This window comes from Flavobacterium plurextorum, from assembly GCF_002217395.1.
Lineage (GTDB): Bacteria > Bacteroidota > Bacteroidia > Flavobacteriales > Flavobacteriaceae > Flavobacterium > Flavobacterium plurextorum.
This window is the reverse complement of the sequence record NZ_MUHD01000026.1, coordinates 1-57,671: the sequence shown is the minus strand read 5'-3', so window position 1 is coordinate 57,671 and position 57,671 is coordinate 1. Positions and strand designations below refer to the sequence as shown.

The 57,671-nt window shown below is 32.9% G+C and carries 52 protein-coding genes (1 of these 52 running past the window's edge); 32 read left to right on the top strand and 20 right to left on the bottom strand.

The features are described from left to right. Positions 1–527, bottom strand: partial view of a sensor histidine kinase gene (locus B0A81_RS13680; RefSeq protein WP_089058555.1) — the 5' portion only. The gene continues 511 nt to the left of window position 1, outside the view; only the first 527 of its 1,038 coding nucleotides appear in the window; its start codon is at positions 525–527; the stop codon falls past the left edge of the window. 162 nt (positions 528–689) lie between these two features. Between B0A81_RS13680 and B0A81_RS13675 the strand changes: the two genes are divergently transcribed. The 8 genes from B0A81_RS13675 to B0A81_RS13640 all read left to right on the top strand — a co-directional run bounded on the left by B0A81_RS13675 (position 690) and on the right by B0A81_RS13640 (position 10,146). Further along, positions 690–2,075, top strand: a complete 1,386-nt coding sequence (locus B0A81_RS13675) for a TolC family protein (protein ID WP_089058554.1) — start codon at positions 690–692, stop codon at positions 2,073–2,075. 12 nt (positions 2,076–2,087) lie between these two features. Then, entirely contained in the window at positions 2,088–5,378 is a 3,291-nt protein-coding gene (locus B0A81_RS13670; RefSeq protein WP_089058553.1) for an efflux RND transporter permease subunit, read from the top strand. Between the two features lie 100 nt (positions 5,379–5,478). Further along, positions 5,479–6,567, top strand: coding sequence for an efflux RND transporter periplasmic adaptor subunit (locus B0A81_RS13665; protein ID WP_089058552.1), 1,089 nt, complete (start codon positions 5,479–5,481; stop codon positions 6,565–6,567). 215 nt (positions 6,568–6,782) lie between these two features. Continuing rightward, positions 6,783–7,364, top strand: a complete 582-nt coding sequence (locus B0A81_RS13660) for a hypothetical protein (RefSeq protein ID WP_089058551.1) — start codon at positions 6,783–6,785, stop codon at positions 7,362–7,364. Between the two features lie 343 nt (positions 7,365–7,707). Further along, on the top strand, positions 7,708–8,502 hold the full coding sequence (locus B0A81_RS13655) for an exonuclease/endonuclease/phosphatase family protein (protein ID WP_123922184.1): 795 nt from the start codon (positions 7,708–7,710) through the stop codon (positions 8,500–8,502). A gap of 9 nt (positions 8,503–8,511) precedes the next feature. After that, positions 8,512–8,952 (top strand): hypothetical protein, encoded by a 441-nt coding sequence (locus B0A81_RS13650; RefSeq protein WP_089058549.1) that lies wholly within the window; start codon positions 8,512–8,514, stop codon positions 8,950–8,952. Positions 8,953–9,357: 405 nt separating this feature from the next. Then, the gene (locus B0A81_RS13645) at positions 9,358–9,702 is read left to right on the top strand and encodes a hypothetical protein (protein ID WP_089058548.1); all 345 of its coding nucleotides are present in this window, start codon (positions 9,358–9,360) and stop codon (positions 9,700–9,702) included. Between the two features lie 99 nt (positions 9,703–9,801). After that, the gene (locus tag B0A81_RS13640; RefSeq protein ID WP_089058547.1) at positions 9,802–10,146 is read left to right on the top strand and encodes a hypothetical protein; all 345 of its coding nucleotides are present in this window, start codon (positions 9,802–9,804) and stop codon (positions 10,144–10,146) included. A 101-nt stretch (positions 10,147–10,247) separates the two neighbouring features. On the opposite strand, the gene B0A81_RS13635 is transcribed toward B0A81_RS13640, so the two are convergent. The 5 genes from B0A81_RS13635 to B0A81_RS13615 form a co-directional block, all read right to left on the bottom strand. After that, positions 10,248–10,739 (bottom strand): DUF6985 domain-containing protein, encoded by a 492-nt coding sequence (locus tag B0A81_RS13635; RefSeq protein ID WP_089058546.1) that lies wholly within the window; start codon positions 10,737–10,739, stop codon positions 10,248–10,250. 20 nt (positions 10,740–10,759) lie between these two features. Continuing rightward, positions 10,760–11,455, bottom strand: a complete 696-nt coding sequence (locus B0A81_RS13630) for a hypothetical protein (protein ID WP_089058545.1) — start codon at positions 11,453–11,455, stop codon at positions 10,760–10,762. A 10-nt stretch (positions 11,456–11,465) separates the two neighbouring features. Then, the gene (locus B0A81_RS13625; protein ID WP_089058544.1) at positions 11,466–11,918 is read right to left on the bottom strand and encodes a hypothetical protein; all 453 of its coding nucleotides are present in this window, start codon (positions 11,916–11,918) and stop codon (positions 11,466–11,468) included. Between the two features lie 152 nt (positions 11,919–12,070). Beyond that, on the bottom strand, positions 12,071–12,304 hold the full coding sequence (locus tag B0A81_RS13620; RefSeq protein WP_089058543.1) for a hypothetical protein: 234 nt from the start codon (positions 12,302–12,304) through the stop codon (positions 12,071–12,073). 233 nt (positions 12,305–12,537) lie between these two features. Continuing rightward, entirely contained in the window at positions 12,538–12,687 is a 150-nt protein-coding gene (locus B0A81_RS13615; protein ID WP_244281424.1) for a hypothetical protein, read from the bottom strand. A gap of 123 nt (positions 12,688–12,810) precedes the next feature. Between B0A81_RS13615 and B0A81_RS13610 the strand changes: the two genes are divergently transcribed. From B0A81_RS13610 to B0A81_RS13500, 23 genes are all read left to right on the top strand, one after another. Further along, the gene (locus B0A81_RS13610; protein WP_089058542.1) at positions 12,811–13,038 is read left to right on the top strand and encodes a DUF2683 family protein; all 228 of its coding nucleotides are present in this window, start codon (positions 12,811–12,813) and stop codon (positions 13,036–13,038) included. 790 nt (positions 13,039–13,828) lie between these two features. Beyond that, positions 13,829–14,422, top strand: a complete 594-nt coding sequence (locus tag B0A81_RS13600; protein ID WP_089058541.1) for a TetR/AcrR family transcriptional regulator — start codon at positions 13,829–13,831, stop codon at positions 14,420–14,422. 248 nt (positions 14,423–14,670) lie between these two features. Continuing rightward, positions 14,671–15,882, top strand: coding sequence for an efflux RND transporter periplasmic adaptor subunit (locus B0A81_RS13595; protein ID WP_089058540.1), 1,212 nt, complete (start codon positions 14,671–14,673; stop codon positions 15,880–15,882). 12 nt (positions 15,883–15,894) lie between these two features. Next, a complete protein-coding gene (locus B0A81_RS13590) occupies positions 15,895–19,059 on the top strand; it encodes an efflux RND transporter permease subunit (RefSeq protein ID WP_089058539.1) in 3,165 nt (1,054 codons plus the stop codon). Between the two features lie 334 nt (positions 19,060–19,393). Then, positions 19,394–20,812, top strand: a complete 1,419-nt coding sequence (locus B0A81_RS13585) for a TolC family protein (protein ID WP_089058538.1) — start codon at positions 19,394–19,396, stop codon at positions 20,810–20,812. A 365-nt stretch (positions 20,813–21,177) separates the two neighbouring features. Then, the gene (locus B0A81_RS13580) at positions 21,178–21,864 is read left to right on the top strand and encodes a hypothetical protein (RefSeq protein ID WP_208861321.1); all 687 of its coding nucleotides are present in this window, start codon (positions 21,178–21,180) and stop codon (positions 21,862–21,864) included. Between the two features lie 96 nt (positions 21,865–21,960). After that, positions 21,961–22,416 (top strand): hypothetical protein, encoded by a 456-nt coding sequence (locus B0A81_RS13575; protein WP_089058536.1) that lies wholly within the window; start codon positions 21,961–21,963, stop codon positions 22,414–22,416. A gap of 234 nt (positions 22,417–22,650) precedes the next feature. Continuing rightward, positions 22,651–23,256: a Crp/Fnr family transcriptional regulator gene (locus tag B0A81_RS13570; protein WP_089058535.1), complete on the top strand. Its 606-nt coding sequence runs from the start codon at positions 22,651–22,653 to the stop codon at positions 23,254–23,256. 71 nt (positions 23,257–23,327) lie between these two features. Continuing rightward, positions 23,328–24,059, top strand: coding sequence for a GNAT family N-acetyltransferase (locus B0A81_RS13565; RefSeq protein ID WP_089058534.1), 732 nt, complete (start codon positions 23,328–23,330; stop codon positions 24,057–24,059). 248 nt (positions 24,060–24,307) lie between these two features. Beyond that, positions 24,308–24,688 (top strand): DoxX family protein, encoded by a 381-nt coding sequence (locus tag B0A81_RS13560; protein ID WP_089058533.1) that lies wholly within the window; start codon positions 24,308–24,310, stop codon positions 24,686–24,688. A gap of 9 nt (positions 24,689–24,697) precedes the next feature. Beyond that, the gene (locus tag B0A81_RS13555) at positions 24,698–24,910 is read left to right on the top strand and encodes a hypothetical protein (RefSeq protein WP_233206987.1); all 213 of its coding nucleotides are present in this window, start codon (positions 24,698–24,700) and stop codon (positions 24,908–24,910) included. Between the two features lie 78 nt (positions 24,911–24,988). Continuing rightward, positions 24,989–25,360, top strand: a complete 372-nt coding sequence (locus B0A81_RS13550) for a VOC family protein (protein ID WP_089058532.1) — start codon at positions 24,989–24,991, stop codon at positions 25,358–25,360. Positions 25,361–25,382: 22 nt separating this feature from the next. Next, positions 25,383–25,892 (top strand): DinB family protein, encoded by a 510-nt coding sequence (locus B0A81_RS13545; protein ID WP_089058531.1) that lies wholly within the window; start codon positions 25,383–25,385, stop codon positions 25,890–25,892. Between the two features lie 3 nt (positions 25,893–25,895). Further along, positions 25,896–26,360 (top strand): DUF1440 domain-containing protein, encoded by a 465-nt coding sequence (locus tag B0A81_RS13540; protein WP_089058530.1) that lies wholly within the window; start codon positions 25,896–25,898, stop codon positions 26,358–26,360. Between the two features lie 640 nt (positions 26,361–27,000). Beyond that, positions 27,001–29,271, top strand: a complete 2,271-nt coding sequence (locus B0A81_RS13535) for a glycosyltransferase (RefSeq protein WP_089058529.1) — start codon at positions 27,001–27,003, stop codon at positions 29,269–29,271. Positions 29,272–29,516: 245 nt separating this feature from the next. Next, the gene (locus B0A81_RS13530; RefSeq protein ID WP_089058528.1) at positions 29,517–30,275 is read left to right on the top strand and encodes an MlaE family ABC transporter permease; all 759 of its coding nucleotides are present in this window, start codon (positions 29,517–29,519) and stop codon (positions 30,273–30,275) included. 1 nt (position 30,276) lies between these two features. Continuing rightward, the gene (locus B0A81_RS13525; protein ID WP_089058527.1) at positions 30,277–31,056 is read left to right on the top strand and encodes an ABC transporter ATP-binding protein; all 780 of its coding nucleotides are present in this window, start codon (positions 30,277–30,279) and stop codon (positions 31,054–31,056) included. Positions 31,057–31,073: 17 nt separating this feature from the next. After that, positions 31,074–31,850, top strand: a complete 777-nt coding sequence (locus B0A81_RS13520) for an MlaD family protein (RefSeq protein WP_089058526.1) — start codon at positions 31,074–31,076, stop codon at positions 31,848–31,850. Positions 31,851–31,890: 40 nt separating this feature from the next. Beyond that, positions 31,891–32,814 (top strand): NAD(P)/FAD-dependent oxidoreductase, encoded by a 924-nt coding sequence (locus B0A81_RS13515; protein WP_244281423.1) that lies wholly within the window; start codon positions 31,891–31,893, stop codon positions 32,812–32,814. A 25-nt stretch (positions 32,815–32,839) separates the two neighbouring features. After that, a complete protein-coding gene (locus B0A81_RS21835) occupies positions 32,840–33,091 on the top strand; it encodes an FAD-dependent oxidoreductase (RefSeq protein ID WP_244281422.1) in 252 nt (83 codons plus the stop codon). Between the two features lie 89 nt (positions 33,092–33,180). Next, positions 33,181–33,663: a DNA-deoxyinosine glycosylase gene (locus B0A81_RS13510; protein ID WP_089058525.1), complete on the top strand. Its 483-nt coding sequence runs from the start codon at positions 33,181–33,183 to the stop codon at positions 33,661–33,663. A 268-nt stretch (positions 33,664–33,931) separates the two neighbouring features. Further along, a complete protein-coding gene (locus tag B0A81_RS13505) occupies positions 33,932–34,366 on the top strand; it encodes a DUF6526 family protein (RefSeq protein WP_089058524.1) in 435 nt (144 codons plus the stop codon). Positions 34,367–34,645: 279 nt separating this feature from the next. Further along, entirely contained in the window at positions 34,646–35,557 is a 912-nt protein-coding gene (locus B0A81_RS13500; protein ID WP_089058523.1) for a hypothetical protein, read from the top strand. 292 nt (positions 35,558–35,849) lie between these two features. Here the strand turns inward: B0A81_RS13500 and B0A81_RS13495 are convergent, their stop codons facing one another. The 6 genes from B0A81_RS13495 to B0A81_RS13470 all read right to left on the bottom strand — a co-directional run bounded on the left by B0A81_RS13495 (position 35,850) and on the right by B0A81_RS13470 (position 45,693). Then, positions 35,850–37,868 carry a glycoside hydrolase family 97 protein gene (locus B0A81_RS13495; protein WP_089058522.1) on the bottom strand — a complete coding sequence of 673 codons (2,019 nt, stop codon included), beginning with the start codon at positions 37,866–37,868 and terminating at the stop codon, positions 35,850–35,852. Between the two features lie 25 nt (positions 37,869–37,893). Beyond that, on the bottom strand, positions 37,894–39,138 hold the full coding sequence (locus B0A81_RS13490) for a glycoside hydrolase family 71/99-like protein (RefSeq protein ID WP_089058521.1): 1,245 nt from the start codon (positions 39,136–39,138) through the stop codon (positions 37,894–37,896). A gap of 278 nt (positions 39,139–39,416) precedes the next feature. Then, entirely contained in the window at positions 39,417–40,931 is a 1,515-nt protein-coding gene (locus tag B0A81_RS13485; protein ID WP_089058520.1) for a RagB/SusD family nutrient uptake outer membrane protein, read from the bottom strand. A gap of 25 nt (positions 40,932–40,956) precedes the next feature. After that, complete coding sequence (locus tag B0A81_RS13480) at positions 40,957–43,974, bottom strand: SusC/RagA family TonB-linked outer membrane protein (protein WP_089058519.1); 3,018 nt, start codon at positions 43,972–43,974, stop codon at positions 40,957–40,959. Positions 43,975–44,077: 103 nt separating this feature from the next. Then, positions 44,078–45,160, bottom strand: a complete 1,083-nt coding sequence (locus B0A81_RS13475) for a hypothetical protein (RefSeq protein WP_089058518.1) — start codon at positions 45,158–45,160, stop codon at positions 44,078–44,080. 8 nt (positions 45,161–45,168) lie between these two features. Beyond that, complete coding sequence (locus tag B0A81_RS13470; RefSeq protein ID WP_089058517.1) at positions 45,169–45,693, bottom strand: DUF5004 domain-containing protein; 525 nt, start codon at positions 45,691–45,693, stop codon at positions 45,169–45,171. Positions 45,694–46,166: 473 nt separating this feature from the next. Here B0A81_RS13470 and B0A81_RS13465 point away from each other — a divergent pair, with 473 nt between their 5' ends. Next, positions 46,167–47,765 carry a DUF6377 domain-containing protein gene (locus tag B0A81_RS13465; protein WP_089058516.1) on the top strand — a complete coding sequence of 533 codons (1,599 nt, stop codon included), beginning with the start codon at positions 46,167–46,169 and terminating at the stop codon, positions 47,763–47,765. Positions 47,766–48,529: 764 nt separating this feature from the next. On the opposite strand, the gene B0A81_RS13460 is transcribed toward B0A81_RS13465, so the two are convergent. From B0A81_RS13460 to B0A81_RS13425, 8 genes are all read right to left on the bottom strand, one after another. Continuing rightward, complete coding sequence (locus tag B0A81_RS13460; protein WP_089058515.1) at positions 48,530–49,753, bottom strand: sterol desaturase family protein; 1,224 nt, start codon at positions 49,751–49,753, stop codon at positions 48,530–48,532. A gap of 289 nt (positions 49,754–50,042) precedes the next feature. Beyond that, on the bottom strand, positions 50,043–51,329 hold the full coding sequence (locus B0A81_RS13450; RefSeq protein WP_244281421.1) for a Glu/Leu/Phe/Val family dehydrogenase: 1,287 nt from the start codon (positions 51,327–51,329) through the stop codon (positions 50,043–50,045). A gap of 447 nt (positions 51,330–51,776) precedes the next feature. Beyond that, on the bottom strand, positions 51,777–52,628 hold the full coding sequence (locus B0A81_RS13445; protein WP_089058512.1) for a DMT family transporter: 852 nt from the start codon (positions 52,626–52,628) through the stop codon (positions 51,777–51,779). A gap of 30 nt (positions 52,629–52,658) precedes the next feature. Beyond that, positions 52,659–53,978 (bottom strand): serine hydrolase, encoded by a 1,320-nt coding sequence (locus tag B0A81_RS13440; RefSeq protein ID WP_089058592.1) that lies wholly within the window; start codon positions 53,976–53,978, stop codon positions 52,659–52,661. Positions 53,979–53,983: 5 nt separating this feature from the next. Next, complete coding sequence (locus B0A81_RS13435; RefSeq protein ID WP_089058511.1) at positions 53,984–54,421, bottom strand: MarR family winged helix-turn-helix transcriptional regulator; 438 nt, start codon at positions 54,419–54,421, stop codon at positions 53,984–53,986. Between the two features lie 286 nt (positions 54,422–54,707). Beyond that, the gene (locus tag B0A81_RS13430; protein WP_089058510.1) at positions 54,708–56,171 is read right to left on the bottom strand and encodes an AAA family ATPase; all 1,464 of its coding nucleotides are present in this window, start codon (positions 56,169–56,171) and stop codon (positions 54,708–54,710) included. Between the two features lie 150 nt (positions 56,172–56,321). After that, positions 56,322–56,471, bottom strand: a complete 150-nt coding sequence (locus B0A81_RS21640; RefSeq protein WP_165768070.1) for a hypothetical protein — start codon at positions 56,469–56,471, stop codon at positions 56,322–56,324. 43 nt (positions 56,472–56,514) lie between these two features. Beyond that, positions 56,515–57,633 carry a vWA domain-containing protein gene (locus B0A81_RS13425; RefSeq protein WP_089058591.1) on the bottom strand — a complete coding sequence of 373 codons (1,119 nt, stop codon included), beginning with the start codon at positions 57,631–57,633 and terminating at the stop codon, positions 56,515–56,517. Between the last annotated feature and the right edge of the window lie 38 nt (positions 57,634–57,671).

The window sequence follows — 57,671 nt, the reverse complement described above, 5'->3', positions numbered from 1 at the left end:
TAAAGCGTATTGAATGTATTAAACAAAAAATGCGGGTTCAATTGTCCTTTCAAAGAATTCAACTGCATTTGATTAAAAAGCAGCGCTTCGTCTGTTCTTCTTTTATGAATTCTATAAAATTTGAAAACAATAATCGGACTCAAAATACAAACTAATGTTCCCAAAACGCTTGCGAGTTGATAAACATAACTTCGTTGATGCGAATTTTGATACAAACGGCATTTATTAAACATCTCTAAGGTTGTAATCTCGTATAAAACAATTGAGAAAACGACAACTCCAAAAAGCGTTAATAAAATATAGGTAACTGGTCGACGGGTTTTGAATAATATTGGAAGAAGAAAAAAACGATTAAACTGGGCGTGCAGGTAAAGAATCAGGTAGAAAAAAATGCCCATTAAAATAGATGCCATAGAACTAAACAACATCCAATCGTTTTTTAGCGTATAGATGGTAAAAGAAAATGCGACGACGGCAATTTCCTGCCACCATTTATTATCCACTATACTGTCAAACTTCTCGTTCATTTTTGAAACTTAAATAGAATACAAAGTACGGACAAAATTTTAATTATTATTTCGTAAAAATGACCAATTGAATTTGTCATTTATAATTGCAGTACATCACTTAACCTGACTTTTATCAGTTCAAGGTAAATAAATTTGTTCTATAATTTCACACTTGAGTTTATGTATTTCAAAAAAATTACTTTATTATTTTTCTTGATTTTTGCCTCAATCGGTTACTCTCAAACCTTGTCTTTAAAAGAAGCAATAAAAACAGGGCTTGAAAACTACGGTTCGATTCGAGCAAAAAACAATTACACGAATGCTTCAAAAGAGACTTTAAAACAATCTCGTCGTGATTATCTGCCTAACTTAAATTTATCGGCTCAACAAGATTACGGAACTGTAAACGGTCAAAACGGACCTCTTTATGGTTTTGGAGGACTTGGAGTTGCTTCATCTGGACTTCCGCTTCCTCAACAAAACTGGAATTCGGCATTTGGAGCACTTTATTTGGTCAACATGAACTGGGATTTTTTCACTTTCGGAAAAACACAGGAAAAAATCAATTTGTCTAAAATTGATGTTCAAGCCAAAGAAAAAGATTTAGAGCAGGAGAAATTCCAGCAGGAAATCAAAATTTCTGCTGCTTACTTAAATTTATTGGCAAGCCAAAGATTATTGATTTCTCAGCAAAAGAATTTAAGCCGTGCAGAGGTTTTCAAAAAAACAGCTGTTGCAAGGGTTAAAAACGGATTATTAGCAGGCGTAGATTCAACATTGGCAACAGCCGAAGTTTCGAAAGCAAAAATCGCTTTGAATCTTGCAAAGAATTTCGTGAAAGAACAGAACAATAAATTGGTCGATTTAATGGGCGTTGCTCCTCAGGATTTTGCTGCAGATACCCTTTTTGTAACTCAAATTCCGAGAGAACTTGTAAAAGAAAATACTGCAACAGACAGTCTTCATCCTTTATTGCAATTTTATAAAACCAAAATCGATTACAGCAATCAGCAGGTAAAATTATACAAACGTTTTTATTACCCAACTATGAGTGCTTTTGGTGTTTTACAAACCAGAGCTTCAGGATTTGATAATAGTTATGCAACAGACCAACATGCTTTTAGCAGAAATTATTGGGATGGTGTAAATCCGGATCGAAGCAATTATTTGGTTGGAATTGGAATTACATGGAATTTAACTACTCCTTTCAGATCCAGTAAACAAGTGAGCGCTCAAAAATTTGTTTCGCAAGCTTTACAGGAAGAATATAATCAGGCTGATCGAGAATTGAAATCGCAATTGACATTTGCCGAAGATAAGATCAAAATTACCATGGATAATTATATCGAAGCTCCAATTCAGGTCGATGCGGCAAAAAGAGCTTACATTCAAAAATCGACTTTATACAAAAATGGTTTAACGGATTTAACAGATTTGACTCAAACAATTTACACTTTAAACCGTGCCGAAATCGATCGTGATATTGTCAATAATAATGTATGGCAGTCGTATTTATTGAAAGTGGCTGCAACAGGCAATTTTGACTTATTTATAAATGAATTTTAATTATAGATCCTAATGAATTTAATACGTTTTGCACTCCGCAAACCCATCTCCATATTAGTATTGGTTGCGGGTCTATTTTTCTTCGGAATTGGTGCCATCAAAGACATTAAGGTAGATATTCTGCCAAAAATGAATTTGCCGGTTATTTATATTGCGCATCCATTTGGAGGTTATACTCCAGACCAGATGGAAGCTTATTTTGCTAAGACTTATGTCAACATTCTGCCTTTTGCCAATGGTGTAAAATCAGTAGAGACCAAAAATATTCAAGGGTTAATGATTATGAAATTAACCTATTATGAAAACACAAATATGGCGCAGGCTGCAGCCGAATTAAGTTCACTTTCGAACAGGATTCAAGCAGCATTTCCGCCTGGAACACAACCGCCGTTTATTATTCGATTTGATGCTTCTTCTCTGCCAATTGGTCAATTGGTTTTGAGCAGTAAAATACGTTCTAATAATGAATTACAAGATTTAGCCAACGTTTATGTTCGTGCTTCATTTACTTCGATTCCTGGTTTATTATCGCCGGCACCATTCGGCGGAAGCCCAAGAACAATTGAGGTAAACGTTGATCCAGATCTATTGCGTTCGCATAATATGACGCCCGATCAAATTGTAGAAGCGATTCGCGTAAACAACCAAACGGCTCCTTCTGGAAACGTGAGAATGGGTGATAAAAACTATATTACACCAACTAACAATACGATTAAAGAAGTTAAAGACTTTGAAAACATTCCGTTATTTAAAGGAAGCGTTCAAAACTTAAAATTAGGCGATGTTGCAACCGTAAAAGATGGTGCCGATATTACGCAAGGATATGCATTAGTAAACGGAAAACGTTCGGTTTATATTAGTATTGCAAAAGCGGGAGACGCTTCGACTTGGGATGTGGTTCAGAAATTAAAAGCCGAACTGCCTAAAATTCAAAGTACATTACCTGAAGATGTAAAATTATCTTATGAATTTGATCAGTCTGTTTATGTAATCAATTCCGTAAAAAGTTTAATTACCGAAGGGATTATTGGAGCTGTTTTAACTGGTTTAATGGTTTTATTATTCCTTGGAGATAAACGTGCCGCATTAATTGTAATCTTAACCATTCCTATTTCGATTATTTCGGGAGTTTTATTCTTGAAACTGTTCGGACAAACTATCAACTTAATGTCTTTAAGCGGATTAGCGCTGGCAATTGGAATTTTGGTGGATGAAAGTACGGTTACAATTGAAAACATTCACCAGCATCTCGATATGGGAAAACCAAAAGCACTTGCCATTTGGGATGCGTGTCAAGAGATTGCATTACCAAAATTATTGATCTTGCTTTGTATTCTTGCCGTTTTTGCACCAGCATTTACAATGGTTGGTATTCCAGGAGCTTTATTCTTGCCTTTGGCTTTAGCAATTGGATTCTCGATGGTAATTTCCTTTTTATTATCGCAAACATTTGTTCCTGTAATGGCAAACTGGTTAATGAAAGCACATCCAAAACATGAGCACACGCCAGAGATTACAGATGATGAAGCCGAATTTAATGCTTGCGGTTTAACACCTGAATCTGAAAAAGACTTAATCAGCCAGAAAAAAGTAATGGTTGAAAGAGAAGATACAAATCAAGACGGAAAAATAAGTGCTTTTGAACGTTTTAGAATACGTTTTATGAGAACTCTAGATCGATTGTTTGTTCATAAAAAAGCTACGAGTATTGTCTATTTGGTTTCTGCGACAGTTTTAGCTGTTGTGTTACTAACTTTTATTGGAAAAGATGTTTTTCCAAAAGTAAATTCAAGTCAGTTTCAATTGAGACTTCGTGCTCCAGATGGAACGCGTTTAGAACGAACTGAGGAACAAGCCGTAATTGTTTTAAAAGAATTGAAAAAAATGGTTGGACCAGAGCATATCGGAATCTCTTCTGTGTATGTAGGACAGCATCCGTCTTTATTCTCTATTAATCCAATTTATTTATTCATGGCAGGCTCGCATGAAGCCGTTTTTCAGGTAAGTTTAAAGGATTATCATGTTGATATGGATGATTTTAAAGATGACTTTAGAGCACGACTTAAAAAAGTATTGCCAGACACTAAAGTTTCTTTTGAACCAATCGAATTAACGGATAAAGTATTAAGCCAAGGTTCTCCTACTCCAATTGAAATTAGAATTGCAGGAAAAGACAAAAAAAGAAATGAATTATACGCCAATCAAATTGTCGATAAACTAAAAGCGATTTCGTATTTCAGAGACGTTCAAATTGGTCAGCCTATTCATTATCCAGCAATGAACATTGATATTGACAGAACGCGCGCTGCTGAACTTGGAGTTGATATGAATGATATTTCGCGTTCGCTTGTTGCTTCGACTTCATCATCTCGATATACCGAAAAAAATATGTGGGTTGATGAAAGAGCCGGATTATCATACAACGTTCAGGTTCAAGTGCCATTGAATCAAATGAAAAGTAAAACGGATATGGGAGAAATTCCGTTATTGAAAAATTCGCTTCGTCCTGTTTTAAGTGACGTTGCCAAAATTACACCCGGATTTGTAAGCGGTGAAAATGACAATTTAGGGGCTATGCCATACATTACGGTTACAGCAAACATCAATCAGACCGATTTGGGGACGGCTGCAAAAGATGTTTCTGCAACAATTAAATCTTTAGGAGAACTGCCTCGTGGTTTGTTCATCAATCCTATTGGTTTAAGTAAAGTATTGGAGGAAACATTAAGCAGTTTGCAAGTAGGATTATTGGTTGCCATTTTTGTAATCTTCTTAATGTTGGCCGCTAATTTCCAGTCATTCAAAGTATCGCTGGTTATTTTAACAACAGTTCCAGCGGTAGTTTTGGGAGCTTTAATTATGCTGACATTAACAGGCTCAACTTTAAATTTACAGTCTTATATGGGAATTATTATGTCTGTAGGAGTTTCGATTGCAAATGCTGTTTTATTGGTTACCAATGCAGAACAATTGCGAAAAATAAACGGCAACGCATTAGAATCTGCGCGTGAAGCTGCAGCACTGCGTCTTCGTCCAATTATTATGACATCAGTTGCGATGATTGCAGGAATGTTACCAATGGCAATTGGTCACGGCGAAGGCGGCGATCAGGTTTCTCCGTTAGGACGAGCAGTTATTGGCGGTTTATTATTCTCGACTTTTGCCGTACTATTAATTCTACCGCAAATATTTGCTTGGGCACAAGAAAAAGCATCAACACAATCTGTTTCTTTAGATCCAGAAGACGAAGAAAGCATCCATTATATCTCATCATTAAATAAGTCGAAAGTTGGAAAGTCATAAAGCTGAAAGTCCCACGTAGCGAAAACACTTCAGACACTTTTATCCTTTTCGCTTATTTATTAAATAAGACATTACATCATCTTTTATACAAAATCATAAAATGAAGACTAAAATACTACAACCAACCGCGCTGTTTTTTGCAGCATTATTATTCCTGAACAGCTGTAATTCAAAGAAAGAAGAAACTGTTACGGCAGAAATTGAACCTAAAACAGAAACGTTTCTTTTAGATAAAGAAAAGCTGACGACTCAACTACGTTTACCTGCTGAATTAACCGGTTTTCAACAAGTAGATTTATATGCAAAAGTGAGCAGTTTTGTAAAAACACTAAAAGTTGATATTGGTTCGAAAGTTACAAAAGGACAGCTTTTAATTGTTCTTGAAGCGCCAGAAATCAGTTCGCAATTGGCTGCAGCCGAATCGCGATTAAAATCGATGGAAGCGATTTATGCTACGAGCAAAAGCACTTACAATCGTTTGTACGAAACAAGCAAAGTGGAAGGAACGATTTCTAAAAACGATCTTGAAATGGCAAGCGGAAAAAAGAACTCTGATTATGCACAATTACAAGCGGCAATTGCAGCACATAAAGAAGTGGCAATTATGAGAGGATATCTTGAAATTCGCGCTCCTTTTAACGGCGTTGTAGCGGCAAGAAATGTCAATTTAGGAACATTTGTAGGACCGTCAGGAAAAGGTTCAGATTTACCATTATTAACGATTCAGGAACAAAGTAAATTGCGTTTGGCAGTTTCTGTTCCAGAATTATATACAGGATATTTGCACAATGGCGAGGAAATGAGTTTTAATGTAAAGTCTCTGCCTGATACTTTTACCGCTAAAATCACAAGAATGTCTGGGGCTTTAGATTTAAAATTACGTTCTGAACGTGTAGAAATGGACGTTCACAACACAAAAGGAAATTTATTACCTGGAATGGTTGCCGAAGTTTTACTGCCTTTAAACGCAAAAGACAGCACATTTGTAGTTCCAAAATCAGCAGTTGTAAATGCTGCCGAAGGCGTTTTTGTAATCAAAGTCCTTAATCGTAAAGCGACAAGAGTTAACGTAAAAAAAGGAAGAGAAATTGACGATAAAATAGAAATATTTGGTGATTTGAATCCAAAAGATAAACTGGTAAAAATTGCCAGCGAAGAAACTAAAGAAGGAGATACTATAAACGAATAACCTGCGTTTTGTCTTCATTTTAGTGATTACTAAAAACTGTACGTATTCTTAGGAATGCAAAACTAAAAATTTGTCTAAAGGGCAGTTTTTCTTTAATTGGAGGGACTGTCCTTTTTTTTGTTTTTTTTATAAACAGGTAAAAGTACGTGGTTGTTAGCATTGTTAAATTGATATTTTTGAATTTAATTTATTAACCAAAAACAATCTAAAAACAAATGACAGAAAGTAAAAGGAGTCTTTTAAAAAGTTTATTCGCATCATCTATTTTCTTAATTGTTCTTAAACCAATATTAGAATTTCTATGGGCAATTATAGCAGATTTTTCTAAAAACACTTTTTTCAATTTGAGTGACTATTTATACAAAAATGCAGCGTATGGTCAACGCAATTGGATTGATTTTTTAGTTTGGACAGCAATAATACTAGGATTTTTTTTAACTTCAATATTAAAAAAGAATTCTCATAAAAGGATAGATGTTGAAAACATCAATAAAGATAATCAAGCGAAGATAACTGCAAAAAGAATTATCGTTAAGTATTCTCCTATTATAAATATTATTCTTTTCTTGCCAATAATATATTTTATTATGTTGGCATATTCTGATTTACAATTGAATACTTCTTTTAATCAAAGATTAAATATTATTAGTCCCTACATTGATTCAACACAAGAGAAAATATTAAAATCTAAATGGGCACTGATGAAAACTAAAGAAGATTTTGAAAGAATAAATACTAAACTTGAAGAAATAGCCAAAGAAAACAAAATTAAATTACCAGAAAATTTATTAGAGTAATTTTTCCCTAAACTCTAGTGTCTTGTTCATGAATCCAAGAATCATTGTATGCACGAGCTACGCTCATGCTAGCAAAAGAGATTTTTAACAAAATTCGAACTAAGAAATCTTATATCTCTGCTCAATTACATCTTTAAATCTTATCTTGTATTTAACAAGTGGAATGTGTTAAACGTTCGCAGAATAAAAGGGAAAAAATCAAAAAAAATATAATTCACTTTTTTAGACGATCTAGCTTTTCAATAGAATTATTACCTTAGCAAAAAATATGTTTAGTTCTTTCGTTATAAAATATAACGAAGAGACCATTCAGAATCTAAACCAGCTAAATGTAGAAAACTTAATGAAGTTAATTTATTGGAATACAAAAAATAACAACTCTTTAGATTGCATAATTGATATTTTAGAAGATTATGATCCTGATTTTTTATTTTTATCAGAAATTGATGAAGTACTTCTCGAAAAAGGAAATACCGATCTAAATAGGATAGATTTTGAATATTATGATAATCCTGGTTGTGACAGAGTAAAAATTGTAAAGAAGAAAAGCTTAAAATGTAATTTAAACTATCAAACGAAGTATTACACAACCATATACTTACCAATATTAGATTTACATATTGTATCCGTTCATCTGCCATCTCAAATGTTTCAACATCAAAATGCCTTAAAATGTTTTATAAGAGATGTGAGAAATGAAATAGATTCAAAAATTGGAAACTCTAATCTTAAAAACATAATTATTATTGGAGATTTTAACGTCAACCCATTTGAACCCGCACTAATAGAATTTGATGGTTTTGGAGCTACTAATTCAACAAACTTTAGACGAAAAATATCTCACTTGAGTACTAATTCTGAAAAGATATTATATTACAATCCGACATGGAAATTATATGAAAAAAATCATTTCCCTGGAAGTAAATATTTTGCAAGACCTAGTGGTTCATCTTTCGATATATTAGAACATCATTTATTAGATCAAGTGCTCATAAGTAGAAATTTATTATTTAATATTGAATCGGAAAAAATTGATTTTATAGTACACAGTAAAAAAAACATCTTTTTTGATAACTTAAAAAATAAAATATTAATATCTGATCACTTACCTTTAAGTTTTGAATTTGAATTAAAATAAATATAAGTCATGGAATGGAATAAATTTGAGCCTTTAAAAATAACTACACCTGATGAAATTATATTATCAGCTATAAATGGCTTCACGGAAGCAACAAAAAATCTTGCAGATATGCTATTATTAGAAAAATCTGAACAAGCTAGAATAAATTCTAAATTATATACGAATTTTCAATATGAGTTAATTTTACACAGCAAATATATTAACGGTTACAATTTTTTATTACTAGAAGTGGGATATGACATTACAATTTACCCTGCAACAATATTTTTAGAAATAGATATACATGATGAAATCAATAATACATTTACACTAGAAAAAAAAACCACCGTAATAAAAGATGAGGAAGAATTTAAAAAAACGCTTCAATTAGTTTTTCAAACTGACAGATTTAAAAAATTAGTGAGTGGCGTAATGAAACTTGCATCAAAGGAACTTTCTGATTTTTAGAAATTGCTTCTAGTAAAAAACACTCAAGTTACCATATCACCAATCAAAGTAAATTAATAAAAACCTCGACCTTAAAAAAATCGAGGTTTTTCATTTTCTCAACTCTACTCCTCACTCAAATAAAGATTTAAAATCCACACCAAATTCATTGAACCAGTAATTATTACCCAAAAAATTTTAAAGCCAAATCTACAGATTATCAAGTCATTGAATTACAACAAAAATTTAAATACAATTCTCCTCCACAAATCACAAAGTCAATCATTTTTTTAATTTCTTAATTGCAACTATTTGTTCTTTTTTCAAAAAATGACTTATTTTGATATAAAAAAAACTGATAGTGGTCAAATTACTGAAAACCGTAGTCTTAATTTACAGTAAATACCACAAAATAAACCATTGATCATGCCGCTAACACCAAAAATCCAAGAACTATTGTCAAAAAAGTACAATCCCAATGTTACTATTTTTGGCAATTATGACAGCAGTAAAAGTGCTTCAATCCTAGACCACGATAACGGAACCACTTTTATAATATCTGATAATTCCTTATTCTCTTTCAAAGATCAACATCGAAATCATTGGCTGACGCTTATACAGTCATTCCATTTAAATGGAAAACATTACACTCCAAAACTTGGTGAAATGCACATACTAAACGATGGAATAAAATATAACTTTACAACAAAAGAAGAAATTCTAGAAATGGCAATCGAATACTTCGAGAAACATAAACACAATATCGAATAATTTTTGCCCATTCAAATTTGCATGTGCTAACTTAGCTCAGAGTTCAAATTAAGAACTAAATCGTAACTTAAAACAACTGAAATAAAACTACAAGACAATATGAGTAAATTTAATTTCAAGAATAAAAAGTTTGCCTTAATTCAAAATTCAGATAATGGGCAAGTAAATACAGAAACTGTTTTTAATTATAATCAGGACGGAAATCTTGTGACTGCAGACTATTTTGGAGGAACAATAAAATACGGAAAGATTATTGCCGATTTAAAAGACAACGAATTAAATATGCTTTATCAATGTTTGACTACAGATAATGAACTAAAAGCAGGTAAAGCATTGGCACAAATTAGTTTGACAGAGAATGGTAAAATAAAATTGTCTTTGGATTGGGAATGGCTGACAAATGGAAACGACAAAGGAAAATCTGAATATATAGAAATTGAATAAACAATCGAAAAAAGAAGGACAGCGCAAACACAAAAAATCTCGCTTTTAAACACAAAATAAAGATAAAAAAACTCGACAAACTCGAGTTTTTTTATCTTTATCTAAGTCTCTGAAATACCTCCAACAGCTTCTATTTGTCCATCTACAAACTTAAATTCAATGCCATGTTCGGTATCTAACTTATACCGAATAGTTATCTTGATGGTTTTATTGTCCAAAACACGTAGATACATTAAATCTTTAATGTAGGCGTTGTGTTTTTCAATGCTGTCAATGTTTAATGGCGGTTCGCCCGATTGTTCGCTGTTTTCGTAATATTTTGCATAAATTCTTTTGTATCGTTCAAATGATTTTAATTGTAAATCTGCCAAATGATTTTCGATATTATCAATAAAAATTCGATACGTTTTTGCAAATGCTGTCAATTGTTTTTCGGTTGGAGGCGTTTCAATTTCTTCGCCCTCTTCATCGTATTCATCACCTAAAAAAACTTCTGTTTTAGGAATATCAAAAAACGGATGTGAAAAATAAATCTCCGAAGAATAACCAGCCCAATCTTCTTCTACATCTCCCCAATATGGATGTGTTGTCATATGTTATATTTTAAAAATTATTACTCTGCATATGGCAGTAAATCAATTTCGTATCTAACGGATTCATTAACTTTAGCAGCTTTTATCAGGGTCTTTTTTTTGATGACAAACTCTTCCTTATCATCTTTTGACAATGATTTTGGTGTAATTATTTTTAAATCCTCTCTTTTATTAAATTTTATCGTCGATAATTGGTCAGGATTATTTATTTGTGAAAGCCCTTTTAAAAGAAATCCATACATGGCATCTGACTGCAAAAAATCAGTTAGCTTTTGCTTATTATTTATAGTTACTTCTACTTGTTCTAAATATTTTGTTATTGCCGAACCAGAATAACTAAGAAGTATTTTTTCCTTTGTTTCCTGCCATCTTTTATCCATATCTTCCGGTTTTATAACATCAATTATCTTTCCGCTTGGATTGACCAAAACTGAAATTTCATCAAAAACATAAGCAACTCTTCGAATGTAGGAAACATTATTTGGACCTTCAAATTTAAAATCCATACACAAAAAAGTATACTTGATGGTTTGATCTGATAGATCTGACTTATAAATATTTACTTTTCTGATATAAGTATTATCCTTGGTTTTGTTTGCTCCTTTTACAAAAGATGAAAAATTGTACGTTAGACTATCAGTAGCTTTTTCTTGTGAAAAAGAATACAGGCTAAAGAAAAAAATGACACAAATGATACTGTATTTGCTTTTTTGCATGAGTGCTGTTTTAGTTAGAATTGGCAATAAAATGCTTTTCAACAATACTATTATATTTTTTAGGGTTATACTTTATAACAGGTTTATTTTTACCATCAAACAAAACCATTGCAGTTCTTTTATCAAGCATAGTGACATCTATAAGGTATGTTTTTTTGGCAGTAATGAATTTTAATTCTCTGGCGTTTGTTCTGCCTACAAATCTTTTATCTGTTGCGGGACCATATTTATTATAAATAGAATCTGCCGTTTTTTTATGAATTTCAACTTCTTCTTCTGAGGCTGCAACTTTTTGGTTTTCAACAAAAAATATTCCTTGTGAAGGCGAAATCAGCGTTATACCGAAATCTGTTTTTATATCTTCATTTACCTTTTTAATGTGTTTTGATGAACAACCATTCGATACAACAAGAATTATTAGTAAACAAATAATATGAATTATAGTATTTTTTGAATTTTTCATTTGAATTAAATATAACAAAGATTATAATCTGAAATCTCTAACAAAAATCTGTTTTAACTTAGAGATGAGTTTTGTAAACGCATCAAAATCTCAACAACAATACAAATAATAAAACCTCGATCTTAAGAAACCGAGGTTTTATTTTGTAAATCTTACTCCTCACTCAAATAAGGATTCAAAACTTCGGCCAATTCATTAAGCCAAAAAAAGCTGTTTTCTAATTCGGTTACTCCGTTTTGAAGGGTTTCATGTTCTCGCATTACGCCTAAAGCTAAAATATAATTTACTTGTCGTAATGCTTTAGCCATGTCTTCGGGATTAATTTTATCGCTGAAGAAATTTAGAAGTCTTGTTTCGGCTTCTTTGGAAAGTGTGTTTGTTCTCATAATTTGAAGAATTTAAGAAAAAACCCTCATGCCTTAGTAGTCTTACGCTTCTTCACGGCGTCAAAGTCCTTTCGGAGCTTTACTACTTAGCACAAGGGCAAATTTTATTTCGTCTTAATGTGAAGATTTAAGAACTTCAAATATAGATAAAAACATTTAAAAAAGAAAGATTTTTCTTTCAATAAATACATTGGCTTTTATCAAATATAAGAAATCTATATTTCAGCAAACATTTATCCCATTTTTGTCATTATTTCAAAATGATTGATACAATTTTCGATGGTGTAATTTGGTTCTGCAGTTTCTTTTTTGGCTTCCTGAGAAAAGGTCTGCTGGAAAAATAAAACAGCAATTGTGGTTTTTATGATGGTTATTGGTTTCATTTTTTTTGTTGTAATGTTACGAAAAATTACTATTGGCAGTAATGAATAAATAAATTATAGAGATTAACATGGAAATTAGAGTTTTGTCTTAACTTTGTTGATCAACTTTAGTAAATTAATATCATGCAAGCAATTAACATCACAGCATACACAGAAGACGCTTCTCAAATTGAAGCTGTAAAAGCTTTTATGAAAGCACTAAAGATCAAATTTGAGATCGCAAATATAAAACCATATGAGTTATCTGAAGAACAACAAAATATATTAAACGATCAAGTTATTTCAGATAAAAACCTTTATACTGATGCTGACTCTGTTTATACCGATTTAAAAAAGAAGTATGAATTATAAGATTATTGTTTCTCCAATTGCATTAAAAAATATTGAGGAAGCAGTTGAATATTATATTTTAAAAGTTAGCAAAAAAAATTGCCTTAGATTTTCTTAATGATTATAAAAAGGTTTACAAAGCCTTACATTTAAATCCTTTCTATCAATTTCACGATACTAATTATCGTTATCTTCCATTTAAAAAATTTCCTTACGTCGCATTTTTTATTGTTGATGAATTATCAAAAACAGTGTTTTTAAATGCTGTTTTTCATACTTCACAAAATCCAGAAAAATATCCCGTAAAATAAAAATTATACAAAAGTCCCAGCGGGACGAAATATTTATAGAAACAATTAATTTTATTTTAATAGAGCCCCAGCGGGGCGAAATATCTTTTGGATTTACAATATTAATATGTCGCTCCGCTGGAGCTTTTTCTAAATTGTGTAATCAATAATCTATAAATATTTCATTCCTCCGGAATTTTATTAATACAAAATTATTCTTGGCATACTTTGACAAAGTTCTAATGAAAAAATACACGTTCTCGCCTAGCCCAGATCGAAACGGCATCCTTTTATGGCGGTGTTCGCCATAAAAGATATAGTGTAGAGCGGGATAAAACGTTCTTAAAAGCGAAAAATGAACTGCTTCAAAAAAATATATAAAAACTAAAACCTCAATAAATTCAAGGCTTCAGAATCAATCTATGATACGATAAGAAAATATTATGATAAAAACATTTCATAATTAGAAAAACCGCCATACATTTGCCTAACAGTGTTAAACGATTTAATACTCGAATAAAATGGCTAGCAAAGATCGAATTTTAAGACAAAAAGAAGAGACAAGAAATAATATTCTTGGCGCTGCTTATGATATCGTAAAAGAAGAAGGCTGGAATGGTTTGAGTATGCGTAAAATTGCCGACAGAATCGAATATACTGCTCCCATTATTTATGAATACTTTTCGAATAAGGAAGCAATATTAGAGGAACTTACCGGCAAAGGTTTTATGAAGCTGACGAAAGAATTGCAAATTGCAATCGATAAGTTTGAAAAACCCGAAGATCAATTAGAAGCCATGTGGATGACTTACTGGGACTTCGCTTTTACTAATACCGAAATGTATCAGTTGATGTTTGGTGTACAAATGACATGCTGTGCTCAGCGATGTTCGGCTCAGGAAGCACCTTACAAATTATTTACTGGTGTTATTGCTGAAGTTATGAAGGACAGCAATCCTAGTGAAGATATCATTAAACAAAAATATTTTACTTTCTTTTCTGTGATTCATGGTTTAATTGCCATAAACATCATAAATAAAAGTGATATTTTAGAAACAATAAATGCTCAAATTTTGAAAGATGCCATTGGCGGTATCATCAAATCAATACAGTAGATTTTTTTTTCAATTTTTACTTAACAGTGTAAAATAATTTAATTGGATAATATAAAATCCTTTTTTTTATAATCTTAACTTAACACTGTTAGAAAATTTAATAAAGGTAAAACCGAGTTTTTTTTACTCTTTTACTTAACAGTGATAAATAATTTAATACCAATTTATAGTCGAATTGGAAATGGCTTACTGTATGGAAATTTGTGCATTTTTACTTAACAACGTTAGATAATTTAATATAATTAAATATGAATCCCGAGAATGCCAGAATACCACAATTTTTTAAAAGAAATGTTGAACCAATTAAAACCAATAAAATGAAAAATGTAATTATAACCAGTTTTATTCTGGCTTTAGTATTAAGCAGCTGTGCTGATAAAAATCAGGCACCTACTGCTCCACCTCCACCGGTTTTACCAGTATTAGCGATCACAAGTGCAAACACAACTACTGACGCTGAATATCCTGCCGCTATACAAGGAACTGTTGATGTTGAAATTCGTCCGCAAGTAAGCGGAAACCTTGACAGAATTTATGTTGACGAAGGTGCTTATGTAAGTAAAGGACAAACTTTATTCAAAATAAACGAACGTCCGTTCCGTGAGCAGTTAAACAATGCTTTGGCAAGTCTTCACGCTGCAGAAGCGGCTTTGATTAATGCAAATTTAGAAGTTGATAAATTGACTCCGCTGGTTCAAAACAAAGTAGTTTCTGATTATCAGTTGAAAACTGCAAAGGCTTCTCAAAAAATTGCTGCAGCTAATATTGAACAAGCAAAAGCAATGGTAGGTTCTGCTAAAATTAATTTAGGCTACACAAATGTTACGGCTCCAGTGAGCGGATACATTGGCAGGCTGCCTAAAAAACAAGGAAGTTTAGTTTCTGCATCTGATGTTGAAGCGCTGACAACTTTATCGGATGTTCATGAAGTATTTGCTTATTTCTCTTTAAGCGAAACAGATTTCATCAACTTTAAGACGCAATATGCAGGAAATTCTCTTGGTGACAAAATCAAAAAACTACCTCCAGTTACTTTGATTTTGGCTGATAACAGTTCTTATCCTCAAACTGGAAAAATCGATATGGTAGACGGTCAGTTTGATAAAACTACCGGAGCGATTACGATTAGAGCAACTTTCCCTAATGCAAACGGAACATTACGTTCTGGAAATACAGGAAAAATTCGTTTAGGATTAAATCACGACGATGCAATTTTAGTTCCGCAAGCTGCTACTGTTGAAATGCAGGATAAAGTGTTTGTTTTCACTGTAGGTAAAGACAATAAAGTGACTAAAATGCCTATTATCGTTGTGGGTAAAAGCGGTACCAATTATTTAATTAAAGAAGGTGTAAAAACGGGTGACCAAATCGTATTAAGCGGTATTGACAAACTTCAGGATGGACAAGCGATTCAGCCAGAAAAATCAACTAAAGTTGCCGAAGTAACTAATAAAAAATAATTCAAAAAGACAATGTTCAAAATATTTATACAAAGACCTGTACTGGCAACTGTAATTTCCATTTTATTGGTGATTTTGGGAGTATTAGGTTTAACTAAACTGCCTTTACAACAGTTTCCTGATATTGCGCCGCCATCGGTTTTGGTAACGGCGGTATATCCGGGAGCAAACGCAGAAACGGTTTTACGTTCTGTGGCACCTTCTATCGAAGAATCTATAAATGGTGTAGAAAACATGACTTACATGAGTTCTACAGCCAGTAACGACGGTACTTTAGCTATTACAGTTTTCTTTAAACTTGGTACAGATGCTGACCAAGCTGCAGTAAACGTACAAAACAGAGTGGCACAGGCAACCAGCCAGCTTCCTGCCGAGGTTGTACAGCAAGGTATTATTACAGCTAAGCAGCAAAACAGCTTTATCATGGCAATTGGTATGTATACTGATGATGAAGCAAAATACGATCAGACTTTTGTTGCCAACTACGCACAGATTAATATTATTCCGGAATTAAAACGTATTCCAGGTGTAGGTTCTGCCAGTATTTTTGGTGGTGTAAAAGATTACTCTATGCGTGTTTGGTTGAATCCAACGCAAATGTCAACTTACAAAGTGACGCCAAGCGAAGTTATGGGAGCGATCCAAGATAAAAGTTTGGAAGCTGCTCCAGGTAAATTTGGAGAGCGAAGCAAAGAGGTTTTTGAATACGTTATTAAATATAAAGGGAAATTAACTAAACCAGAAGATTATGAAAATATTGCTATACGTTCTAATGCAGATGGTTCAGTACTTCGCTTAAAAGATGTAGCAAGAGTTGAACTTGGTGCTTACTCTTACAACAGTTTAACTCGTTTAAATGGTAAAAAAGGAGTTGTAATCGGGGTGATTCAATTAGCAGGATCTAACTCTAATGAAATCCAGATTGCTATTAATAAAATGATGGAAAAAGCTTCTAAAGATTTTCCAAAAGGCATAAAACACAATATTTTCTATAGTACAAAAGTATCTCTTGACCAGTCTATCGAACAGGTTCAGCATACCTTACTAGAAGCTTTTATATTGGTATTTATTGTGGTATTTATCTTCTTGCAAGATTTTAGATCAACATTAATTCCGGCTATTGCTGTACCTGTAGCAATTTTAGGAACGTTCTTCTTCATGCAGTTATTCGGATTTTCGATCAACCTTTTAACGCTTTTCGCATTAATTCTGGCGATTGGTATTGTGGTAGATGATGCTATTGTAGTTGTCGAAGCCGTGCATGCGAAAATGGAGCACAAACGCTTGTCTCCAAAAATCGCAACCCATGAAGCAATGCACGAAATAACGGGTGCTATTATCTCGATTACGCTGGTAATGGCTGCTGTTTTCCTGCCGGTTGGTTTTATGGAAGGCTCAACAGGAGTTTTCTATCGTCAGTTTGCCTTTACGATGGCAATTGCAATTGTAATTTCGGCTGTAAATGCCTTAACATTAAGTCCGGCGCTTGCTGCCTTATTCTTAAAAGATAATCACTCAGCTCACGATCATGATGCTGCTTATGAGAAAAAAGGATTTAAAGAAAAATTCTTCACGGCTTTCAACAGCAGTTTTGAATCTTTAACAAACCGTTATGTAGGCGGACTTAAATTCTTAATCAGAAGAAAATGGTTGAGTTTAGGCGGATTGGCTTTAATTACTATAGCAACTGTCATAATGGTAAAAACAACTCCTGCAGGATTTATCCCAACAGAAGATCAAGGATTTATCGCCATTGCAGTAAATACACCATCTGGAACATCATTAGACGGAACGCAGAAAGTAATGACTGAAGCTGAAAATACTTTAAGAGGTTTAGACGCTTCACGATTTGTAACAGCGATTTCAGGTTTCAACTTATTGACTAATTCTACAAGTCCATCATCAGCAGTAGTTTTCGTATTGCTTAAACCAAATGAGGAACGTGGTGATATTAAAAATATTGACGAAATCATGAATCAGGTTCGTGGTAAACTGGGCGCTATTTCTGGCGGAAGTTTCTTCGTATTCAGTTTCCCAACTGTTCCAGGATTTAGTAATGTTGAGGCTTTAGATTTAGTGCTGCAGGATAAAACTGGAGGAAAACTGGATAAGTTCAGTGGAATCTCTCAAAACTTTATCGGAGAATTAATGAAACGTCCAGAAATTGCGGTTGCCTTTACGAGTTTCAAAGCAGATTATCCTCAATTGCAATTGGAAGTTAATGACGAAAAAGCAAATCAATTGGGTGTTAATGTAAAAGACATTTTACAAACGATGCAGGCTTATTTTGGTAGTGCTCAGGCATCTGATTTCAACAGATTTGGTAAATATTACCGTGTAGTTGTTCAGGCCGATATCGAGGACAGAGCAGATCCAACAGCAATAGACAGAGTTTTTGTAAAAAACAAAACTGGCGAAATGGTTCCAATAAATACTTTAGTAAAACTAACTCGTATTTATGGTTCAGAAACCGCTTCACGATACAATTTATTTAACTCAATTTCTATTAATGCCATTCCGAAACCAGGATTTAGTTCCGGAGATGCTATTAAAGCAATTGAAGAAGTAGCAGCACAACAATTACCTGCAGGTTACGGGTTTGAATTCTCGGGTCAGACTCGTGAGGAGATTTCTTCTGGAGGGCAATCGGCAACTATATTCTTACTGTGTTTGATATTCATTTATTTCCTACTTGCTGCACAGTATGAAAGTTACATTTTGCCTTTGGCGGTAATCTTATCGATCCCTGCAGGTATTTTTGGAGTATTCGTAGCTATTGGTTTAACTGGAATTGAAAATAATATTTATGTTCAAGTTGCATTAGTCATGCTGATCGGATTGCTCGCCAAAAATGCCATCTTAATTGTAGAATTTGCCGTGCAGAAAAGAAAATCAGGTCAAGCGTTAATTAGAGCTTCAATCGATGCTGCAAAATTACGTTTACGACCAATTATCATGACGTCGCTTGCTTTTATTGTTGGTTTAGTACCAATGATGAGTGCCAAAGGACCATCAGCTCAAGGTAACCACTCTATTAGTATTGGTGCTGCAGGAGGTATGATTTCGGGAGTAATTCTAGGTCTGTTTATCATTCCGGTTTTATTCATCATCTTCCAACATTTACAAGAAAAGGTTTCTGGAAAACCAGTTGCCGTAATTCATAATGAAGAAAAATAATATATGGAAAACTATATCACAACAATCCTTGTCGCCATTATAATTGGCATCGGATATATATCGTACAGAATCTCAAAAGATCTTGAAACTAGAAAAGATACTTGTACAGAAATTTAACCCTTTGTGTGAAAAAATGTTTTAACACATAGAGACATAGATTTTTTTCTCAAAAAAAGAGAATAAATGAAACTAGTTTCAACACATAGAAAACTATGTGCATTTAAAATAAGTGAAACGCCTTTTTTTTATTCTCAATCCCAATAGCTGTCGGGAATGTTTCTATGTGTTAAAAAAAATACACCCAACGGATAAAAAAAATTAATAAAAAGACTAAATGAAAAATCATATAACCAAAATCGTGATGATCGCCATTTTGATCATCACTTTAATATCCTGTAAAGTTTCTAAGGATATTGAAACTCCAAAAGATGCGTTTCCTGAGAACTTCAGGAATGCATCGGTTTCAAGCGATACAAGCAGTATTGCTGATGTGGAGTGGAAAAACTTCTTTACAGAAAAAGATATTATCAAATTGATCGACAGTGCCGTTGCCAGAAACAACGATTTGCAAATTGCCGAAAAGAACATCGAAATTGCACATTACCGTTTTACACAATCAAAATGGGGAAATGTGCCACAGGTTAATTTACTCGTAAACGCAAGCACCAGCAATCCTTCTGATAATAGTTTTACTGGTAAAAATTTAGGTCAGGCTTTAGGTCAAAATCATATCGATGACTTTTCTGCGGGAGCTTCACTTTCGTGGGAAGCAGATATTTGGGGAAAAATCAGAAATCAGAAAAAAGGCGCTTATGCAGAATATTTACAATCTGCAGAAGTGAAGAAAGCACTGCAAACGAATATTGTAGCCAATGTTTCAAGAGGATATTATAATCTTTTAATGCTGGATGCTCAATTGGATATTGCCAGACAAAATTTTCGTTTAAATGATAGTACAACAAATATTATCAAATTAAAATACGATGCTGGTCAGGTAACTTCACTAGCGATTCAACAATCTGAAGCACAAAAATTAAACTCAGCGCAGTTGATTCCGTTATTAGAACAAAATATTTCTATTCAAGAAAATGCATTAAGCGTATTGACGGGTTCTTTTCCGAATTCTAAAGAAAGAACAATTCGTTTGAGTTCAATTGAAGTAAAACACAATACCGCTGTTGGAATTCCGTCTTCATTAGTGAGCAGAAGACCTGATGTAAAAAGCGCTGAATTAGCGCTTAAAGCTACCAACGCAAACGTAGGAATCACAAAAGCCGACTTATATCCAGCTTTAAGAATCACAGCTCAAGGCGGCGTAAACTCTTTTGAAGCCAGCAATTGGTTTAACATTCCTGCTTCCTTATTCGGAACTGTTGCAGGCGGTTTAACACAGCCTCTTTTGAATAATAAAAAAGTAAGAACACAATATAATATCGCTGTCGCAGAAAGAGAAAAAGCAGTTATAAGTTTTAGACAATCTGTTTTAGTTGCTGTCAGCGAAGTTTCGGATGCTTTAGTGAAAGTAGAGAAATTACAGCAGCAAGAAACTTTCCTTCAAGAAAAAGTAAAAACCTTGCAGCAAGCCATTAAAAATGCAAACCTTTTGTTTAAAAATGGTATGGCAGAATATCTTGAAGTTTTAACTGCACAAGCAAATTTACTGCAAAGCGAATTGGAACTTGCAGATATTAAAAGACAACAGTTAACCGCTAATACTGATTTATATCGCGCTTTAGGCGGAGGCTGGAAATAATACCTATTACCCGTTAATTATTTATTTTTTGAGATGAAAACGCTTTGAGACCTTTGGTTTCATGGCGTTTTTTTAGTTTTGTAGCAAAGACCAATAAGTTTTTTTACCTACTATATTATCATCTCGACGAAGGAGAGATCTTCGCAAGTAGCTCCGCCACAATAATTTCTTCGCGATGCTTTTTTATAATTTCATATATTTACTTTTAGATCATTAATCACTTTATGAGAAAGCATTATTTCATCCTATTTGTATTTTTCTTTTTGATAATTAGCTGTAAGAAAAATACAGAGGTAATTAATACATCAAGGTCAGACACAACCAAAATTGTTAAACTTCCTCCACCATTAGATTATGCAAAATACATGAAAAACGTTCCTAAGAGCGATAGTTTATGCAATGGTGAAATTGAACGAGCAAAAGATGATCTTTCAAAATACAATGGTGTTTATGTTCAAACGATATGTTTTGGATGTGATTTCAAGCCTTATGAAGATGAAATTAAAGAAGTTCTTAAAAAGAAAAAATTTAAACTAGGAATTCAGGATTTGGGTTGTGAAATTTATGAGGGACAAACAAGAGGTTGTTATATCGCATATATAGATTTAAAAATGAAAGAAAAATATGGAGAGAATTATAAATCAGAGATAGAAAATGATGCTATAAAAATTCTCATAAAAAATATTAATAACAACAATAAAATTATTAGCATTTACGATTTAGAACAAAACGAAAAACCAAAAATATTAAACCCAAAAATTGCTATAGAGAATGATTATTCCACCACTATAAAAACTGATTTACCAATAAATAGAAAAAGCATGCATTATTTATTTACTGATATAGAATTTATCGTAGAAAAAGATGGGACAATAAGTAATATAAAACAAACTAATTGGGTAAATGAAAAAGGTATTGATGAAAAATACAAACAAGATTTGATTAATCTTGCTATACATACACTAAAAAAAGATTACAATAATTGGAAACCTGGAACATATAAAGGTAATAAAGCCCGAATACAAAATAATCTAAGAATTAGTTTTGAATAACAAACCTAGAGAATTACTTTTGATAAACTCGTAAATACCATTTTTGAATATATCATACTTTATAAAATAATCCTTTCAAACAATAAATCAAAACCCATGAAGAAAATTGCATCCATTGCGCTTTTAGCTTTACTATTTGCAAATTGCAAGCAAACTAATTCGAATGAAGAATTAAAATCAGAAACCAAGCCGGCAGATACAATTGCGGTTGTAAAAGAAGAAAAAAAGGCAGAGGAAAAAGAGGATTGTAAAAACATCGAAGTAGAAATGGGATCTGGAAAAGAATGCATCTTAAAAGATACTAATATTGATAAAGTGTATCAAAATATTATTAAAAACAAAGAAGTCGAAGAATCAGAATACTTTTTAAGTGCAATTCCAAGTGAAACTAAATCTGTTGAGATAAATAAAAATGGGTTAATCTCTATTGATTATCAAATTACAAAAGATAAAGTAGCTATTGCTATGAATTATGAAGGCGGTGTGACAGAAGTAACACTTGAAAAAATAAATAATACAGTAAAAAGAAGCATTTATCATTATGCTGATTAAGCTATAATACAGTACAAATAACTTGTAATAAAACCGCTAAAAGCTTTTGAGTTTCTGGCGGTTTTTTATTTGCTGTAAAGTCGTCTCCACAAGCAGCTCCTCAACGAAAATCCAATCTTTGTGGAGTTTCTTGTGGAGATTTCTCCTTCGTCGAAATGACAAACTTAGACTTATTTCTTTATTTTTGAAAAAAAAACATCGCGCCATAGCGTCTTTGTGGCAAAACGATTAACTATGACTTTCAATAAAGAAATATCCCTCAACAATCTAAAGCTGGCTTTCGAAGGCTACTCTCCTATTTCTGAAAAATCATGGAAATTAATTGAGAACATTACAGAATTCCAAACCATTAAAAAAGGAGAAACTTTATTACAAAATGGAGAAATTGCTAAAAATCTTCATTTTGTTGCAAAAGGAATTCTAAGAGCTTTTATAACAGATCGACAGGGAAATTTCTATAATAAAAATCTTTTCATGGAAAACTCTTTTGCAGGTTCAAAAGTTTCATTGATGCTGCAATCGCCCTCAGATTTTACAATTGAAGCTTTGGAAGACAGCATTATCATCAACCTTAATTACAAAAAATACATTTTGCTAATTAATGAAAATGAAGATCTCAAAAACTTTTATATCGCTCATTTAGAAAAGAACTGGATTATTGATAAAGAACAAAGAGAAGTGGCGCTGGTAATGCAAAACGCAACCGAAAGATATGTTAATCTTCTAAAGAAACATCCAAGTATTGCAGAACGAGTTCCGCTATTACATATTGCATCGCATTTAGGAATTACTCCAACTCAGTTAAGCCGAATTAGAAAAAGTCTGGAAAAAGATTTATAAATCAACATATGTAAAGGTTTTCTTGAAAAGCTAATTTTATCTTTGTTTCAGATTTAAATTTGATATTCAAAATGAAAAATATAAACCTCATCAAAGACAATATTGACAACCTGACAGCGCTTTGGAGAACTGTTGCGACTCCCCTTCTTTCCTATCATAAAAACGATCCTTTTGAATTTATTCAAATAGAAAACTCCGGCTGGCCAAACCGACTATGGTTTCGAGAAGATATCACCGAAAAAAATCTTCCACAGATTATGGAAATAATGAAAGAAAATCCCAAATTAGTTATTCCATATTGGGATATTTTCGGAAGTAATTCAAATGAAATCTTTGAAAAAAACGGATTTTCTACTCGCATTCAATTGATGGCTATGGCTTTGAAACTGGACGAAAAATTTCCGATCCAAAACAATCTGAGTTTTAAAAGAGTTTTAAATGATGACGATGCCAAAACCTGGTCTGATATTTATCCGATGTCTTTTAGTTATGTTATCAGTAAAGAAACATTGGTTCATAATTACGAAAATGCCGCATTTTATCTAGTTCATTTTGAAGAAAAACCAATTGGAACACTTACCCTTTTTCAAACCGAAAAAACAATGGGAATTCATGGTGTGGGCGTTATTCCAGAAATGCGTAAAAAAGGTTTTGCCGAAGAAATCATGAAATTTGCTATAAATAAAGCAATTGATGCTGATTGTGAATATGCGCAACTGCAAGCTTCTGCTTTAGGAAAAGGCATTTATACAAGATTGGGTTTTGAGGATTTGTTTTTGATTACGAATTACCAGCTTACGTAAATTTTAAATTCCAATTTTTCTTATTTCTATCGTGTTGAGCATAGTGAAGCAGTCAAAACAATCTTGTCATCCCGAGGAACGCGGGATGACAAACTGTATGGTAAATCCAAGCAACAACTAACTAACAACCAACCAACAATCAACTTGTCGTAAATGCCCCTAAAATAGTCGTAAATGTGTATTTTATCAGAAATATAAGATCATTACATTTGTAATGCATTAACTAATAACTATTTAAAAAATACCACATGAAAAAAGCAAAAATTATTTTTTGGGTTACGACAATTATTATTTTTCTATTCGAAGGCGTTATGCCGGCATTAACTTCTCAGACAGAACTGGCTAAAGAAGGAATCAGACATTTAGGCTATCCAGAGTATTTTGGAAGTGCATTAGTTATTTTCAAAATCTTAGGTGTTTTAATTTTAGTGATTCCGTCAGTTCCTAAAAATGTAAAAGAATGGGCTTACGCCGGATTTGGTTTCGATTTTATATTCGCTTCAATCAGCCATTTTGCGGTTGATGGAATTGGTTTTCAAGGCTTCTTCCCATTAATCTTTTTATTGATTTTGGCTGTTTCTTATACCTATTATCATAAAATTGAGCGTTATAAAAATATCGCTTTATAAAATTTACAAATGATGATAGAAGTTTTCAAAACAAATGTTCAAGAAGTTGAGCAATCAATAATGATTGTGGGAAAGCTTCTTGAGCATTTTCCTAACAGCGCTATCAATTTTGATCTTGAAGATTGCGATAAAATTCTGCGAATCAACGATTCAAAAATTTCAAATCACAAAATAATAGAGCTCGTAAATTCATTTGGTTTTCATTGCGAAGTACTTCCGTAAAATCATAATCAATTGAATTACAAAATAATACAATAATAATTTGTAATTTTAAAATCCAAAATTTTAAAATACCGCAAAATGAATATTCCGGCAGAACATCAAACCATAATGCCCTATTTAATTTTACCGGGCGCATCAAAATTTATTGATTTTACTAAAACTGTTTTTGGAGCTTCAGAAACGCATACTAAAGCACTACGTGAAGACGGAACCATTATGCATGCTGAAATTACTTTGAATGGAAGCACCATAATGATCACCGATGAAGTTGCGGACTGGCCCAAACAAACTGCTAATTTGTTTGTTTATGTTCCTAGCGCTGATGAAAGTTATAAAAAAGCGCTAGAAAATGGAGCCGTTTCATTAATGGGTTTAAGTAATCAGGATTATGGCAGAACCTGCGGTGTAACAGATCCATTCGGGAATACTTGGTGGATAACATCAGTATAATAATCACTTAAAGATTAAAATTATGAAAGCAGCAGTTAAACAAAATATAGTTCAAACATTTCATGATCTAAACGAAACCTTTTCGCTATTTTCTGAAAATGAAATAAATAAAATTCCATACGAAAACAGTTGGACAGCAGGACAAACAGCACAGCATATTGTATTGGCAGGCTCCGGATATCCTGAACTTTTTGCAGGAAAAACTGAAAAAACTACTCGAAATCCCGAAGAAAAAGTAAAAGATATTGAAGCTCTTTTTTTAAACTTCGACATAAAAATGGATGCTCCAATATTTTTACAACCTGAAAAAAAAGAATACGACAAAAAAGTACTGATCGAAAAACTTCATAAAATTGAATTCGATTTATTAGATTCAGCTGAAAAATATGATTTAACCTTAACTTGTCTTGATTTTCAAGTTCCTGGTTTTGACAAATTCACGATTTACGAATGGATTAATTTTGTACTCATTCATACAAAACGCCACACAAATCAATTAAACAAAATTTCTAAATCGATAAAGAAAATTTAAGATATGAAATCAAAATCGAGAACTGTTTTATCCTCTGGCTTATTAGCGGGAACTTTAGATATTCTGGCTGCAATTTTAATCTACGCTGTTTTATTACACAAAACAACAGCCGAAAAAATTTTACAATCAATTGCCAGCGGTATTTTTAAACAGGAAGCTTACATTGGCGGATCTCAAATGGCAGTATACGGTTTGCTTCTTCACTATTTTATTGCCTTTGCTTTTGCTTATTTTTTCTTTAAAATCTATCCTTATTTTCCTTTTCTGCAAAAAAACACCGTATTTTCTGGTGTCTTATATGGTTTATTTGTTTGGATAGTTATGAGTCTTATCGTGCTTCCAATCACATTTCCTAAACTTCCATCCAAACATTTTGACTTTCCATTACTGCTTTCCATATTAATTTTGATATTCTGTGTTGGTATTCCGATAGCATTTATAACCAAAAAACATTATACCTATCGTTAGTTTTTCAATTCTAAAATTTAAAACTACAAAACTGACTATCAAAAACTTACATTAAAAAAAGAATTATCAAAATTTTAGCTTTTCATTTCAAAAAAGAATCATACTTTTATTAAAAGTAAAAATAGTTTGTTTAAGAATCTAAAATATAATGTTCTATTGATCGAAAAAATCAACAGAAAATTTCTATTTAATTCCCAATTTACTTTCACCAATTCAATTGTAATATTTAAAGAAAAAATATAGACTTCATCTTTAATTTTAAAAAGATCGTTTGAAAAACATTCAAACCTCTATTAGCTTAAAACCTAATTTTAATTATAAAATTGATCCTCTATTTTTTCTTATCGTTATTTCTATTGACTCACCCTTGATAGATCAAGCGGCAACAAAAACAAAAACTAAGTCTAATAAGCCTGCATTGCATTATTTGAGCAAAATGCTCTTTCGAAATTAATTTCGAAACTAACAACACCAATTACTAAACCTCTAGAATGCTTCGTGAAAAACACGTATGCAGACTATGTTATTTTCTGGATTAGGAAGTTTTTTTACAACCTCCTAAAATATCTGCCTACAATAAAATTACAATGGATTTACTAATCCTAAATGACTTATTAATTGAATTTTAAACAGAACTCCCATGAAGACGATATCAAATAAATCAAAAATAGTTTTTCTCTCGACTTTTCCACCCACGCAATGCGGAATCGCAACTTATACTCAAGATACTATTAAAGGCATTACAGATGTTTTTGGCAAATCGATCAGCTGTGAAATTTGCGAACTGGTCGATAAACCCAAGACAAACCCAACACAAGCTTTTACCTTAAACACAAAAAATAAAGATGATTATGCTAAAGCTGCAAGCGAAATCAATAAAGATGAAAAAATAAAATTAGTTCATATTCAACATGAATTTGGATTATTCGGCGGTCAATACGGAGACCATTTATTAGATTTTTTAAATGTAATTAAGAAACCCGTAACCTTTACTTTTCACAGTGTTATTCCAAATCCGAATAACGAATTAAGAACATTTGTAAAATTACTTTTAAGCTACAGCAAATCCGTTTTTGTAATGACAAATCAGTCCAAAGAAATCCTGATTAAAGAATATGACATTTCAGAAGATGTGATTACAACTGTACCACACGGCACTCATATTGTAATTTATGAAACTCCCTATCAAGCCAAAGCAAAATATGATATTCAAGACAGATTAGTATTATCTACTTTTGGATTACTTGGTGAAGGAAAAAATATTGAAACAGGTTTACAGGCTTTGGCAAAAATCATTAAAAAAGAGCCAAATGTACTTTACCTGATAATTGGAAAAACGCATCCAAATTTAATTAAAGATGGTGTTGATGAATACCGAAATAAACTTGAAGCGCTTGTTGAAGATTTGAACTTAAAAGATAATGTTCGTTTTATAAATAAGTATTTAGATACGGATGAACTTTTAGATTATTTAAAAGCTACTGATATTTATTTGTTTACTTCAAAAGATCCAAACCAAGCAGTAAGCGGCACTTTTTCGTATGCAATGAGCTGTGCCTGCCCAATGGTAGCTTCAAAAATTCCGCATACAAGAGAAGTTCTAACTCCAGATTGCGGTGTTCTAGTTGATATTGGTAATGTCGATCAGTTTGCAGAATCGACGCTTAAATTAATCTCTGATGAAAATCTAAGACATGAAATGGGAATTAATGCTTTTAGAAAAACGAGAGCTTCCTCTTGGGAGAATACGGCAATAATTCACATAAAAACGTATAAAAAACTACTTGAAAAACCAGACGAAATTAAGTACCGATATCCTAAAATACAATTACGTCACATTAAAAAATTAACAACAGATCTTGGTATTATTCAGTTCAGCAAAATTTCTATTCCAGATGTAGAATCCGGTTATACATTAGATGATAATGCTCGCGCATTGATTGCATTTTGCATGCATTATAAATTAACGAAGGATAAAGACGATCTTCCGTACATTTTGATTTATTTGGATTTTATAGAAAGATGTCAAAAGCCAAAAGGAAATTTCATTAATTATGTCGATCAGGATTACCGCGATCATATGGAACAAAATGCCGAAGTTAATTTAGAAGATTCAAACGCAAGAGCGATCTGGGCTTTAGGAACGGTAACTTCTATTTCTGATATTCTTCCAGAACCGATTTCAAGAAAAGCATCGAAATGTTTATTGAATTCTTTAAAATGGGCCGAAACAATTCAATCGCCACGTTCAATTGGATTTGCTACAAAAGGTTTGTATCTCTATTATTCTGTAATTCCGAACCTATATATGGCGGCGATTATAAATAAATTGAATGCAAAACTGCTTGCAAATTATGAAAACACGGCTGCTGAAGATTGGCAATGGTTTGAGAATTACTTAACTTATGCAAATGGTATTCTGCCAGAATCGATGTTGTATGCTTATTTAGTAACTAATAAACCTGTTTATAAAAAAGCAGCTTTAGATTCATTAGATTTTTTAATTTCTAAAACATTTATAGATGACAGTTTTAAACCCATTTCTAATCAAAACTGGTATCAAAAAGGCACAAAACCAGAACAATTTGGAGAACAGCCTATTGACGTTTCGTACACCATTCAAACTTTAAATGCATTTTACAATACGTTTAAAATTCCAGAATATAAACATAAAATGAAAACAGCTTTTAACTGGTTTTTAGGTAAAAATCACTTAAATCAAATTATGTATAATCCCGTAAGCGGCGGTGGTTATGACGGACTCGAAAAAGAAAATGTAAACTTAAATCAAGGCGCAGAATCTACGATATGCTATTTAACAGCAAGATTATTAATGGAAAATTTTGCTCAATCGCAATCTAAAGTAATTCCGCTGCTAAAATCCAGAACTGGATTTGCAATAAACTCTTAGCAACACTGACCAAAGTTTTATTAAACCCTTAAAATCCCTTTCTTAATGAAAGGGATTTTTTGTTATATCACATTCAGCATCAGTTTACTTTAATCTACTCACAATGAAAATTATATAAACTTCAAGAAGAGTTGTGTAAATAATTTTAACAACTATCAGGGTAACTTTCCTAAATAATTACAAAAGCAGAAAAAACTGTTAAAATATTGATTTGAAATACAAAAGCAACTTTAAAACAAAACATTTTGATTCTGAGCTTAAAAAATACATTTACAGAAATTGGAGAGGCAGCTTTGTTTGCAAAGAAGTTTTTTAAAGAGGTAATAATTCCTCCTTATGAGGCAAAAGAGTTCTTGAAACAATGTTATGTTATTGGTTACAAATCATTGCCTCTAGTAGCGATTACAGGCTTTATTATGGGTTTAGTACTCACTTTGCAATCTCGTCCTACATTAGTAAAATTTGGAGCCGAAAGCTGGCTTCCGGGAATGGTGGCTCTTTCCTTAATTAGAGAAATTGCACCTGTTATTACGGCTTTGATTTGTGCAGGAAAAATTTCGTCTGGAATTGGCGCTGAGTTAGGTTCTATGAAAGTTACAGAACAAATTGATGCTATGGAAGTTTCGGCTATTAATCCGTACAACTATTTGGTCGTAACTAGAATTCTAGCGTGCACTTTAATGGTGCCTGTATTAGTGTTTTTTGCTGATGCTGTTGGAATTATTGGCGGTTATGTTGGAATAAACATTCATGGCGATGTCAATTTTTATAGATACTTAACACAGATTATTCAGTCTCTGGAATTTTTAGATCTGATTCCTGCCACGATTAAAACTTTCTTCTTTGGCTTTTTTATTGGAATGATTGGATGTTTTAAAGGATTTAATGCCGCAAACGGAACGGAAAGCGTGGGAAAAGCTGCAAATTCTGCAGTTGTAACAGCTTCCTTAACCATATTTATTATCGATATGCTCGCAGTACAGATAACTGATTTATTTTTTTAAGATGATTAAAGAAAAAGAAAATATAGAACCACAATCAAAAACTAAAAAGCAAGATGTAATAATCGCTATAAAGGATTTACATAAAACTTTTGGCGAAGATAACGAAGTCTTAAAAGGCATCAATCTGAACTTACATAAAGGTGAAGATTTGGTGATTTTAGGACGTTCTGGTTCAGGAAAATCGGTAACTATAAAATGTATCGTTGGATTGATCGCACCAGACAAAGGCGAAATAACCGTTTTTGATGAAAATATACTGGAACTCAAAAAAAATGAACTTAACAAAATAAGAACGCGAATTGGTTTTCTGTTTCAAAGCGGTGCATTGTATGATTCGATGTCGGTGCGGGAAAATCTTGTTTTTACGTTGAGCAAACATAAAAGAGATTTATCCTCAGAAGAGATTGAAAATGAAGTTATGGAAGCGCTGGAAAATGTAGGTTTAAGTGACGCTGTAGATAAAATGCCATCTGAACTTTCTGGCGGAATGAGAAAGAGAATTGGTTTAGCAAGAACATTGATTTTAAAACCCGAAATCATATTATACGATGAGCCTACAACTGGATTAGATACAATTACTTCTAGAGAAATCAGTGAATTGATTCTTGACATTAAAAAGAAACAAAAAACATCGGCAATAATAATTACGCACGATATGGCTTGTGCAAAAATGACGGCAGATCGAATTATAGTACTAAAAGATGGAGTAATTCATGCCGAAGGAACGTATGACGAATTAGAAAAAGACGAAGACAAATGGGTTCGTTCCTTTTTTAAATAAAAAAAACTTTAGAAATCATGGAGAAGCAATCTGGATATACTTGGAAATTAGGAATGTTTGTAACAATTGGTTTGTTACTTTTTATAACCGCAATTTATTTTATTGGAAAACAAAAAAATCTATTTGGTTCAACATTTCACCTTACATCAAAATTTAAAACTGTGAGCGGTTTAGAAGTTGGAAACAACGTACGCTTTTCAGGTATTAACATTGGTACGGTTGAGGAAATCAGATTAATTAATGATTCCTCGGTTGTTGTGTCAATGGTTATAAAAGATGAAGTACGAGAATTTATAAAAACAGATGCTCGTGCCGGTATTGGTTCTGATGGATTAATGGGCGACAAAGTGCTCACTATTTCTCCTGGAACTAAATCACAAAAAATTATTGAAGACAATGGTGCAATAGCTTCTATTGACGGAATAGAAATGAACGACATTATGAAAAGCGTTAAAAAAAGTGTCGATAATGTAGGCGTTATTTCTGAAGAGTTAGCCATTTTTAGTCACAGCATGAATAACGGAAATGGTGCTTTGGCAAGATTAGTACGTGATGATAAAATGGCAAACAGTGTTTCAAATACGCTCTCTAATCTAGAAACAGGAACAAAAGGTTTTAGCGATAATATGGAGGCAGCAAAAAGTAATTTCTTGTTTAGAGGTTACTTCAAGAAAAAAGAGAAGGAAAAAGAGAAAAAGCAAGAACAAAAACAAGAGAAAGCAACGAAAGCTAAAGAAGAAAAACAGGAAAAACAGGAAAAACAAAAAGAAGAAAATGCTAAGAAAGAGTCTTAAAAAAAACTCGATTCAAACCGTAAAACAATAAATCTAAAAAATGAAATTACGCTCGACAGAAACTTTCTGGCCTTTAAAAAATGCCATGAATATTAGTTATCCTTCTATCAGTTCTGATATCAACACTGAGATTCTTATCATTGGAAGCGGAATAACGGGAGCTTTAATGGCATATAAATTAATTTCTGAGGGAAAAAAAATAGTCCTTGCAGATCGTCGTGATGTTTGCAACGGAAGTACGGCAGCAAGTACTGCTTTACTTCAATATGAAGTTGATGTGCCGTTGCATGAATTAATAAAGCTTAGAGGTGAAAAATGCGCTGTAGACAGTTACAACAATGGAAAAAAAGCAATCTTTGATCTTCGAACAATAATTGACACTATTAAAAGTGACTGTGGTTTTGAATTTAAAAAGAGTATTTATTTTACCTCATTCAAAAAAGATATTCCATTTTTAAAAAACGAATTTAAAGTCCGTAAACAATTAGGTTTTGATGTAAGCTGGCTCAACAAACAGGATTTAGAAAAAATAGGATTAAATGCTCTTGCGGCTATAGAATCAAAAACAGCAGCGGTTATTGATCCGTTTAAATTATCGGGTGATTTACTTTTTTACTGTCAGCAAAATGGTATGCAGATTTTTGACAGAACTAATATTACCAATATACATTCTCAAAAAGGGAAATGTATTGCCCAAACAGATAGTAAATGCACCATTACCGCAGATCACGTTATACATTGTACGGGTTACGAAAGCACTGAAACAATAAACGAAAAAATAGTCGACTTAAAAAGCACATTTGCAATTGCATCTGAATCTATGCCCGAAATACCGATTGGTTTAAAAAATGCTGTGATGTGGGACACTTCGTCTCCATATTTTTATTATCGCGCTACTTCAGACAACCGAATTATTATGGGTGGAGGTGACGAAGAATTTAAAGATCCTAAAAAAAAGAGATAATCTGCTTCCTAAAAAAGAATTGTTTTTGCTAAAACAATTTCAAAAAAGGTTCCCGAATTCTGACTTTAAACTAGATTATTCCTGGGCAGGAACTTTTGGAGAAACGAAAGACGGTCTGCCGTATTTTGGGAAACCAGATCCGAAAAAAAACGAGCATTATGTTTTAGGCTTCGGAGGAAACGGAATTACTTTCAGCGTGATGGGAATGAATTCTGTTTTAGACTCAATCAATAACAAAAAAAATCAGGATTTAGAGTATTATCGATTTGGACGTTGAGGAAGGCTCTTAGAAACTAAGATGCTAAGGTTCTGAGCTTTTTTTTAGAATCTTAGCTCCTTAGAACCTTATTTTACTATTTTTATAAAATGAAAAGTTTTTCTTTCGCTCCCATCAGCTCAGTAAATTCTACTATATTAATTTTAGGTACAATGCCTGGAACAAAATCATTAGAACTCAATCAATACTACGGACATAATCAAAACAATTTTTGGAAATTCTTGTTTACCATTTTCAATGAAGATTTCAGCAATGATTACGAAACAAAAAAGGCTTTTTTACTTCAAAATAAAATTGCATTGTGGGATGTATTACAGTATTGCGACCGAGTTGGAAGTCTAGACAGCGCTATAAAGAATGAAATCGCCAATGATTTTGAGACCTTTCTAAAACAGCATTCCAATATAAAAACCATACTGTTTAACGGTCAAAAAGCAGCACAGTTTTTCAAGAAATATGTCAAACTTCAAAATACCTATCAGCTTATAACACTTCCCTCAACAAGTCCTGCAAATGCAAGTAAATCTTTGCAGTCAAAACTTGAACAATGGCAAATTATAGGTACGTTGTAATTTCTATATTGAAATCATATAACATTTGCTATTCAAAATATAACAAACAATAGCTGCACATAACCTAATTTTACTAGTATAAATCAAAGTCAAAATATTGACAATTTGAGACTTAATAAGACTTCTAAATATATTACTAAGTAAAACTGTAAAAAGTTTATACGATAAAGGAAACATTGGTTATGTTAGTTTATTTTTGAGAAAAAAAGCTATTCTATTCTTTTAGAGTAGCTTTATTTTTTTTACTTTCATATAAACATTCTACATTATGAAAATTCAAACCTACTACAATCATATACGATTTTATACCGCACATCATTTTGTATTTTATCCGCTTGCAGTTCTATTTTTTCTCAGCAGTTTGTACTTTGCTTTTACCTCAACAGATCCGCTAATTTGGTCATTTATAAGTATTATTTTTGGCTTGCTTATTTTTCTTGCTTATATGCTGCGCCAGCACTATGCCCTCACTTTACAAAACCGAATTATACGTTTAGAACTTCGCTATCGCTATTTTACACTCACAGGAAAAAGGTTTGAAGAAATCGAACATAAGTTTACCGATGATCAAATATTTGCACTTCGTTTTGCTCCAAACGACGAAGTTCTCACTTTAATCGACGATGCTCTTAAAAACAACCTCTCGGGCGATTCTATCAAAAAAGCCATCGTACATTGGCGAGCAGATTATCACAGAGTTTAAGAGTAAAAAGCAGTTTCAAAATTTCGAAGTTATGGGCGTGACCCCATATAAAAAAAGCCCCAATTTACATTGCGTTCATTGGGGCTTTTTCTATATGGCGTCGGGCTATTCGCGCTGCTTCGGCAGGACTGCTGCTATCCCTCACGCGGACTGCTTTTAACAAAACCATCGAATTATACAACTGATAATCAAATAATAAGCTCCTAAAATTAAAATGAATGATTTTTTTTGTTAACTTTAATTGTTAAAAATTCATCAATAAATTTAAAGATAAACCTCATGAAAAGATTATTTTATTTTTTGATAATTCCGTTCTCGTATCTTTCATCTAATGCACAAATTGTAGCAGATGCATCAACAAAAGACACTTTAACTGCAGTACAAAACAACTTCGACTACCTGCAAGATTCTCCAGATGATTTACCTTGGCATGCAAGAAGATTTAAAGTAACTGCAGGAGCTTTTTTTCCAGTAAATAATACACAAATTGAAGTAGGTACTAACAATGGTAATCGAGCTACGGAAATAGATTTAGAAGATGATTTAGGTTTCTCTAAATCAAGTTCTTCCTTTATGGGAACTTTTGATTGGCGTATTTCAAGACGATCAAGATTAGGATTTGAATTTTTTTCGCTTAACAGAAGTTCTTCAAAAACCCTGCAAAAAGACATTAATTTTGGCGATCATACCTATAATGTAAACTCAAGAGTATCAGCCAATTTCGACGTACAAATTGCTCGTATAGCTTACGGATATGCATTTTTATCTAAACCAAAATATGAAGCTGGTCTGCTGATTGGTGCTCACGTACTTTTTGCCGATTTAGGTTTACGTTTAGATGCCAACCAAGCCAGTCTGGAATACCACGACAGTTTCAATTTTACAGCGCCTTTACCTGACATTGGAATATGGGGAGAATTTGTACTCGGAAAACGTTTTGGTTTGTATGTAAATGCCAATTACTTAGCAGTAAAAATCGATAATATCGATGGCCGAATTGTCAGCTATAATTTGTCACTTTTATATAACGTATATCAAAATTTAAGTATTACCGCGGGATACACTGGTTTGAATTTTAAAGTTGATACAACAAGAGAACACTTAAATGGATTCTTGAAATGGGGTTATAACGGACCAACTATTGCTGCGACATATTCATTTGGTAATCACGTTAAACTTTACAAACATTAGAGTTTTACTAATCGAGTATAATAGGTTCAATCTGTTATCTTCACTCAAAATAATTTTATTTAACACATAGAAACATAGCTTTTAGTGCGTAAAAAAGAATACAAAAAGAATACCTTTCTTTCACATAAGCTTTGTGCATTTTAAATAAGTGAAACGCCTTTTTTGAGGATTTAAAATCTATGTTTCTATGTGTTAAAAATTTAATTAAAACAAAATAACAAACCCGATATCTTTTAGAGGATATCGGGTTCATTGCTCAAACTCAAACTTAATTCAAAATATACCAACTAACTTATTTATCTATTGGAGTAAATTTTATAGCTGTTCCTCCTCCAGCTGCCAATTTTATATTTAAAACGCTTTTATTATTCACTTTTTGTTTTGAAATAATTACAGGATAAGGATTCGTTTTATAATTTGCTCCTGCTCCATCTGCATAAATTTCTGCTTCGTACTCTTTTCCTGCATCCAAGAAAGACAAAGCTGTTTTAAGATCTCTGGCTTCTCTATTGGTAATGGCTCCTAAATACCAGTTTTTCTCCTCCCAATCTTTTCTCGCAATTGTTGTATACTCGCCAATTTTAGAATCTAAAACTTTTGTTTCTGACCATGTACACGGCACCTCTTTTATAAACTGAAATTCAGGTTTGCCAACATAGTTCTCAGGCAAGTCTGAAGCCATTTGCAGCGGACTGAAAATAATTACATACAATGCCAATTGATTTGCTAAAGTGGTCTGCACTCGAGCTCCAGAAGGTGTTTTATAATCAAAATTGAAATTTCCCGGCGTGTAATCAAAAGGACCAGAAAGCATTCTTGTAAATGGCAGAGTTGTTAAGTGTTCCGGCGTGTTTCCGCCATCTACAGACCACGCATTATATTCCTGACCTCTGCCGCCTTCCTGCGACATAAAATTTGGATAAGTACGCTGCAATCCTGTTCCTTTTATGGGCTCATGATTGTCTATCATAATATGATATTTTGCTGCAGCTTCAATAACTTTTCTATAATGACGTGCTGCATACTGGCTGTCGTGCCATTCTTTTTTATCTAAATATTTGTTTACGTAACCTGTCTTTACAGAATTTACGCCCATTTTTTGATACAATTTAAACGCATCTTCCAATTGGCTTTCATAATGTTTAGAAGCGCCTGCGGTTTCATGATGCCCTATTAAGCGAACATTTTTCATGGCTGCATATTTTGTAATTTCTTCCAGATTAAAATCAGGATACGCTTTTACAAAACTAAAAGAAGATCCGTCTGCAGTCCAGTCTCCGTCCCAGCCTTCATTCCAACCTTCGACCAAAACACCATCGAAATTGTTTTTTGCTGCAAAATCTATATATTCTTTTGTGTTTTTAGTAGTCGCACCATGTTTTGGTCCTTGTCCCCAAGTATATTTTTCTAAATGCATTCCCCACCAAATTCCAATATATTTGGAAGGTGTAATCCAAGAAAGATCTTCAATTTTTGAAGGTTCGTTCAAATTCAGCATGATTGTCGAAACAGCTAAGTCTCCAGGTTTCTCTCCTACAATGATTGTTCTCCAAGGCGTTTTAAAAGGTGTTTCGGCATAAACTTTTACACCATCTGCCCAAGGCACCAAATCGCTTTTGTATTGCTTATCGCCTGTTTTTAAAAGTGTCATTGAAGCAAAATCTGTCAAATTAGCTTCATGAATAGCAACGTACAATTTCTCTTTAGTTTCAAAAGTTGCAGGCGTATTAATGGTATCCGTTTTGCTCATCGGAGTTTTGCGATAAGTGCTTTCGTAATAGCTATTTTCGCGATGCACAGGAATCCACCAAACATCATTATCTGATTTAAATGTAAATTGCGTAATTTCATTAGAAATCTTCACTTTACCTAAATGCGGCTGCTTCGGAAATTCGTATCTAAAACCTAATCCATCATCAAAAATCCTGAAAATAATATCAACCAAACGCTCCTCTCCATTTGATTCTTTAAGATGAACAATCAATTCATTATGATGATCTTTAACTTTTTTGAATTCACCCCAAGGCTGTTCCCAAGTTTCATCGGCCGTTTTTTCTTCAGTGGAAACTACTTCAAAACCATCTGTCATTTTTTTGATTCCTTGAAACTCAAATCCCATCAAAGAAGGTTCAATAACTGATTTTCCGTTTGAAGTAAAACTATACTGCGGCTGACCAGATTCTGTCAATTCAAAAACTAATTCATTGTTTTTCCCTGGGGAATTGATTTTGTAGGTTTTATTTGTACTGCAGGCAAAGAGCAATAGTGATGCAAAGGCGGTTAAACAGTATCTGTATTTTATGTTTTTCATTATATGATTGTATTAATTACAACTCTTACTTAATTTCGTTTATTATTTGTTTTGCTTTTGCCGGCTGCATGGAAATAAAATAATTAAATGCCTGATCGAGCTTTTTCTGAATATCGACATTTCCTTTCTTCTCAATTCGCAGATTATACATTTTGCTTATATCCGGAAAAACTGTTTCGGTATTTTTTACTCCTGCAAATGCTTTAATTTTTTCGATATAAGTGTATCCAAATTCAACCGTTGGTTCAAACATGGTTCCTTCTCCAAAGTCATTCCACGTTATCAATTGCAGGTAATTTAAGTTTGCGCTTTTGGCTAAAGAAAGTGTTTCATCAAGTGTAGCACCATTGTTATGTTCTATTGTCCATCCAATTGCCGCTCCGCCTCCGCCATCTGCATAAAAATCTTTAAAACCTGGATAAGCACTGCCAATTGCAACAGAAAGTTTTGGTTTTGTATTGGTATAAAAATTGGTCAAATAAGTACTATTTTTAAACACCCAAGCATACTCGCCTGAGGCATTTTCTCCAGCTTCAACAGATTGATCCCAAAGGGTTAAAAAAGTAGGTTTTACGGTCAAAGTATTAAAAACGTTTGTCCATTCGGAAGCTGTTTGTAATACTATTGGTCCAAAATTGAGCAATAAGGGTTTTCCGTTTATTTTTATATAATTAGCATCATCAAAATAGTTATTCTGCAGGTATGCTAAATCTGTTTTTGCGGCACTGGTAACTGAAATTGCTTTTCCGGCATCAACCACATTTTTTGTTACGCGGTCTTCATATACAATGGCGTATTCTAAACCAACTTTATCAAGCATTGCAATAAGCTGTTCTGTATTTTCTTTTACCATACGGTAATCATTAACATCGTAAGTGCCATACCAATCGATTAAAAGGCCGTCGATTCCTGCATATTTCATCAATAATAAATGATTTTCGATCACATTTTTATCGCCTGAATGATAAGGTCCAATAAGCGGATAATAGTACGAAGCTATTTCTCGACGATTGTTTGCTCCTATTGTATTTGGATTTTTGTTGGCCATTGTCCAGTGATAACCCCATTTTTTATCGGCACTGCTTTCATTGGTTTCAAACCAAGGCATATAGTGCACGTAAATTTTAGTGCTGTTTGTTTTTTCAACTGCCGCTGGTTTTAGTACTTCTGGTTCTACTGGTTTATCTGAACCTTTATCATCGCTGCTGCAGCTTGCGGCGACTAAAATATTCATGATCCCAAAAAACAGTAATGTGATAGATCTTTTCATATTGATGTGCTGTTTGTTTTTAATAGAAATATGCTATAATTATTTCAACACATAGAAACATAGCTTTTAATACTTAAAAAAGGCGTTTCACTTTATTGCAATACACATAATCCTCTATGTGAAAGAAATGAGTTTCTTTTTGTTTACTTTATTTATAAAAAAAGCTATGTTTCTATGTGTTAAATAATATGTCCACAGTTTGCATCCTAAAATTATTTATGTTAAAAATATGTCAGCCTTCCACGACTAACCAACATAGAAGACTGACATTCAAGAACCTAATTCACAGGATAACCAGGGTTTTGTTTCAGGTTCTTATTCGTTGTTAAAACAGTGCTTGGAATTGGAAAAATGGCTCTGTATTTTTCCGTTTCACCTTTTTCCCACCATGGCAGGAAAAATGTTCCAAAGCGAATATTATCCGTTCTTCTTCTTCCTTCAAAAGTAAATTCCTTAAGTAATTCACGATCTATAAAATGAAGATCTATCGTTGTGGGCATTTCTTCGCCCGCACGAGCTGTTATTTGCTGTATAAATGGTTTTGCTAAACCGGGATTACCTAAACGCACGTAACATTCAGCCTGCATCATTAAAATTTCGGCATAGCGAATCAGTACAAAATCATGATCACGTTCCCACTGTTCGCCAGCTTTCATTTCGTATTTTCCTAAACGAACTCCTTGATTTTCTTTTGCATCAGCTACGCTTTTCACTTCTTCTGTGTAAGTAAGCGGTTCACCGTTATCCATTACAATAACCTGCCCTGTTGCTACACTGATTTGATCGCCGGCTACCATGCATTTTTTTCTTTTGTCTGTATCAGCAAAAGCAGAATAGACGCCAGGCTGTGCACACATTCCGTTTGCACTCCAAGGAAAGTCTAATCCAGTTGCCGAAATGGTCAATTTGTGCAAGTAATGACATGACATTGAGTTCATATAATTTCCTTCTGTTCCAGCTTTTTGATCGTATGGAATTGAAAAAATAATCTCTGGCGATTTTTCATTTTGTGTTGCAAAATTGGCAAAGAAATCCGGCGCTAAAGTGTATCCCGTAACTTTCTGACACATAGTGATACAATCCTGCCAGCGTGCTGTTCCTATAAAAGCTTCAGAGTTTAGATACAATCTGGCTAATAAAGAATAAGCAACATTTTTTGTAAATTTAGAATACACAACATTTGATGTTAAGTGCGGAATGGCATCTAATAATTCTTTCTCTACAAAATCATAAACTTGTTTTCTAGTAGAATTTGTTGGCAGCGATGTATCTTCAAAATTGACTACGATAGGCACATTTCCAAATAAATCTAAAAGATTGTAGTAGTAATAAGCTCTCAAAGCTTTTAACTCGGCATAAATTGGAGCTTTTGCAGTATCCGTTAATGCTGATTTATCTACTTGATAAATGATCGCATTAATCTTTGCAATTCCTGTATAGTTGTAACGCCAAGCCGAAAGAATCATTCGGTTATCAGGTTTCCAAGTATGCTTTTGTGCATCTTGATATTGCCCGCCATCATACCAGTTTGTTCCTCTTGTTGGTATAGTCGCTTCATCTGAAACGGTTTCGTTCAAGAAAAATACATATTCGCTTGTTGGAAAATTGTTTGATATATTATCTTTAAATCCTCTTAAAGAAGAATAAGCTCCGCCAACTAATGCGTCGACTTCTTTTGGAGTATTTCCAAAATTCCCGTCTTCTACTCTATCATATAAATCTTCATTTAAATCTGTACATGATATCGTAAAAAGCATGCTTACTGCTAATAATGCTGTTATTTTGACTTTCATTTTTTATATTTTTTGGTTAATTCGCTTAATTATTCAGCGTAAAATTTAGTCCAACAGAAATCGTTGTTGGTCGAGGATAATTATTGTATCTATCAATTCCAGGAGCTGCTAATCCAGTTAAATCCATTACTCCAGTTTGGTTGATTCCGTCTTGAGCATTTAAACCTATTTCTGGATCTACACCTTTGTAACCTGTAATTACAAATAGGTTTTCTCCCATTACGTACATTCTAAGTTTAGATTTTTTGAATTTTAAAGGCAGTGTATATCCAAAACTTACTGTTTGAAGTCTAAAGAATGAAGCATCTTCTATCCAATAATCAGAATATTTTGGAGCCGATGTGATTCCGCTTCCTAAAAAAGCATCAGGAACATTGAATGTTGGTAATCTATTTGGATCATTTAGCATCATATTAGTTGCATTTAATGCTTTTTGACCAAACATTCCGTATCCAGAAATTCCAAGATCAAAATTTCCGTACGTAAAGTTCATTCCAATACCTAAAGTCAAATCGGGTTGAATATTTCCTAGATCTGTTTTATCAGCATCTAACAAAGCATTTTCTGCAACTATTTGCCCCGCTGCATTGTAGTATTGTATTTTTCCTGTTGAATCTAATCCTGCATTTTTGAATCCCCAGAAAGTTCCAACTGGATAACCTTCGGCAATAATTTGAGAATATTGTCCAGACATACCTGCTAATCCGTGTAACGATCCGCTGTAAATAACATCTGTTTTATAAGTAGGATTCGATAGTTTTTCGATTTTCTGCACATTATGACCAAGAGTCAAATTAGCATTCCAGTTGAATTTTTCTCCTTTAACAATATCAGCATTCAAAGTAAGTTCAACTCCTTTATTAGACATTTCTCCTACGTTTGCCAACATAGTTCCCACTAAATATGGAGGCTGCGGTACTTCATAGGTATATAATAAATCGTCTGTGTTTTTTGAATAATATTCGAATGAACCCGAAATTCTATTAAAAAGACTAAAATCTACACCAATATTCAATTGTTTTGTTGACTCCCATTTTAAGTCAGGATTTGGGTTTTGTGTTGGCGAATACGCTAAACTCCATCTTTCTGTCGCAGGATCGTAATAACTGTCTTTTCCTACTCCTAAAATCGAAAGTGATTTATATTCCCCAATTCCGTCTTGATTTCCGGTAACTCCATAACCTGCTCTAAGTTTAAGATTGTCTAACCATCCTTTTGTTCCGCTCATAAATTCTTCACTCGAAATTTTCCAAGCAACAGACGCTGACGGGAAAGTTCCCCATTTATTATTTTCTCCAAAACGGCTTGAACCATCTCTTCTTACTGTAGCCGTAAGCAGATATTTGCCATCATAGGAATAATTAGCACGGGCATAAAACGAAACTAAATTTGATTTTCCTTTATATGAATACACATCGCCTAAACGGTAATTGTAACCTGCACCAAGATTGTTGTAGCTAAAAGCATCTGTTACAAAACCGCTTCGCTGCGCACCAAAACCTTCATAAATATTTTCTAGGTAAGAGTATCCTGCAAGTGCACCAATAGTATGTTTGTCTATCACTTTATTGTAATTTACATACAATTCTCCTTGAGCATTTGCATACTCAGCATATGTTTTTTGCCCATATCCTTTTTCATCTACACCTTCCATAACAGCGTAAGATGGTTTATAAGTACTGCCTTTTACTGCATTATGTTCGTATGAAATGTTGGCAACAGCCGTAAAATCATTTAAAAACTTAACCTCCGTTTTAAAATAACCTAACAATCTGTGTCTTTCATTATCAGTAGTTCTATTTGTAAGTATTTCAACTGGATTTTGATAAACGTTTCCACTAACAGCCGAAAATTGTCCATTAGCATCATAAACTGGAATTGTTGGATTAAGATTGTAAGCGCGCTCAAATATTCTATAATCCATAGGATGCCATTTGTCTATATTGGCAAATAAACCAGTATCAAATTTCACCTCTTTATTATCTCCAAGATATTGATAGGCATTTATATTTCCGCTTAATCTTTCTAAACCTGTTTTTTTAATAACTCCTTCATTATTTAAATATGAAAGAGAAGTTCTAAAACCACTGTCTGCTTTTCCAGAATTAATACTTAAAGTATGTGATTGCGAAATTGCAGTTTGCTCAATTGCTTTCTGCCAATTGGTATTTCCTCCAAAATCAACAGCATCTTTATTTCCTGTTGAGCGAACATAACCTCTCCATTGATTTGCTGATAAAAGATCTAAATTATCAGTAACATAACCCACGCTCGATAAACCGCTGTAGACTACAGAAACTCCTTTTGTACCAGACTTTGTTGTAATTATAATTACTCCGTTTGCTCCTCTTGAACCGTATATGGCTGTCGCCGAAGCATCTTTAAGAACGTCTACCGTTTTAATGTCTGACGGTTGTACGATATTAATATCTACACCAGCAATTCCGTCAACTACAATTAAAGGGCTGTTGCTTGCGGTTAAGGAAGTTCCGCCTCGCAAGCGTATTGTAGAACCTGCAGCTGGATCACCAGAAGGGCGAATTATGTTTAATCCTGCTACTTTTCCCTGCAAAACCTGCTCTGTAGAAGAGATTGTTCCTTTTACTAAATCGTCAGCTTTTACACTCGAAATAGCGCCGGTTAAATCTGATTTCTTTTGTGTTCCATATCCCACAGAAACTACCTGAACTTCGGCCAATTGATAACCGTCATTTTGAAGGCGAATATCTAGTTTTGGATTAGAACTGGTAATTTGCATTTTTTGAGTTGTCGACCCTATAAATGAAATTTCAATTGAACCTCCTACGGCTACCACTAAGGTAAATTTTCCGTCAAAATCTGTTGTTGTTCCGTTTCTTGTTCCCGTTTCTATAATTGATGCACCCGGAAGTACGTTTCCTGTATTGTCATAAACAGTACCAGATACCTGCTTTTTTTCCTGAGCAAACATTCCTGCCGAAAGAAAAAGCATGAAAATCATGAATACCAGCGATTGAGTAGTCCACATTTGATGCAGGACTCTTTTTTTATTTTTACTATTCATATGCGGTTATTTATTGTTTTTTTTATCGGTCATATGTAATTCACATATCCAATTTTGGATTATGCTCATTTCATTAGAGTTGATGTTTTAATTTGATAGCGAATTATTTGTCTAAAGTTTTCAGCGGAATTGTGGTATCTGAAATCGTTTTGTTCTTATTGTCTTTTACCAAAACATGTATTTCATTTAAATTTGGAATTCCATTTAGTTCTGAAACTAAGTTGACAAATCCTTTTATCTCTGCTGTTCCTCCTGTAAACTCACCAGAAATTATTTTACTTCCAGCTGTAATGCTGTAGATTAATTTGTTTACACCTGATTCATTATTTTTTCTCGACATTCCCAGAAAATCTTTCTGACTGATTTGTAATGGAAAAAATCCAAAAACTGGTGCCGGCGGCGGTACATAAGCTCCTGCGTATAAAACCTGATCTGGAATTGTTCCTGCCCAATCATCTTTTACCATTAAGAAAACTAAATTTTCCATAATGTAACCTTCTGGCGCGTTGTAATAATCTTTAGGAACTAAATCCATTTTATAAAAGCCATTACCCAAATCTTTTAATTTCGTTTTAGCCGCAATTTCAGGCAGCCATGATTGATATTCTTGTTTAAGATTCCAATCATTTAAACCACTGTGCATGTGAACGCTTGTAGCTCCAGCAAATCCAGGCGCTAAATTTGCATTAAACAAAATACTTACTCCTTTATCAATAGTTGGTTTTGTCGGATAAGCTCTGATCAGCTCATTCGAAGTATAAAAAGAAGAGAAATCAGTGTAAGGCATATTTGCCACTTCACTTTGTTTTGATCCGTTTTTATTTTTTAAACGAAACCAAAATCCTGCGCTTGCTGCAATTTCTTCAGGGGTTTTAGAAAAATATTGAGTTGGAGTTAAAGTAAAACTCCAAACTTTATTACCAACATAAGTCAGTTTTGCAAAATCTGAAGAATGTTCCCAATTGTTGGCATCTGGTTCTGATGGTGACCAAATCCAAATAAAAACATCTTCATTTTCTGCGAATGTGGTTGCCGAAAGATCAAAAAACCATGTCACTTTTTCATCATATTTGTATACTACCGGAAATGATGACATCGCACCTACTGATCCCGCAGCTTCTTGTGCCTTTATAAAATTAGGCGCCATCAAAAGGGCTAGTAAAATTGTATATATAAATTTTTTCATATTACTTTTTAATTAATAGCATTTAATTTAAATACGTAAGACACAAACGGAGTTCCTCCAGAGCTTCTAGTTAAAATAACTTCCATTTCTCCGTTTTTACCTGGAATCGATGATACTCTTAATTCGTCTGTTTTTTGAGTTTTTTGGGCATCACTGTATAAGTAAATTTTAACAGGATTGCCCGGATTTGTCGGTTGAAAATCTGAGCTTAGCTGCCAGTATCCTTTTGGGGCAAATAAAGGCGGAACATTACCAGTAACTTCATAACTTGTTGGTTTGTTCTTTTCATCTACGTTGAATTTGATTTTAAAATCTTCGTAGTTAAAATAAGTACTCAAGTTTTCTTCGTTTGGCTCGATCTTATTTGCTTTGGCAAAATCGTCGACCATTTTCAAGTTTGTTAATCCCCAATTACCGTCTACTTTTTCGTAAATCGTAATTGGATCAACGTAGCTTCCGTCTTCTGTAGTATCGCAGCTTATTGCAAAAAAACAGATTAGCAGAGCTAACAAGTAATAACTTTTACATCTCATAAAATTTTGGTTTTTGTTAGTTTTTTTATCCCTTAAAAAGGACAGTACGAAACTAGATGTTAAATAAATCTAAAAAAAAACATCAGCGAAAAATCAAGATTTATCTAGATTAACTTTGTATATAATCAATTGAAAATCAAATAATTACACTCGTGTGTTGTTTCTAAAAATCAAGGTCATGTAAAGACACAAAACCACTTTTTTAGACACCATTTATGATAATATGAAAATTTTAAAGCAATATTTTTTTACTATACATATATTTAATCACTTTTTATTGTATAATTGCAAACAAATAGAGCGGTTTTAACATTTTTATGCCATTTTCAGGCTTATCAGATGTTTTTTCAAGAAATCTTAAGGAACTGCTTTCTATCTAAAAAACTACTAATCATCAGTTTTTAAATAGTTTTGATTTAAAACGCGTTTACGCTAACCATAAATTATCTTACCCCTAAAACCAAAACAAAACCATGCGAAAAATATTCTTTTTGTATTTTTTCATTGCGGGTTTTTCTCTAGCCGCCAAAGAGACCAATCCTATTCTTGAAGAATTAGATAATGCATTGCTTAAAAAAGAGATTTACTTAAAACAGAAATATCGTAAAATTGAATCCTTAAAAAAGAATGTTTCAAAATATACTGTTAGTCAAAACAATGAACAGTTGTATAATACCTACATGTCATTATTTGATGAATACAAATCATTCAAATACGACTCTGCTTATTATTATTTGGAAGAAGCAAAAATCAAGGCTAAAGTTTTAAAAGATCCCAAATATTTGGCTAAAAGCCGAATTAAAGAGGGTTTTGTACTCTTATCATCAGGACTTTTTAAAGAAGCTATTGACACGCTGAATATTATTGATGATAAAAAACTTGATTTAAAAAATAAGTTCGAATATTATAATATAAAAGCTCGAGCTTATTACGATCTCGCCGATTACAATAAAGATCAGCGTTTTAATATTCATTATGTACAACAGGGAAATCATTTTCTAAAAAAGGCTTTAGAATTAATTGGCACTAATACCAACGAATATTGGGCAGCAGAAAGTTTAAAACGATTAAAACAGCAAGACTGGCGAGGCGCTGAGTTTGCTTTTAGTTACTGGATCAACAATTACAAATTACCACCCGATTATTATGGTATTGCAACATCTAGTCTAGGCTATATTTACTCAGAAAGAGGTTATACAAAAAAAGCAATTCAATACTTGGCACTTGCCGCTATTGCCGATGTTAAAAATGCTACTAAAGAAACGGTTGCACTGCGAAATCTTGCAAATGAACTTTTTAAAATGGGCTATTTGGATAAGGCAAATGAGTATATTAATATTGCTATGGACGATGCTACTTTTTATAATGCAAGACATAGAAAAATTGAAATTTCGTCGATTTTACCCATTATAGAAAAGGCACAGTTAAATAATGTAAAAGAGAAAAATGACAAGCTGGAAAAGATCATTATTTTATTGACAATACTCACTTTGATTATTATTTTGTTTTCGATTATCATTTTCAAGCAATTAAAAGAGAAAAATAAAGCGCGGAAAATAATGGCTTCTTCGTATGCGCAGCTGCAGGAAATGAATGTGAGCTTAAGCGAAGCCAATGCTATTAAAGAAGAATATATTACGTATTTTATAAAAGCAACATCAGCCTTTATCAATAAGATCGATCACATTCAAAAAAGCACGCTTCACAAAATTATTACCAAAAAGACTGATGAAGTTATTGCGAGTTTAAAACGCTACAACGTGAAGGAAGAAAGGGAAAATCTTTTTCATCAATTCGACGAGATTTTCTTGAAACTATTCCCCACTTTTGTGACCGATTTTAATCAATTGTTTCCTAATGATCATAAATGCATTGTAAAAAAGGGAGAGCTTCTAAATACTGAACTTCGCATTTTTGCTTTATATCGATTGGGTATTCAGGAAAGCAGTCAGATGGCAGAATTTCTAGAACTTTCTGTGGCTACAATTTACACTTACAAAACCAGGATTAAAAGTAAATCAGATTTTAAAGATACTTTTGAAGAGAAAATTATGGCGATTAAGACGATATAAGTTTTTCTGTCAGGGATAAAAAAAGTTTACCAAAGATTAAGAGGATTTAAATGATTTTTTATTTTGTAAATATTGAATTTGTAATGTGAAAAATTTGCCGCGAATTACACAAATTTTCACGAATGAATTATTTTTAAAACATGAATTCGGGAATTCAGGACAGAAATATATATATAACTTGGTCCTCTTCCCTGCTCCATAAGAGCGGAATGTTTATAGCCATTTATAGATCTCCAGAATCAAAGTTCCAGCGGAGCGACATAACACTTTTATTATTGTCTGTAAATTATTTCACCCCGCTGGGGCTCCATGAAATGTGAAATAAAATTTGCTATAAATATGACGTCCCGCTGGGACTTAATTTAATTCTAATAAATTTAAAAATAAGACATGAAATCGTCGCAAATTACACGGATTTTCACGAATTATTTTTAAAATATGAATTCGGGAATTCGGGGCGGAAAGATATATATAACTTGATACTCTTCCCTGCTCCGGAGGAGCGGAATATTTATAGTCATTTATAGAACTCTAGAATAAAAGCTCCTGCGGAGCGACATAACATTTTTATTATTGTCATGTAAATTATTTCACCCCGCTGGGGCTCCATGAAATGTGAAATAAAATTTGCTATAAATATGACCTCCCGCTGGGACTTAATTTAATTCTAATAAATTTAAAAATAAGACATGAAATCGCCGCAAATTACACGAATTTTCCCCAATCAATTCGTAAAAATTCGTGCAATTCGTGGCAAACATCTTTTACTCAGCAGTTTCTAATTGTAAAATAACATTCTGATACAATTTACTAAGCGAAAATAATTGTTCAGCAAAAATCATAATTGCCAAGGGAACAAAGAAAAATATTGTTAGATTTTCTTCATATAAAAAATAGGTTGTTATCATTAAAATGCGAGCGTATTCAAGATAATAAATCCATTTGCGCTGTTCTAAAAGTGCACCGCAGTTAATTAATGTTATAAGTATTAGTGACAGAACAAAACCTTTATCGAGTGCGTTTAAACGATCAAAATAATAGGTAAAAACCGTTAGTAATAAAGTGCAGATTCCTAATTGAATATAAAGGTAATTCCGAAAACGAAGCCTTTGATTGGGATTGCTTTTATCTTGTAAAAAACGCTTTTCTAATGTTGGACGAATATCTTGATCCATATGTGCCGGACTTCCAAAAACGGCATTCCATTTTGCCTTAAAACCTTTAGAACGCTTCCATAATTCAAAAATTTCAAAGTAATAATGAAAGTGCTGCCATAGAAAACTATAACTTTTTAAAGGATGTGTCAAGCCGTATTTTGGTTTTTCTTCTTCTTCCTGAAAAGTACCAAAAAGACGATCCCAAAAGGTAAACATATCACCGTAATTTTTGTCTAAATATTTCTCGTCAGAAGCATGATGAACGCCATGAACGGATGGTGTAACAAAAACATATTCCAGCCATTTAATTTTTCCTATAAGCTGTGTATGAGTAAAAAACGAATAAGCTCCGTGCACAATTAGCATTGTGATAACCATTGAGGGATGAAAACCGATAAAAGGCAGTATACACCAAAATCCTGTTCTAACTATTGCCTGAAATGTCGTAATTCTGGCTGCTGCCGTAAAATTAAACTCTTCGCTATGATGATGTACAATATGTGCAGCCCAGAAAAAATTGACTTCGTGACCTAATCTATGGTACCAATACCAAACAAAATCTGTGGCGAGAATCAAGGCAATCCAAACTAATACACCACTCGGAATATCAAATATGCGGTACTCATCATAAATTAAATAATACAGTTGATAAAAACTGCCGGCGATAAACAAATTAATCAATCGCTCTGCAATACCAATGCTTATATTTGAAACAGAACTTTCATAATTAAAAATTTCAGGTCTTTTTTTTCGTTGTGCAAGCTTGTATTCAAGAAATAAAAAAAGAAAAAAAGCCGGCATTGCAAATGCTAGAAAATTAATGTTTTTCATTTTTAAAGATTATATGAATTGATATGAAATTAAAAAAGATATTTTCACCAATAAAAAACCCTCACTGGCTTTCTATCGATGAAAATAATCTTAATACATTTTATGTAATTGTTTTAACACATAGAAACATAGATTTTGTTATTTTAAAAAAGGCTTTTCACTTATTTAAAACACGCATAAACCGCTATGTGAAAGAAATAAGTTTCTTTTTGTCTTCTTTTTGCACATAAAATATATATGCTTCTATGTGTTTAATTTTAAACTATTTTAATCTTACTCGAATCTAATATTAGTTCTGCTTGAATTTTGGCGCGTCGGCTGCCACTTCTTTTACAGATTGTGTTTCGGCTACTTTTTTCAAAGCAATAATGTAAGCAGCAATTCTTGGCGTTACATTATGCTTTGCCGCAATTCTAAACACCGTTTCAAATCCTTTTTCTAAAATATCTTCTAAACGCTTGTTTATTTGATGAATTCTCCACGATTCTAACAAGGAATTTTGAAGCCACTCAAAATAAGAAACGGTTACACCGCCGGCATTTGCAAGAATATCTGGAACTACCAAAACATTATTTTCATGCAAAATTTTATCAGCATCTGAAGAAACTGATCCGTTTGCAGCTTCAATTATAATTTTTGCACGAATGTCATGCGCGTTTTTCTGAGTGATTACATCTTCTTTTGCGGCAGGAATTAACACATCAACATCTAAAAGCAGCAAATCCTCATGTTTAATAGCAACGGAATTTGGATAACCTTTTATTGTTTTATTGTTTAAATTGTAATACAAAATAAGCTCTGGAATATTAATTCCCTGCGGATTATAAAATGCTTCTGACACATCACTTACTGCAACAATTTTTAGCCCTTTTTCATATAAAAATAAAGCCGAATGCAAACCTACATTTCCAAAACCTTGAATTGCAACAGTTGCTCTCGCTGGTCTAATTTTTAGTTTTTGAAGTGCCAGTAAACTAATAATACTCACTCCTCTTCCGGTTGCTTCTACTCTGCCTAATGAACCTCCAGAATGCAGATGTTTTCCTGTTACAACGGCATGAATTGTTTTACCGTGAACTAATGAAAATTCATCCATTAACCAGCCCATTTCGTCTGGACCTGTTCCCATATCTGGTGCAGGAACATCTTTTTGCGGACCAAAAATATCCGATAATGCTTTTGTATAAGCTCTCGTAATACGTTCTAATTCTGTTTTAGAAAGTGTTCTTGGATCGCAAATAATACCTCCTTTTGCTCCTCCAAAAGGAATTCCAGTAACAGCAGATTTCCAAGTCATCCAAGCGGCTAATGCTTTTACTTCATCAAGATTTACGGCATTATCATAGCGAATACCACCTTTAGACGGTCCCAAAGCTGTGTTGTGTATTACGCGATAACCTTCAAAATTCTGCTCAGTTCCGTTGTCTAATGTTATCGAAAAGTTTACTACAATTTGTTTTTCAGGACGCTGCAGCTTTTGCCTGATTGATTCCTCTAACTTTAGAATATCTGCAGCTATATTAAAACGATCAATCATGGATTGAAAGGGATTCTGTTTTATAATTTCTGTACTCATAATATTTACTTTTAATTTTTATGATTTACTTAATTTGGGTTTACTAAATTGTTTTTTTTCTGAATAAAATCAGCAGCTGATATACTTACAACACGGAACTTTTGTTGAGCAGTACGGCATCATAATATTGATATTTCTATTTGATCTCATTTTGTTTGTTTTTACTAGTTCTAAAAAAAGCCTTTCATGGTGCATGAAAGGCTAAAAAAAAAAATAACTAACAAGTACTTTCTATTAACGCCATTTCATTGCATTGTTCATCATACAGCACATCGTCAAGCTGCACATAAACGGAATGATATTTAGACTAGAGTTTTTCATTGTTAATGCAAATCTATAAAATATATTTTATAAATTCTATAGAATTAGTAGAGTTTATTTTGAAAAACTTTTAAATCAACTCAAAACCAACTGAAAACTAAAGCTTTAAAAAGATAAAAAAATATACTAAAATTGTGATCTTACAATGAAAACAATAGAAATTAATGCTAAAAGAAGTCCAATTATATTAATCTTGGATAGCTTTTCTTTGAAGAAAAAAAGACCAACAAGACTTCCTAATACAATTACACCCATATTCATTCCTGCAAAAACTGTTGAAGGATTTTCAGCAAATGCCTTATGTGCTTTTAAATAAAATAGAATATTTCCGAAGTTAAAAATCCCTACTAAAGCCCCGAAAAGGACATTTTTAGTACTAAACCCATTCTTTTTAAAAATAACATCGTAAAGTACTATTAACAAAGAAACTGCTAATGCAATACTAAAAACAACGAATAGAGATGTGGTATATGGCAGAGTGGTATAAAGTGCTATTTGTTTAAAAAGTATATCAATTACTCCAAAACCAACAAAAACGGCGACAGGAAAAATCCATTTGTTCTGCTCGTTTTGCATCTGCTTTCTTAAAATGAATAAAAGCGCAATGAACCCAATTACAAGGCCAATAACTTTATAAGAATTAAACTCTTCTTTAAAAATTAACCATGCCGCAAGTATGGGAATAAATAATGACAATCGTTGTGCCGCATCGGTTTTTACAATTCCCATATGTTTTATTGAAAATATCAGAAAAAGAAAAACAATAGGCAGCAAAATACCAATTGCCGCATAAATATTCCACGGAGCATCTTCATGAACTATAGTAAGATCTGGACTAAAAGTAAAATAACAAAGTACTAATGCTGCTATATAATTGAACGCAATAATTTGAATGGGATTAGCATTGTATTTACGGGTAATTTTAAAGATTACACCAACTGTAACACTGCAAAGTATACTTAGAATTAAAAACAGCATAGAATTAAATTTTGAATGCAAAAATAGTACTTATACTCCCTTACTTTTAACTTTTACTTCTTTTATTCCTGCCTTTTTAATTTCCAGCTGCATAACTTTTCCTTTTTTGTCTTTTACAAATTCGACTGTAGTATTGTTATTGTCTGAGCGAAAAAATTTGGTTTGAGATTCTGGCAGTAACTCAATATCTTGATCTATATAATACAGCTTATTATCTTTCTTTAAAATTTTAATATTTTCATACTCTCCCACATACTGATCATAGATTTTTGAATCTACTGCAATTTGAATATGTTTATACGGAAGTTCAACTTCTTTTCCAAAACAGATTCCGGCAAGACCATATGCGATATAATAAGACTTTGACTGGTTATTGGATAAAACAGTAATTAGTATATTATCGTTTGTAAATTTATTAAAAGATGTCATTGCTCCAAAAAAACCGCCGTCATGTGCAATTAACTGATGATTTAGATTGTAGAATGGATTAACTAAAACCCCAAATCCAAAATCTTGATCGTTGTATGAAGTAAACATCTTTTTCTTTGATTCTTCTGATAAAATAATCTCGCTGTCAAATAAGGCTTTATTCCATAAATACAAATCATCAATGGTAGAATAAACACCATCATGACCTATATTAAAATTCCAATTGATATAAGGATTTTTTACTAGTTTATCATTTTCAAAATAATACGACTTAGCCATTTTATCTACTATTGCATTATTTGTTGTAATGCCTGAATTGTACATTTTAGCCTTATCAAACAATTGCTGTTTTAAAAATGCCGAATAAGTCTGCCCTGATACTTTCTCTATAATTCTTGCTAATAAATAATACCCAATATTACTGTAAGCCGTACTTGTACCAGGTTCAAACAGTAATGGCTTTTTGATGATATACTGATAAACAGAATCTTTATCTAAATCTGTCTTTGATAAATACAATTCGTCAAAATCCATTTGCAAACCTGAATTATGAGCCAGCAGCATTTTTATCGTTATTTTTTCTCCTTTCGGAAAATCAGCAAAATATTGATTTATAGAATCTTCTAAAGAAAGTTTTTTACGCTCCGCCAATTGCAAGATTGCAACAGCTGTAAACTGCTTTGAAACGGAAGCTAAACTAAACTTTGAATCGATTGTGTTTTTTATGTTCCATTCATAATCAGCAAAACCATAGGCTTTTTTCAATAGTATGGTATCATTTTTAGAAACTAAAACGGTGCCGCTAAAATCATTAACAGCAAATTGCGCATCCATATACTTTTCTAGTTTTCTGCCCAATTCATTTTGCGAATAACCAAAAGCAAATACCGAGAACATTACTAAGATTAATTTTGATTTCATATCAATCATTCTTTACAATTACGAATTATTTTTTGCAGTGTTTGATCCAGCAATGTTATCTCTTTTAATGATAAACCATGCAAAGCTGTTTCTCTGTTTGATTGAATAACGGGTTCTATTAATTCAATGGTTTTCAAACCTTTTTCAGTAACTGTGAGATTAAACTTTCTTCTGTCTTCAGAATGAATTGTTCGAATTAGGTAGTCATTTTTCACCATTAATTCAATCATTCGAGTTATAGAAGCATTGTCTTTAAATACAAGATTTGCTAATTCGTTTTGAGAAATACTCTCGTTTTGCTGCAATATGATAAGCACCAAGCATTGATCTACTGTAATATCTTTTACTACTTTGGCAATGTTTTTTTGTGCCAGTTTTCGATATTCTTTTATTGCCTTTTCTATAGAATAAAGAGCAGTTCCTGTTGGATTTTCAATTTTCATGATTCACTTATTTGATACAAATATAATTGATATATCAATATAATTCACAAAATAAAACCCGACAGTTTAAAAATAACTGTCGGGTTAGATTGTAAAATCAATATTTAATTTGCTGAATATGGTCTAAACACATAGAAACATAGACTATATAATGCTTAAGAAAGGAACACGAAAAAAGAAATACATTTCTTTAACATAGCAGCTTATGTGTCTTTTAAATTAGCAAAACGCCTTTTTCTAGCAATTAATCTATTCTTCTATATATTAAAAAACTACACTTAATTGATTACAATTTACTGATATAACTTCCGTACATATCTTTAAATTGGTGACCTTGCGCAAAACGATCTTTACTTAGTTTTTTATACTCTACCAATGCCCATAAAACAAACTCTTTCATAAAATGCATATCTTGTTTGTCTAAATTAGGCTGATATTTTTTTAATAAAATATCTAATGGAGTAATTTCATCCAAAATACCTTTATATTCAGCATCTGAAGCATCGTCTAATAATTCAAAACCGCTTTCTGTAAAAAACCACTCAATCAAATCTGAATAAGGTGTTTTTTCTCCTGGCTTTTCAAGTTTTTCAATTTTTGGAAAATACTCCGAAAACAATGTTCTAATTGCTGAGCCAATTAAATACTGTGCAACGACTGCAGCTCCCTCCTGTTCTCCTTCATAAACCAATTCGACTTTTCCAGTAATCGACGGAATTACTCCCATAAAATCTGATAAACGCAAAATTGTTTTATCTGCTCCAGATTTTAAAGCACGACGTTCTGCAGTACTAATTAAATTCTCAAAAGCCGTTATGCTCATTCTGGCACTTACACCGCTTTTATTATCGATGTATTCGCTTTCTCGAGCTTCAAAACTAATTTGTTCTAAAATATCTCTGGCTAAACTTGGCACATAAACGATGTCACTTTGATTTTCATCCAGCTTCGCCTCTTGTTCTGTAATTGTTCTTGCGATGGCAACACTTTCGGGATAATGCGTTAAAATCTGCGAACCTATTCTATCTTTAAGAGGCGTTACAATACTTCCTCTGTTCGTATAATCTTCTGGATTTGCCGTAAATATAAACTGCATATCCAGTGGCATTCTTACTTTAAATCCTCGAATTTGAATATCGCCTTCTTGCAGAATATTAAACAAAGCAACTTGAATTCGGGCTTGCAGATCCGGAAGCTCATTAATTACAAAAATACAGCGATTTGCTCTCGGAATCATTCCGAAGTGAATTACGCGATCATCTGCATAAGATAATTTTAAATTAGCCGCTTTTATTGGATCGACATCTCCAATTAAATCTGCAACAGTAACGTCTGGCGTTGCTAATTTTTCAAAGAAACGATCATTTCTATGCAGCCACGAAATTGGAGTTTCATCACCTTTCTCTAAAATTAAATCTTTAGCAAAACGCGAAATCGCATTTAATGGATCGTCATTAATTTCTGAACCGGTCACAAACGGAATATACTCATCTAACAATTCGACCATTTTTCGCGCTAAGCGAGTTTTTGCCTGTCCGCGAAGTCCTAACAAATTAATATTATGACGAGAAAGAATAGCACGTTCTAATTCGGGAATTAACGTGTTTTCAAAACCGTGAACACCTTCAAAAACTGGTTTTCCTGATTTAATCTTTTCTCGCAGATTATTTCTTAATTCATCCTTAATACTAGTGCTTTTATATCCTGAGACTTTTAATTGACCTAATGTTTTTATAGTTGTTATTTCCATTTTATTGAAATATGTGTTTTGTTGTTTCTATTATTTTCTGTAGATAATAAGCGTTGTGTCATACATTGTGTTAGACGCACTGCTGTGCGCCTCTACTATACACGTTGTCAAAAAAACCTTTGTCCCTTTGCCACTATGAACCTTTGAACCTTATTTAGCGAACTCTTTTTTTTCTATTCGTTTCATAATTTCAAAAATCATTTCTCCTAAACCCAATTGAAGCGGCGCTTCGACTTCGCTCAGCGTGACAATTGTTGTGTTAGACGCACTGCTGTTCGTCTCTACTATACACGTTGCCAAAAAAACCTATGTCCTTTTGCCACTATGAACCTTTAAACCTTATTTAGCGAACTCTTTTTTTCCTATTCGTTTCATAATCTTCAAAAATCATTTCTCCTAAACCTTTTAATCCTGTATAAAATGCTTTTCCTTGATTGGCTTCGGTAAAATGATTTACAAATCGCTGTAAATAAGGATCGTTTGCAATCAAAAAAGTCGTTATTGGTATATGTAATTTTCTAGCTTGCTGGGCTTGCGTATAACATTTATCGACAATATATTCATCAAGTCCGTTACTGTTCATATAATACGAACCGTCGCGTTCGCGTACACAACTTGGCTTACCATCAGTAATCATAAAAATCTGCTTATTGGTATTTCGTTTTCTTCGTAAAATATCCATTGCTAACTGGAGTCCGGCAACTGTATTGGTATGATATGGACCAACTTGCAGATACGGTAAATCCTTAATTGGAATTGTCCAAGCATCGTTTCCAAAAACCAAAATATCAAGTGTATCTTTTGGGTAACGCGTTGTTATTAATTCGGGCAAAGCCATTGCAACTTTCTTTGCCGGAGTAATTCGATCCTCGCCATACAAAATCATACTGTGACTGATATCAATCATCAAAACGGTACTCATTTGTGCTTTATACTGCGTTTCTTCGACTACTAAATCATTTTCGGTCAGCATGAAACTTTCAACTCCATTATTGATTTGAGCGTTTCTAAGACTTTCTGTCAATGAAATACGTTCTAAACTATCACCAAAATTAAATTCGCGAAATTCTCCTGTATGTTCATCACCATTTCCTGCATGTTTGGTTTTATGATTTCCGTTTCCAGAACGTTTTAAGTTTCCAAAAATCTGATCTAAAGCCTGCTGGCGAATTGCACGTTCTGTTTTAGCAGTAATGCCAAAACCATTTGTGCCATCTCCTTTTATTTCGTCTTTTATATAACCTTTCTTTTTTAAATCTTCGATAAAATCATCGATCGTGTAGTTTTCGTCCGTAAGTTTATATTCCTTATCCAGTTCCCGAAGCCAGTCTATAGCTTCATCAAAATCTCCCGAAGTATGGGTGATCAGCTCTTTAAAAATACCAAAAAGTTTCTCAAACGGAGACTGAAATGGAGCTTCGTACGACTTAAAATAAAAACCTTTTTTAAACTCGTTTTTCATAATTCTAAAATTAAGGTTTTTTAGAATTATGAAAAACG

Bases quoted from the DNA above. Each gene is read 5' to 3' on its own strand.
- B0A81_RS13675 (WP_089058554.1), top strand. From the start codon at position 690: ATGTATTTCAAAAAAATTACTTTATTATTTTTCTTGATTTTTGCCTCA.
- B0A81_RS13660 (WP_089058551.1), top strand. From the start codon at position 6,783: ATGACAGAAAGTAAAAGGAGTCTTTTAAAAAGTTTATTCGCATCATCT.
- B0A81_RS13540 (WP_089058530.1), top strand. From the start codon at position 25,896: ATGAAATCAAAATCGAGAACTGTTTTATCCTCTGGCTTATTAGCGGGA.
- B0A81_RS13500 (WP_089058523.1), top strand. From the start codon at position 34,646: ATGAAAAGATTATTTTATTTTTTGATAATTCCGTTCTCGTATCTTTCA.
- B0A81_RS13470 (WP_089058517.1), bottom strand. From the start codon at position 45,693: ATGAGATGTAAAAGTTATTACTTGTTAGCTCTGCTAATCTGTTTTTTT.
- B0A81_RS13445 (WP_089058512.1), bottom strand. From the start codon at position 52,628: ATGCTGTTTTTAATTCTAAGTATACTTTGCAGTGTTACAGTTGGTGTA.
- B0A81_RS13515 (WP_244281423.1), top strand. From the start codon at position 31,891: ATGAAATTACGCTCGACAGAAACTTTCTGGCCTTTAAAAAATGCCATG.
- B0A81_RS13495 (WP_089058522.1), bottom strand. From the start codon at position 37,868: ATGAAAAACATAAAATACAGATACTGTTTAACCGCCTTTGCATCACTA.
- B0A81_RS13655 (WP_123922184.1), top strand. From the start codon at position 7,708: ATGAAGTTAATTTATTGGAATACAAAAAATAACAACTCTTTAGATTGC.
- B0A81_RS13610 (WP_089058542.1), top strand. From the start codon at position 12,811: ATGCAAGCAATTAACATCACAGCATACACAGAAGACGCTTCTCAAATT.
- B0A81_RS13645 (WP_089058548.1), top strand. From the start codon at position 9,358: ATGCCGCTAACACCAAAAATCCAAGAACTATTGTCAAAAAAGTACAAT.
- B0A81_RS13535 (WP_089058529.1), top strand. From the start codon at position 27,001: ATGAAGACGATATCAAATAAATCAAAAATAGTTTTTCTCTCGACTTTT.
- B0A81_RS13440 (WP_089058592.1), bottom strand. From the start codon at position 53,978: ATGAAATCAAAATTAATCTTAGTAATGTTCTCGGTATTTGCTTTTGGT.
- B0A81_RS13525 (WP_089058527.1), top strand. From the start codon at position 30,277: ATGATTAAAGAAAAAGAAAATATAGAACCACAATCAAAAACTAAAAAG.
- B0A81_RS13665 (WP_089058552.1), top strand. From the start codon at position 5,479: ATGAAGACTAAAATACTACAACCAACCGCGCTGTTTTTTGCAGCATTA.
- B0A81_RS13630 (WP_089058545.1), bottom strand. From the start codon at position 11,455: ATGCAAAAAAGCAAATACAGTATCATTTGTGTCATTTTTTTCTTTAGC.
- B0A81_RS13490 (WP_089058521.1), bottom strand. From the start codon at position 39,138: ATGAAAAGATCTATCACATTACTGTTTTTTGGGATCATGAATATTTTA.
- B0A81_RS13595 (WP_089058540.1), top strand. From the start codon at position 14,671: ATGAATCCCGAGAATGCCAGAATACCACAATTTTTTAAAAGAAATGTT.
- B0A81_RS13600 (WP_089058541.1), top strand. From the start codon at position 13,829: ATGGCTAGCAAAGATCGAATTTTAAGACAAAAAGAAGAGACAAGAAAT.
- B0A81_RS13635 (WP_089058546.1), bottom strand. From the start codon at position 10,739: ATGACAACACATCCATATTGGGGAGATGTAGAAGAAGATTGGGCTGGT.
- B0A81_RS13450 (WP_244281421.1), bottom strand. From the start codon at position 51,329: ATGAGTACAGAAATTATAAAACAGAATCCCTTTCAATCCATGATTGAT.
- B0A81_RS13485 (WP_089058520.1), bottom strand. From the start codon at position 40,931: ATGAAAGTCAAAATAACAGCATTATTAGCAGTAAGCATGCTTTTTACG.
- B0A81_RS13505 (WP_089058524.1), top strand. From the start codon at position 33,932: ATGAAAATTCAAACCTACTACAATCATATACGATTTTATACCGCACAT.
- B0A81_RS13560 (WP_089058533.1), top strand. From the start codon at position 24,308: ATGAAAAAAGCAAAAATTATTTTTTGGGTTACGACAATTATTATTTTT.
- B0A81_RS13590 (WP_089058539.1), top strand. From the start codon at position 15,895: ATGTTCAAAATATTTATACAAAGACCTGTACTGGCAACTGTAATTTCC.
- B0A81_RS13625 (WP_089058544.1), bottom strand. From the start codon at position 11,918: ATGAAAAATTCAAAAAATACTATAATTCATATTATTTGTTTACTAATA.
- B0A81_RS13615 (WP_244281424.1), bottom strand. From the start codon at position 12,687: ATGAAACCAATAACCATCATAAAAACCACAATTGCTGTTTTATTTTTC.
- B0A81_RS13425 (WP_089058591.1), bottom strand. From the start codon at position 57,633: ATGAAAAACGAGTTTAAAAAAGGTTTTTATTTTAAGTCGTACGAAGCT.
- B0A81_RS13570 (WP_089058535.1), top strand. From the start codon at position 22,651: ATGACTTTCAATAAAGAAATATCCCTCAACAATCTAAAGCTGGCTTTC.
- B0A81_RS13510 (WP_089058525.1), top strand. From the start codon at position 33,181: ATGAAAAGTTTTTCTTTCGCTCCCATCAGCTCAGTAAATTCTACTATA.
- B0A81_RS13430 (WP_089058510.1), bottom strand. From the start codon at position 56,171: ATGGAAATAACAACTATAAAAACATTAGGTCAATTAAAAGTCTCAGGA.
- B0A81_RS13550 (WP_089058532.1), top strand. From the start codon at position 24,989: ATGAATATTCCGGCAGAACATCAAACCATAATGCCCTATTTAATTTTA.
- B0A81_RS13435 (WP_089058511.1), bottom strand. From the start codon at position 54,421: ATGAAAATTGAAAATCCAACAGGAACTGCTCTTTATTCTATAGAAAAG.
- B0A81_RS13670 (WP_089058553.1), top strand. From the start codon at position 2,088: ATGAATTTAATACGTTTTGCACTCCGCAAACCCATCTCCATATTAGTA.
- B0A81_RS13575 (WP_089058536.1), top strand. From the start codon at position 21,961: ATGAAGAAAATTGCATCCATTGCGCTTTTAGCTTTACTATTTGCAAAT.
- B0A81_RS13620 (WP_089058543.1), bottom strand. From the start codon at position 12,304: ATGAGAACAAACACACTTTCCAAAGAAGCCGAAACAAGACTTCTAAAT.
- B0A81_RS13460 (WP_089058515.1), bottom strand. From the start codon at position 49,753: ATGAAAAACATTAATTTTCTAGCATTTGCAATGCCGGCTTTTTTTCTT.
- B0A81_RS13565 (WP_089058534.1), top strand. From the start codon at position 23,328: ATGAAAAATATAAACCTCATCAAAGACAATATTGACAACCTGACAGCG.
- B0A81_RS13555 (WP_233206987.1), top strand. From the start codon at position 24,698: ATGATGATAGAAGTTTTCAAAACAAATGTTCAAGAAGTTGAGCAATCA.
- B0A81_RS13480 (WP_089058519.1), bottom strand. From the start codon at position 43,974: ATGAATAGTAAAAATAAAAAAAGAGTCCTGCATCAAATGTGGACTACT.
- B0A81_RS13545 (WP_089058531.1), top strand. From the start codon at position 25,383: ATGAAAGCAGCAGTTAAACAAAATATAGTTCAAACATTTCATGATCTA.
- B0A81_RS13585 (WP_089058538.1), top strand. From the start codon at position 19,394: ATGAAAAATCATATAACCAAAATCGTGATGATCGCCATTTTGATCATC.
- B0A81_RS13640 (WP_089058547.1), top strand. From the start codon at position 9,802: ATGAGTAAATTTAATTTCAAGAATAAAAAGTTTGCCTTAATTCAAAAT.
- B0A81_RS13520 (WP_089058526.1), top strand. From the start codon at position 31,074: ATGGAGAAGCAATCTGGATATACTTGGAAATTAGGAATGTTTGTAACA.
- B0A81_RS13580 (WP_208861321.1), top strand. From the start codon at position 21,178: ATGAAAAACGTTCCTAAGAGCGATAGTTTATGCAATGGTGAAATTGAA.
- B0A81_RS13475 (WP_089058518.1), bottom strand. From the start codon at position 45,160: ATGAAAAAATTTATATATACAATTTTACTAGCCCTTTTGATGGCGCCT.
- B0A81_RS13465 (WP_089058516.1), top strand. From the start codon at position 46,167: ATGCGAAAAATATTCTTTTTGTATTTTTTCATTGCGGGTTTTTCTCTA.
- B0A81_RS13650 (WP_089058549.1), top strand. From the start codon at position 8,512: ATGGAATGGAATAAATTTGAGCCTTTAAAAATAACTACACCTGATGAA.